The organism is Jatrophihabitans sp., from assembly GCF_036000465.1.
Classification (GTDB): domain Bacteria; phylum Actinomycetota; class Actinomycetes; order Mycobacteriales; family Jatrophihabitantaceae; genus Jatrophihabitans.
Map to the genome: position 1 here is coordinate 1 of NZ_DASYFV010000012.1, position 51603 is coordinate 51603.

Genomic DNA, 51603 nt, shown 5'->3' on the forward strand with positions numbered 1-51603 from the left:
GCGCCGGTCGGCTCGGATTCCTCGGCCGACCATCGGCTGCACTCAGCTGAGACGTCGGGGCCCAATCTCCGCAGAGCCACACGCAGGGAGCCTAGCGACGCACATCAAGATCGATATTGGCCGAACCGAACGGTCTGACTATCGGCCAGGTCGCACGGATCGGCTCCATGAGTGCGGAAACGCTCACGGACAGATTCGGGTCTACCCCATCGCCGCGTGAGGTCAGGTGCAGCAGGCACGCGGTCCGCGTGAGTGGTCAGGGTGCCGCTCGGCACAGTGCGGCGGTCAGGAACGGCTGTGTGAAAACCTTCGTCAGTGCGGCGCGGACGGCCTGAGCCGACCGAACCGGAAGCCTCAGAGCGCGGCGGCGCGGGCGCGGAGGTCGGCGTGCAGGCCGTCGAAGGCCGAGGCGGCGGGCAGCAGCGACTTGCGGGCCTTCGAGACGACGCTGTAGTTGGCGTCGACGACGTTGGCCAGCGGCGTCTCGGAGATCTGTGAGAGCAGCTGGTAGGCGTCCATCGTGTGCAGGCCGTGGAGCTCGGCCAGCCAGCCCACCATCTCCACCTGGGAGATGCGCCAGGCGTCCTCGAGGGGGCGGCTGGAGCCGACGGTCATGAGGTGGTCGTCGTCCTCGAGCCGGGGCCAGCCCGGTGCGTGACCCTTGATCAGCTCGACGACGAGGGTCGTGGTCATCGCGCCCTCGACCGCGGTGCCGCACGACTCGCCCTCGCCCTGCCGGTAGTGGCCGTCGCCGATCGAGAACAGCGCGCCCTCGACGTTGACGCCGAGATAGCAGGTGGTGCCGGCCCGCATCTGGGGCGTGTCCATGTTGCCGCCGAACCGGTCGGGGACGAGCGAGCTGCGCACCTCGTTCGACGCGGGCGCGACCCCGACGGTGCCGAGCATCGGTTCGAGCGGCAGGTCGATGCGGTGCTCGCTGTGCCGGGCCTGGAACTGGACGGTGCGGGCCGCGGTGTCGAGGTGGTAGATCCACGTCGTGTCGGGCAGTGCCTCCTGCAGCATCACCGTGCGGTCGGTGCTGGTGAGCCCGCCGAAGAACGGGATCGCGGCCGAGGCGCCCCAGTCGCGCGCGGGCACGAGGCTGACCAGGTGCAGCGCCAGCGTGTCGCCCGGCTCGGCGCCCTCGACGTAGAACGGCCCGGTCTGCGGGTTCACGTAACGCAGGTCGACCTTCTCGCTCGACCGGTCGGTGACGCTGCGCAGCGCGCCGCAGAACGCGTCGTCCGACCACAGCCGCAGCACCGTGCCCGGCGCGATCTTCCGCAGCGGAGCCACCCCGCCGAAGGTGAACGCGTACTGCTCGAAGGTCGGCGTGATCTCGATGATGTCGCTCATCCGGATGTCCTCACTGGGCGGTCAGGGCAGGGTCACGTGGTGCGGGCCGAGCTCGGCGATGCTCGCGACGCCGAGCAGCTGCATCGTGCGGCGCACCTCGCCGATCAGGATCTCGGCTGCGCGCTCGACGCCCCGCTCGCCGCCGGCCATCAGCCCGTACAGGTAGGCGCGCCCGACCAGCGCGGCGTCGGCGCCGAGCGCGATCGCGGCGACGATGTCGGCCCCGCTCATGATGCCGGTGTCGAGCCACACCTCGGCCCGGCCCTGCACCGCCTGCACGACGTCGGGCAGCAGCCGCAGCGGCACGGGCGCGCGGTCGAGCTGGCGGCCGCCGTGGTTGGAGAGGATCACCGCATCGGCCCCGGCCGCGACCACCCGCTGCGCGTCGTCGACCGTCTGGATGCCCTTGACGACGAGCGGCCCGCTCCACACCGAGCGCAGCCAGTCGAGATCGTCGACGGTCATGGTCGGGTCGAACAGGGTGTCGATCATCTCGGCGACGGTGGAGTCCCAGTTGGTCAGCGAGGCGAACGTCAACGGATCGGTGGTCAGCAGGTTGACCCACCAGGCCGGATGCAGCGCCGCGTTGCCGACCGTCCGGGCGGTCAGCTTCGGCGGGATGGCGAAGCCGTTGCGGACGTCGCGCAGCCGTGGGCCGGCGACCGGCACGTCGACGGTGAGGACGAGCGCCTCGAAGCCGGCCGCCTGGGCCCGCCGCACGAGATCCTCGGCGGCCGCGCGGTCGCGCCAGACGTAGAGCTGGAACCACTTGCGGGCCTTCGGCGCCGCGGCCGCGACGTCCTCGATCGAGGTCGTGCCCATCGTCGACAGCGCGTAGGGCAGGCCGTGCCGCTCGGCCACCCGGGCCACCGCCCGCTCGCCCTCGTGGTGCATCAGCCGGGTGAAGCCGGTGGGCGCGAACGCGAACGGCTGCTCCGAACGGGCGCCCAGGATCATCGTCGAGGTGTCGACGATCGACACGTCGCGCAGCACCGACGGGTTGAGCACGAGATCGTCGAACAGCGACCGCGCCCGGCCCAGGCTGATCTCGTCGCCGGCCGCGCCGTCGGTGTAGTCGAACACCGAGCGGGGGCTGCGGCGCCGCGCGACGGTGCGCAGGTCGGCGATGGTGAAGGCCTTGGCCAGCCGCCGCCGGGTCGGGCTCGGGTCGGGCTTCTCGAACGACACCAGCGGGGCGAAGTCCGACCACCGAGGGACGCGGCGAGGCGTTCGGGGTGCGGTCATCGTCCTGACGCTACGCCGACGGGGGTCGCGGTCAATGGCCGCGGAACGCCTCCTTGAGCCACCACGAACCGCCGTCGTCGACGATCTTCGCGTCGATCAGGAGCGGACGCGGACGACCGCCCGCGACCCACGTCGCGACGGCGTCCAGGTCTTCGACACGGCGCACCGTCACGCCCGCCAGCCCGAAGCCGCGGGCGATCGACGCGAGGTCGGTCTCGGGGAAGCGCACGGTGCCGAGATCGTGACCGTCCGGGCCGAAATGGTGTACCTCGGCGCCGTAGGCCTCGTCGTTGTAGACGACGATCAGCAGGTCGAGCCCGAGGCGGGCGACGGTGTCGAGCTCGGCGGCCCCCATGGTGGCGCCGCCGTCGCCGAGGGCGGCCACGGTGAGCCGGTCGGGCCGGGCGATCGCCGCGCCGATCGCGCTGCCGAGCCCGAGCCCGATCGACTGGAACGCCTGGGTGAAGACGAAGCCGAGCTCGTCGGGCACCGACAGGAACATGCTCGGGTAGCCCATGAAGTTGCCCGAGTCGACGCTCACGGTCCGCTCGGCCGGCAGCAGGTCGTCGAGGGCGACGGTGAGCGTCCGCGGGTCGATCCGATCGCCGCTGGACGTGTCGTCGTACGCGACATCGCGCCACCGCCCCTCGGTCGCGATGCGGTGGCGGATGCCGTCCGTGCGGTACCGCGTCCCGGTGTCCGCCAGGACCCCGCCGGCGACCGCGGTCACATCGCCGACGACGCCGTGATCGATCGACCGGTGGCGGCCCAGCGCCGCGCCCTCGACGTCGACCTGGACGACGGTGGCGCCGGGGCCGATCAGCTCGCCGTGCCGGGTCGTCCACATGTTGAGCGCGCAGCCCCAGCCGACGATCAGGTCGGCGTCGCGGATGAGTTCCGCGGCCAGGGGAGTGGCGAAACCCCCGGACACGTCGAGCGAGAACGGTTCGTCGTGGAAGAGCCCCTTCGCCGCGGCACTGGTTGCGAGCAGCGCGCCGCAGCGGCCGGCGAGCTCGATCAGCGCGTCACGGGCGGCGGGCGATCGCGCGCCTTGCCCGGCGACGAACACCGGTCGCTGCGACGCGGCGATCGCGTCGGCCAGCGCGGTGACGTCGTCGGCGGCCGCGGCGCCGGCCGGCGTGATCGCAGGCAGCGTCCACCCGTCGAGTTCCTCGGCCTGGGCCGCGAGCGGCAGGTTGAGCAGCACTGTGCGGCGGTCGTCGACAGCGGTGCGGTACGCCGCGACCGTCACCTCGACCGCGTCGGCGGCACCGGTGACCCGCCGCGGCACCGCGCCGACCGAGCGGGCGAGCGCGTCCTGGTCGACGTAGAAGTTCGAGCGCGGATCGTTGGCCTCGGCGGCGAGCACGATGAGCGGCGTGCGGCTCTTGGCCGCCTCGGCGATCGCGGTCATGGCGTTGGTGAGACCACAGCCCTGGTGCACGCTCAGTGCGGCGACGCGCCCGCTCGTCCGGGCGTAGCCGTCGGCCATCGACGCCGCGCCGTTCTCGTGCCGCGCGGCGACGAACCCGACCCCGGCGTGGGCAAGCGCGTTGGTGACGTGGAAATTGCCCGAGCCGACGACGCCGAAGACGTGCCCGACGCCGAGGTCGGCGAGGATGCGGCCGACCGCCTCGCCGACCCGCATCAGCGCTCGACGAGCGCGAGCACCCGCACCGGGCTGCCCGAGCCGTTCACGATGCGCAGCGGGCTCGCGACGATGACCGCCCCGGTCGGTGGCAGCTTGTCGAGGTTGCGCAGCTGGGTCAGGCCGTACTTGCCGGCGCCGTGCATGAACGAGTGGCACGGGAACATCGGGTCGAAGGTCGCGGCGGCGCCGGCATCGCTGCCGACCGTCTCGACGCCCATGCCGATCACCGGCGACTCCTGCGCCACCCACCGGGCGCACTCGGCCGACATCCCCGGCGTGTGCGGGCCGTTCTCGTCGGCGTTGAGGAACTCCTCCTGCGAGTGGGCCCGCGCGTCCTACCCGGTGCGCACGAGCAGCCAGCCGCGCTCGGGCAGCGCGCCGTGCTGCTTCTCCCAGGCCCGGATGTGGTCGATCTCGACGAGGAAGTCGGGGTTCGCGGTGGCTTCGGCGGCGAAGTCGAGCACCGCGGCCGGCCCGACGAGATTGGCCGGCGGCACCGAGGCAACGTCCTCGCCGCCCTGGCCGGTGACCCAGTGGACCGGCGCGTCGAAGTGCGTGCCGGTGTGCTCGCCGGTGCGGAAGTTGTTCCAGTACCAGGCCGGCCCGGCGTCGTCGTACCGGGAGATCAGCTCGAGCTCGAAGCGGGCGGTCTGGCCGAACTGCTCGGGCAGCTGCAGCAGCGGCGTGTCCGACGACAGCGGCGCGGTCAGGTCGACGACCTCGATGCTGCCGGCGGCGAGGGCGGCGACGAGCGTGGACAGGACAGCCATCGAGGTCTCCTCTGCGCAGCGGATCCCCGACGCTATGCCGTTGCTCGGATCACCGTCAAAGGTCGGCCGGTCGTGGGCAGGCTGCTGTCATGCAGACACGTGACATCGGCAACGACACCGTCGGCCGCACCTCGGTCGGCGCCATCGGCCTCGGCCTCATGACCTTCGACCAGACCGGCACCCAGCCTCGCGAGCAGCTCGCCGCCACGGTGCGCGCCGCGGTGGATGCCGGGGTCACCCTCTTCGACACCGCGGACGCCTACGGGCCCGGCGACGAGCTGGGCGCCGACGCGCAGGGGGCCAACGAGACGCTCATCGCCTCGCTGCTCGACGAGCTGGGGCTGCGTGATCGGGTGCTGCTCGCGACCAAGGGCGGGCACGTGCGCACCGGCGGCGGCGGCTGGGACACCGACAGCTCGGCGTCCCACCTGACCCAGGCCGTCGACGCCAGCCTGCGTCGCCTCGGCGTCGACGAGCTCGCCCTGTGGCAGCACCACCGGCCCGACCCGAAGGTCGACTACGACGAGGTGATCGGCACGCTGCTCGAGATCCACAAGTCGGGCAAGGTGCGCATGATCGGTCTGTCCAACGCCGACCCCGACCAGATCCGCCGCGCCCACGCCGTGCTCGGTGACGCCCTGGTCAGCGTGCAGAACCAGTTCTCACCGGCCTTTCGCAGCAGCCGTCCCGAGATCGATGTGTGCGCCGAGCTCGGTCTCGCGTTCCTGCCGTGGAGCCCCCTCGGTGGGTTGGGCGACGCGAAGGAACTCGCGACCAAGCACCCGGCCTTCGCCGAGGTGGCGGACGAGGCGGGCGTCAGCGCCCAGCAGGTCGCGCTGGCGTGGGAACTCGCGATCTCACCCGCCGTCATACCGATCCCGGGCGCGAAGCGACCGACGTCGATCACCGACTCGGCCGCCGCGGCCGACCTCGTCCTCACCGACGACCAGTTCGCCCGCCTCGAGTCCGACGGCTGAGCCGGTGCGTCCCGATCGAGTGAGCCCGAGGCGTCGGTAGCATCGCGCGGTGCCATCACGCCGACTCGCGGTCCGCCGCTCCGCCATCCACGGCCGCGGGGTCTTCGCCCTGCGGGACATCGCCGCCGGGACCCGTCTCATCGAGTACCGGGGCGAGGTCATCGCGTGGGACGTCGCGCACGACCGCTACAACACCCGGTCCGACGCGGCGAACGGCACGACCTACTTCTTCGATCTCGGCGACGGGCAGGTGATCGACGGCGGCGCCGGGGGCAACTCGGCCCGCTTCGTCAACCACGGGTGCCGGCCGAACTGCGAGGCCCTCGACGAGGACGGTCACATCTGGTTCTTCGCCCTCACCGACATCGCCGAGGGCGATGAGCTGCTGATCGACTACTCGCTCGAGTTCGACGAGGGCGATGCCGAGGACGAGCACGACGACTACCCCTGCTCCTGCGGTGCGCCCGAGTGCCGCCGCACGATGCTCGCCGCCTGACACGTCACCGGGGTTCGAAGCCGGGGCAGGAGAACACCGGCAACGTCGGGTACTTCGCGAAGCGCTCGTCGGTCGCGGCACGCCCGCACCGCAGGAAGGTACTGCCGCGCCGCGTCGTGTTGGAGCGGGCGTGGACGCAGAGGCCGCAGAGGCCCGGCGGCGCGCCGAGCCGTTCGGGCGAGGTCACCGCGCCCCGCGGGACCGACGCGCGACCTGCTCGCGCAGCTCCGCGTTCTCGGCCTCGAGTTCCAGCACCATCGCGACGCCGGCGAGGTTGAGGCCGGCCTCGAGCAGCTCGACGATGCGGCGGGCCCGATCGAGGTCGAGCGCGCTGTAGCGCCGCGTGCCGCCGCCGGTGCGGGACGGCTCGACGAGACCGCGGGTCTCGTACAGGCGCAGCGTCTGCACGCCCACACCCACGAGCTCGGCCGCGACCGAAATGGCGTACACGCCCCTCGACTCGTGCGGTGTCGCCATCGCAGGTCCTTCCTCACGGCGGCATGTGACCTGTTGCTCCTTGCGTACCGATGCTAGCGGAGCTATAACAAACCTATAGCGAGCGACATAGATATGTGACCGCTCGCCGGACCACAGGACAACCACTCAGGAGGTGGACACGATGCTGATGCGTACCGACCCGTTCCGCGAGCTGGACCGTTTCACCCAGCAGATGTTCGGCGGGAACGGCACCCTGGCCCGCCCGTCGGCGATGCCGATGGACGCGTGGCGCGACGGCGACAACTTCTTCGTGGAGTTCGACCTGCCGGGTGTCGACCCGGCCTCGATCGACCTCGACGTCGAGCGCAACGTCGTCACGGTCAAGGCCGAGCGTCCGACCCGGGCCAGTGACGCCGATCTGATCGCTGCCGAGCGGCCCCGCGGCATCTTCAGCCGCCAGCTCGTCCTCGGCGAGAACCTCGACACCGAGCACATCGACGCCGCCTACGACAACGGCGTGCTGACGCTGCACATCCCGGTGGCCGAGAAGGCGAAGCCGCGCAAGATCTCGGTCACGAGCAAGGGCGGCACCAAGCAGGCGATCGACGTCTGACGGCGGACGCCGCGGAAGCGGGGTCCCGGTCGCTCCGGCGGCCGGGACCCCGTCAGTGTCGGCGTCAGTGGACGACGGGCACCGGGGTCGTCGCGTCGCCGGCCGGGTCGATGAGGATCTTGGCGTGCGTCTCGGGGTCGCCGAGGGCGGTGAACGCGGCGTCGATCCCGGCCAGCCCGACCGAGCCGGTGACGACCGGGGCCGCCTCGACCCGCCCGTCGGCGAGCAGGTGCAGCGAGTCGCGGAACTCCCTGGGCGTGTAGCCCAGCACGAAACGCAGGTCGATCTCCTTGTTGACGGCCATCGCCGGACGCAGCCGGTCGGTCTCCATGCACACGCCGACGACGACCACGCGGGAGAACAGCGGCGCCGAGGCGATCAGCTGGTCGATCACCCCGGGCACTCCGACGCACTCGAGTATGACCGGATGCTTCGGCGTGGCCGCGCCGACGAGATCGGCCGCCTGCCACACCCGGTGCCACGGCACGAGGGGTAGCGCGCGCAGCTTCTCCATCGTGCCGACGGCGAGTTCGAACACCGACGGCGCATCGGTGAGGTGCCCGTGCTCGCCGGCCGAGGCGAAGGGTGACTCCACGGCCGGGTCGACCACGACGTCGGCGCCGACCGCCGTGGCGAGCGCGCGCCGGCCGGGGGAGAAATCGCTGGCGATGACGGTGCGCACCCCGCTCGCCTTGAGCATGCCGACCACGGCGAGGCCCACCGGCCCGCAGCCGATGACGACCGCGACCTGGCCCTTCGAGATGTCGCTGCGCCGCACCGCGTGCAGGCCGACGGCCATCGGCTCGGTCAGCGTGGCGATGTCGGTCGACAGCCCGTTCGGCACGGCAAAGGTCAGCGAGTCCTCCACCAGCACCTGCTCGGCGTAGCCGCCCGGAGCGGCGACCGAGAGCCCGGTCGTGTGGATGCCGCCGCCGTGGCGCAGCAGGGGGAAGGACACGACCCGCGTGCCGGGCTTCAGACCGGTGCGGGTCCGGGGTCCGTGGTCGAGCACCTCCCCGCAGAACTCGTGCCCGAGCACGACCGACTGGTCGGAGCGGAAGATGCCGTCGTAGCCGACCTCGGCGGTGATGTCGGACAGCTCGTCGCAGTGGTTGCGGGCGTGCAGATCCGAGCCGCAGATGCCGCAGCGCAGCACCTCGAGCAGCAACTGGCCTTTCGCCGGCGTCGGCACGGGGAGGTCGATGACCTCGAACTTCCCGCCGGTGCAGGTCACCGCGCGCATCTGGAACCTCGTTCTCTCGTGGGACAGGGCCGGTGAGGGACGAGGGCCAGTCTGGCCGATCGGGCGCAAGATCGTGCCCCAGGGGCGGGTCGTCGTGGTCGGCTCGGCCCGCGAGGATGGGCTCGCCCGGCGGCCCGGCTCTGGACCCGGGTCGTACGCTCGGCGCCGTGGCCTGAGTGCGGCCGGACGAGCGAGGCGAGGCGACGATGAGCGGGTACTTCGACACCTATCGCGGCGTGGTCCTGGACACGAACGACCCGCTCGACCAGCGGCGGCTGCTCGTGCAGGTGCCTGAGCTCGCACTCGAGCCGTCGGCGTGGGCCGTTCCCGAGCACGCGGACGGCGTCGATCCGTCGGTGGGTGATCTCGTCTCCGTCCGGTACGAGAACGGCGACGAGTCCTACCCGATCTGGTCGAGCGAACTCGCGACGCCGGGCGCCGGGTCGGGTCACGGTCGCTACCTCGGCACCTACCAGGGCCTGGTGATCGACGACGTCGACCCGGGTGGCTACGAGCGGCTGGTCGTGCAGGCTCCCGACCTCGGCCCGGACGCGATGTGGGCGGTGCCGGCCCAGCCCGGGGCGCGGACGCCGGCCGTCGGCGAGGCGGTGTGGATCCGCTTCGACGGCGGGGACGCCGAGCGTCCGCTGTGGTCGGCCTGACGGGCGCCGACCAGGCCATGACGCTGACCACACCGAACGCCACCAAATCCCCATGAATCGGACGTAAGCCCGCCGTGAAGCTGGCACTTTGCCCAGTCGTCACGCGCCCGTCATGAAGACGGCGGACCGTTGATGGCATGAACACCAAGACCAACCGGAAGCACGTCAGCACCCCGACCGTCGCCACCCCCGACACGATCGCCGAGATCCACGACTACTACGTCGACCGGGTCAACAACCTGGTCGCCGAGGACCGCGAGTGGATGATCCCCGGCCTGACCGCCGACTACGACCGCCTGGTCGAGCAGGCCGAGCGGATCGCCCGCGCGGCCTGACCGGCACCGCCCCGACCGGGGTCAGCCGCCGGCCATTGCTCCGATCACCATGAACGGCTCCCGGCCCGTGGCCACTGCCTCGGGCAGGGGAGCATCGGGCTCGTCGTGCGAGACGTCTTCCTCGCAGGCGAAGAAGCGGACGAACGCCCGGCGCCGGCCGGTGCCGGTGTCGCGGATCGTCCCGCGCAGGACGGGATAGCGCGCCTCGAGCGCGTCGAGCACGGCCCGCTGGGTCGCCTCGGCCTCGACCTGGACCTCCTTCTCGCAGTGGGCGAGCTGGCGCAGGTGGGCCGGCAGCGTGACCCGGATCATCGCCGCACCGCCGTCACGCGAGGGTCTGCACTTCGACCGACAGCACGGCCGGCAGGTCGTGCACGATCGGTGCCCACGAGTCACCCGAGTCGGGCGAGGCGTAGACCTGCCCGCCCGTCGTGCCGAAGTAGACGCCGCAGTTGTCGAGCGTGTCGATCGCCATGGCGTCGCGCAGCACGTTGACGTAGCAGTTCTCCTGCGGCAGGCCGTTCGTCAACGCCTCCCACTCGGTGCCGCCGGAGCGGCTGCGGTAGACCCGCAACTTGCCGTCGGGCGGGAAGTGGTGCGAGTCGCTCAGGATCGGGACGACGTAGATCGTCTCGGGCTCGTGGGCGTGCACGCTGATCGGGAAGCCGAAGTCGGTCGGCAGGTTGCCGCTGACCTCGGTCCAGTTGTCGCCGCCGTCGTCGCTGCGCATGACGTCCCAGTGCTTCTGCATGAACAGGGTGTCGGGCCGCGACGGGTGCATGGCCAGGTTGTGCACGCAGTGGCCCACCTCGGCGGCGGGGGAGGGGATGCCGTCGGAGAGCAACCCCTTGTTGATCGGCTCCCACGTGGCCCCGCCGTCCTCGGTGCGGAACACGCCGGCCGCGGAGATCGCGACGAACAGCCGCTGGTCGTTCGTGGGGTCCTGGACGATGGTGTGCAGGCACATGCCGCCGGCGCCGGGCTGCCACTTCGAGCCCGAGCCGTGCTCGCGCAGGCCACGCACCTCGGTCCAGGTCTGCGCACCGTCGGTGGAGCGGAACAGTGCGGCGTCCTCGACGCCGGCGTAGACGGTGTCCTTGTCGGTCAGCGACGGCTCGAGGTGCCACACGCGGGCGAACTCCCACGGGTGCGGCGTGCCGTCGTACCACTGGTGCGTGCCCGGGACACCGGCGTAGGTGAAGTCCTTGCCGACCGGCTCCCACGTCGCGCCGCCGTCGTCGGAGCGCTGGATGAGCTGGCCGAACCAGCCGGTCGACTGCGAGGCGTAGAGCCGATCGGGATCGACGCTCGACCCCGCGACGTGGTAGACCTCCCAGCCCGGGAAGTGCGGACCCGCGACGTCCCACTTCGTGCGCTCCTCGTCCGAGGTCAGCACGAACGCCCCCTTGCGGGTGCCCACGAGAACCCTGACTCCGCCCATTGCCTGCTCCGATCTGCCGCGTCGATGATCGCGGCCCGAACCTACGACCGCCCCCCGACAACGTCCACGATCGACGCACTTGCGGACGGTTGCGGCAGGATCGACCGCGGGAGCGGACTCGATGTCGGTGCGGCCGGGACGGTGACAGCACGGCAGCCGAGGTCGGTCGGCGCCGACGCCGGCCCCGGGTCGAGCGCCGTGACGCAGACGGTGTGCGGCCCGGGCGACGCCGGCACGGTGGTGGCGAAGCCGTGGTCGCCGCCGACCGGGTAGGTGCCCGCCGCGCGGGCGCGATCGGCCACGACCGTGGCGACGACGGCGTCGTCGAGCGTGATCTGCACCGAGCTCGGTGCCGGGACCGCGTCGGGGTCGTACGCCCAGCCGGTCACGTCGACGCCGCCGTCGGCCGAGAAGACCTGGTCGAGGTGACCGCGCGGCCGGCCGTCGACCGTGACCGGGTAGCACTGGCGCGGGCTCGCGTTGCCCATCCCGGTGTTCAGCCGGTAGATGCAGAAGACGTGGGGGCCGTCGGTGGCGGCGAACCGGGCGACGAAGCCGTGGCGGCCCAGGGCGTGCTGCACGGTGTCGACGTCCCGGCGATACACCGACGTGGCGCCCTGCCAGCGCGTGGTGCTGCCCTCGGCGACGCGCACCGTCATCGGGCTGTTGCGGGTGTCGGGGTCGAGGGCCCACCCGCTGACGGTCACCGTCGATCCGCGCGCCGAGACCGCCTCCACCCGGCCGATCGGGTTGTGCGTCTCGGGCAGGTCGACGTAGCCGTGCGGCAGCACGGTGCGGGCCATGCGGGTGACGATCCCGGCGAGGCTGCCGTTGAAGCCGCCGGCGTCGCAGCAGATGTGCGAGTCGGTCAGGATCGCGACGGCGTAGCGGTCGCCGCCGGCGAGGCCGGTGGTGTTGACGACCGAGCCGTTGGAATCGGACGAGCAGTGCCCCTCACCCTGCTTGACCGCGGCGCCGCGGGTCGCCGACGGCAGCCCGAAGGTCTGGTTCACGCCGTCGGTGTCGTAGGTCGTGTAGTGGTGCAGCGCGTTCGTCAACCACGGCGCGACCTTCCGGTCGGCCCGCATCCTCGCGTAGAACTGCACGAGGCCGCGGGCGCTGATGTGCGTGTTGCCCCAGCACCAGTCCCGGGACGCGAGGGGCGGGAAGCCGAGGCGGGGCAGGCCGTACCGGGCCTTCACCCAGTTGATGACGCCGGTGCCGCCGACCTTCGGCAGCAGCCGGACCAGCGCCCGGCTGTCCGAGCGGGTGATCATCGACCACGCGAGCGTGGCCGTCGCGCCGTGCATCTGCCCGAGCGCGAGCAGCTTCGTCGCCACGAACAGCTTCATCACCGAGGCGGCGCCGTAGTAGGCATCGCCGTTGCCCGCGCCCCAGTAGCGGCCGGTCCTGAGATCGAGCACCGACACCGACGCCCGCACCGAGTGCGCGCCCGCGTACGCGTAGGCCTGCCCGACCGTCCGGTCGATCGTGGTCGGGCCCGCGGCGCTCGCGACGGTCGGTGCGACCGTGACGGCCGCGAGCACGAGGCCGAGGCCGAGCGCGGCGCGCCTCAACCGGTCGCGGCGGTGGATCACCCGGTGACGATAAACGATCTAGGTCACGTTCGACGTGAGGACGATGTCGAACCTCGCCCGGGTCCACGTCGGGGAGTCGACGATGCGGCCGTCGGGCGTCGGCGCGTCGCGCGGGGCGCGCGCGAAGTCGACGACGAGCGAGTCGCGCAGGCCGAACACGCTGTCGACGGCGAGGCCGTCGCCGGCGACGAAGGCGTGCGTGGTGAGGGTGCGCGCCTCGGGGTGGCCGACCCGGAAGTGCAGGTGGGGTGCGCGCATCGGGGTGCGGCCGGTCGCGGCGAGCAGGTCGCCCACCGGACCGTCGGCCGGGATCGGGTACGGCGTCGGGGTGAGCGCCCAGAAGCGGTAGTGGCCGTCCGTGTCGGTCTCGAGCCGGGCCCGCGCCGCCGTGCGGCCGTCGGCGTACTGGACGTCGTAGAAGCCGTCGTCGTCGGCCTCCCACACCTCGACGCGCGCGCCGGCCAGCGGCCGCCCGTCGGTGCCGGTGATCCGCCCCTCGACCCAGCACGGTTCGCCCGGTGCCCCGGCGGCGATGTCGCCGCCGAGCTGCACCGCGGGCGCGTCCGCGACGAAGAAGGGGCCGAGCACGGTCGCCTCGGTCGCGCCGCCGGTGGCGTCGTCGTTGACGACGACCGTCTGCATCGAGACGCCGAGGACGTCGGAGAGCAGGATGAACTCCTGCCGCCGGTCGTCGCTGGCCTGCCCGGTGCGGGTGAGGAAGGCGATCGCATGCTGCCACTCGGCCTCGGTCAGCCGCGTCTCGCGCACCACCGCGTGCAGGTGCCGCACGAGGGTGGTGAGCACGGTGCGCAGCCGCTCGTCGGGGGTGCGGTCGAAGCTCGCCAGTACGGTGTCGAGCAGGCGCTGCTCGGGGCTGGTCCTGGCTTCGTCGGTATCCGGGTTCGGGGTCATGCCCGGATTGTGCTCGGGCGCGTCGGGCGGTGTCCCCCTATCGTGTTCCCACACGCGTTGCCCGCTGACGAAGGAGCCACGATGTCCGATCTGCAGGAGCGGTTCGAGAAGGCCCAGGTCGACGTCAAGTCGCTGTCGTCCAAGCCGTCCAACGACGACCTGCTCGCGCTCTACTCGCTGTTCAAGCAGGCCACCGACGGCGAGGCGGCGAAGGGGAAGAAGCCGGGACGCTTCGACCTGGTCGGTAAGGCGAAGTACGACGCCTGGAGCAAGCGCGCCGGCATGTCGTCCGACGACGCCAAGCAGGCCTACGTCGACACCGTGGAGCGCCTGCTCGGCACGTGACCGGTACCGGCCTGCGGCTAATCTGGGCGTCGTGCCCGAGCTGCCCGAGGTCGAGTCGGCTCGCCGCGTCATCGAACGCCACGGGTTGGGGCGCCGCATCGTCGACGTCGACGACACCGACAGCTACGAGTGCCGCCCGCACGCGCCGGGGGAGATCCGCTCCGCGCTCGTCGGTCGCCGGCTGACCGTGGCCCGGCGGCAGGGGAAGAGCATGTGGTGCGAGACGTCCGGGGTCGGGCGGTCCCGCCAGGAGGGCCCGACCGTCGGCATACACCTGGGTATGTCGGGCAAGATCGTGGTCGCCGACGGGCGGGGCGACGAGATCGACGGCGGCGACTACTGGGAGCGCGGCCGGGCGCCCGGTGACTTCCGGTTCAGCCGCTTCTCGCTGACCTTCGCCGACGGCGGGTCGCTGATCCTGGTCGATCCGCGCCGGCTCGGCCGGGTACGGCTCGACCCGCCGGTCGAGTTGCTCGGCCCCGACGCCCGCGAGGTCACGCCGGGCCGGTTCCGCCAACTCGTGATGACCGGGACGGCCCCGATCAAGGCCCGCCTGCTCGACCAGAACTCGATCGCGGGCGTCGGCAACCTGCTGGCCGACCAGGCGCTGTGGCTCGCGCGGCTGCACCCGGCCCGGCGGGTCAGCGACCTCGTGCGCTCCGACGTCGACCGGCTGCACCGCGCGCTGCACCGCGCCATCGAGGCGGCGATCGGTGGTGGTGGCGTGCACACCCTGTCGGTCATCCCGTTCCGCAAGCCCGCCGCCGCCTGCCCCCGGTGCGGGGCGCCGATGCAGCGCGGCACGGTCGGCGGCCGCACCACTTGGTGGTGCTCGAACGAGCAGCGGGCGTAGGCCCTAGGCCCCTTTCCGCGTCGCGGCGGCCGACCTAACGTTCACGATGTGGTCGAACCTGTCGTGCAGCGTCACGTGACGGACCTCGTAGCGGCGCTCGATCACCTGCCGGCGATGGTCGCGTACTGGGACAGGGAATGCCGCAACCGCATCGCCAACGCCGCGTACCTGGAGTGGTTCGGAACGCGTCCGGAGGACATGTTCGGGATGCACATCCGCGACCTGCTCGGCCCGGAGCTGTACGAACGGAACCTGCCCTACATCCGGGCCGCCCTCGCCGGCGAGGCCCAGTTGTTCAACCGCACGCTCGTCGACACCAGCGGCTGCACGCGATACACCCAGGCGTCCTACGTCCCGCGCGTCGTGGACGGAGCGGTCGAAGGATTCTTCGTGCTCGTCACGGACATCTCCGAGCGGGTGAGGGCGGAAGCGGCCCTGGCCGACAGCGTGGCGAACACGGCCTTGCTGCACGAGCGCCAGCGTATTGCCGCCGACATGCACGACCTCGTCATCCAGAATCTGTATGCGGCCAACCTGGCTCTCGCGGCCCTGCTGCCCGGTCTCGAGGCGTCCGGCGCGGAGCAGGTGGGGGTGATCATCGATCGCATCGATCACGCGGTCGTGACCTTGCGAGCGGCGATCCACGAGATGACGCGGCAGATCGGCCCGGAACAGTTCGTCGCCGACCTGCAGCAGGTGATCGACAACAGCGCCGTCGGCCTCGGATTCACCCCGACTCTCGTCGTGGAGGGGCCACCGGAACTCATCCCGGTGGCGGCCCGCCCGGAGATGCTCGCGGTGTTGCAGGAGGCATTGAGCAACGTGGTGCGGCATGCGGCGGCCACGAGCGTCCTGGTCACCGTCACCATGCTGGGATCCGACGTCCGCCTGGTCGTCGTCGACAACGGCCGGGGATTCGGAGAGGTCACCCGGTCCAGCGGCATCACCAACATGCGCGTCCGGGCCGAGCGGCTGGGTGGCAGCTTCGCCTGCTCGGCCAACGACCCCAGCGGCACGATCGTCGATTGGCAGGTGCCGTCGACCTTGGCGGCTCCGGCCGTGCCGCTGCCCCGATCACCGGCCGCATGAGGCTGCCCGGTATCAGGCCGGATCCGGGGCTTCGCTAGCGTCGGGTCATGGATCTCGCCGTCACCGTCCGGCGCGACGACGACGTCACCGTCGCCCTCGTGCTGAGAGGCTCGCTCGACCTCGCGAGCCGCAGTCATGTCGTCGATGCCGCCCGCACGGCGTTCGCGCCCGGGACGACCGCCCGCGTGGTCGACCTCGAAGGGGTCACGTTCATGGATTCCACCGGTCTCGGAGTGCTGATCGAACTCGCCGGCGACGCCGACGACGACGGCGCGACCTTCGCCGTCGAGAACCCGTCCCGCAGCGTGCAGCGGCTGCTCGAGATCAGCGGTCTCGCCGAGCGGTTCATTCGCTAGCGCCTCAGCGCGCCGTCACGACGAGGGCGGCGAGATCACCCTCGACCGGGCCGTCGCCGAGCGTCGCCGTCATGTGGTCGCCGACCGCGGCGCAGAGCGCACCCAGGTCGCCGCGCTGCTCGAGCGCGAAGCGCAACGGCGTGCCCAGGCAGAAGCCTTCGGCGAGGGTGCGGGCCGACGGCGCCTCGCCGGTGAGCACCACTCGCTCGACGGCCACGTCGTCGAAGCCGCCCGCCGCGAGGTCGGCCTCGACCTGCGCCGGGTCGTGATACCCGTGCGGCACGCGAGCCACGAACGTGGGCGGGTCGTCGGGGAGCGTGGCGTCGAGCGCGTCGGTCAGCGCGGCCGGGAACGGGGAGGCCTCGACCGCCTGCCAGGTGGTGAGGAGGAAGCGGCGGCCCGCAGCGAGCACCCGCCGGGCCTCGGCGAAGGCCCCGGACCGGTCCGGGAAGAACATGGCCCCGAACTGGCAGACGACGAGCTCGACGGACGCGTCCGGCTGCGGGAGCGCGCCCGCGTCGGCCGGTTGCCACGTCGCACCCGGCACGCGTTCGCAGCCCCACGCGACCATCGCCGGGTTCAGGTCGGTGGCCGTGATCGTGGCGTCGGGCAGCGCGCGCACGAGTTCGGCCGTGGCGACCCCGGTGCCGGCGGCGAGTTCGAGGACCCGGACGGGGGCGTCCACGGCGGCGAGTCCGGCGAGGTGCGCGGCGAACGGTGCGAAGAGGGCCGGCCCGAGACAGCGGTCGTAGGTCTCGGGCATCGAGCCGAGCCAGGCGGTGTCGGAGGTCATGCGGGCAGTCTGGTCGACACTCCGACGGGCGGCTACTGCGGGCGCGCGGGCGAACCGGCGCCGCGGCGACGAAATCGGCGCCTCGACCGGGGGCGATCGGGTTCGGGCACGCGGCGCACGGGCATCAGCACGGCGTCAGGCCCGAACTCCCACCGCAGCTCGCCGGTGGTCTCGCGCTGCTGAAGGATCGTGACCCAGGGCAGGAACGAGTCCTCGGCGGGCGGGGCCGTGCGGTAGCCGGCCACGATCTCGGGCCGATCCTCCAGGGTCACGAACGTCTCGCTCGCGAACAGGTCTGACACGTCCATTCCCCCCGGAACACAGGACCGGCTGCACCGGTCTCTGCCCCTTAAACGACGTGGGCGTCCGCCGCGATACTCCGGCGCCGCGACCGGTCACACGGACGCGGGAACCCCGTTGGCGGCCGGCGACGCCGGGCGCGCCGCAGCGGGTAGCTCCTGCGCCGCGGCCTGTTCCCGACTGAGGAAGTTGGTCAGCTCGACGATCGTCGACATCAGCGGCGCCGGGAACACGACGGTGGTGTTCTTGTCGACGCCGATCTCGACCAGGCTCTGCAGGTTGCGCAGCTGGAGCGCGAGCGGGTGCGCCATCATGACGTCCGACGCGGTCCCCAGAGCCGATGCGGCCAGCGACTCGCCCTCGGCATTGATGATCTTCGCCCGCTTCTCCCGCTCGGCCTCGGCCTGGCGGGCCATGGCCCGCTTCATGCTCTCGGGAAGCTGGATGTCCTTCAGCTCGACGAGGGTCACCTCGACACCCCAGTCGGCGGTGGTGACGTCGAGGATCTTGCGGATGTCGAGATTGATCTGGTCGGTCTCGGCCAACGTCTGGTCGAGGGTGTGCTGCCCGACGACCTTGCGCAGCGTCGTCTGCGCGATCTGGTCGATGGCCGCCCGCACGTTCTCGATCGCCACGACCGACTTCACCGCGTCCACGACCTTGTAGTAGGCGACGGCCGAGACATCAACGCTGACGTTGTCGCGCGTGATGATCCCCTGCGACTGGATGGGCATCGTGACAACCCGCAGCGACACCCGGTGCATGACGTCGACGAACGGGATGATCAGCCGGAACCCCGGCAGCTTCTCGCCGCCGAGCCGGCCGAAGCGGAACAGCACCCCTTCCTCGTACTGCTTGACGATCCGGACGGCGAGGGCGAGGCCGATCAGCAGCAGGACCGCGACGACGGCCAGCACGGTGATGACGGTGCTCATGACCAGCACGATCCGCCGGTGCGAGCGACCCCGGCCAGAGTCCGAGGACCCACGGCGCGCGGCCGAGACAGGAAGTTGGTCCCTACCCGGCCGCAAGGGCGCGGTCGCAGAGTGAGGGCGTGCACCTGGGCGCGCCCGCTGGATCGGCGACGGCTCGACCCGGGCCGGTCGGGGGTCACGATGTCCACCTTCACCGTCCTGAACCGGGGACCGCTGCGCGGTCCGCGGGCAATGGTCGCCGGGCCCGCGTGACGGCATGGCCACCGGACCGCTCGACACGATCGGGACCGAGCCGCGCTGGGCCCCGATCGCCCGCCGGCCGCGCATCGAACCGCTGATCGGCGATTACGAGGCCCGCTACGCCTCGTTCACCTGGGAGAGCGCCCGCGACGGGCTGGACGGGTTGCCCGGCGGCGGCCTGAACATCGCGCACGAGGCGGTCGACCGGCACGCCGACGGCCCGTCGGCCGACGTGGTGGCCCTGCGCTGCGTGGCCCGCGACGACCGCGTCACCGACCTGACCTACGCGCAGCTGCGCGAGCGCACCGACCGCTTCGGCGCGATGCTGCACGCACTCGGGGTCGGACCCGGCGACGGCGTGTGCTCGCTGCTCACCCGCGGGCCCGAGCTGTACGTGACCGCGCTGGGGACGATGAAGGCCGCCGCGGTGTTCTGCCCGCTGTTCCCGGCGTTCGGCCCGGAGCCCGTCCGCGAGCGACTCGAACTCGGCCGCATCCGGGTGCTCGTCACCACCGCCGAGGCCTACCGGCGCAAGGTGGCGGCGTACCGCGCCGAGCTGCCCGACCTGCGACACGTCCTGATCGTGGGGGACGGTCCCGCGCCGCAGGGCACCACGTCGCTGGACGCCGCCCTCGCGGCCGCCGCCGGCCGGCCCTTCCGCATCGCGGCGACCCGCCCGGAGGACCCGGCCCTGCTCCACTTCACCAGCGGCACGACCGGCAAGCCGAAGGGTGCCGTGCACGTGCACGAGGCCGTCGTCGCGCACCACGCCACCGCGGCGTTCGCGCTGGATCTGCGCCCCGGCGACGTCTACTGGTGCACCGCCGATCCGGGGTGGGTCACCGGCACCTCCTACGGCATCATCGGCCCGCTGACCCGCGGGGTCACGATCGTCACCGACGCCGGTGACTTCGACTCGCGCCGGTGGTACCAGCTCCTCGCCGATCAGCACGTCACCGTCTGGTACACCGCGCCGACCGCGCTGCGCATGCTGATGGCCAGCGGCGGGGAGCTCCCGCGCCGGTACGACCTCAGGAAGCTGCGGCACGTGGTCAGCGTCGGTGAGCCGCTCAACCCCGAGGCGGTGATGTGGGGGGACGAGAATCTCGGCCTGCCGATCCACGACACGTGGTGGCAGACCGAGACCGGCGCGATCATGATCAGCAACTACCCGGGCCTGCCGGTGCGACCCGGATCGATGGGGCGTCCGATGCCCGGGATCCGGGCCACGATCCTGGAACGGGGCGAGGACGCGGCGGTGCGCCGCGTCGACGGGCACGTGCGCGAGGTGGAGCCGGAGTCGGTCGGGGAGCTCGCCCTGCGGCCGGGCTGGCCGTCGATGTTCCGCGACTACCTGAACGCCCACGAGCGCTACGAGCAGTGCTTCGCCGACGGCTGGTACCTCACCGGTGACCTGGCCCGCCGCGACCGCGACGGCTACTTCTGGTTCGTCGGTCGCGGCGACGACGTCATCAAGTCGGCCGGCCACCTGATCGGGCCGTTCGAGGTCGAGAGCGCGCTGATGGAGCACGCGGCGGTCGTCGAGGCCGGGGTGATCGGCAAGCCCGACCCCGTCGCCGGCGAGATCGTCAAGGCCTTCGTCACGCTGCGACCGGGCATCGAGCCGGACGAGGACCTGCGCCGGGAGCTGATCGCGTTCGGCCGGCGCCGGCTCGGCACCCTCGCGCCGCGCGAGATCGCCTTCGACCAGCACCTGCCGCACACCCGCAGCGGCAAGGTGATGCGCCGCCTGCTCAAGGCCCGGGAACTCGGTCTGGAAGAGGGCGATCTCTCCACCCTGGAGAACCGCACGAGCGCGAAGGAAAGCCGATGAGCACAGCTGCGAAGCCACGCCGGGCCCGGACGAAACCCAGCACGGACGACCGCGTCGCGCTGCTGCGCGAGATGCTGCGGATCCGGCGCTTCGAAGAGACCTGCGTGCAGCTATACAGCACCGAGAAGATCCGCGGGTTCATGCATCTGTGCATCGGTGAGGAGGCCACCGCGGTCGGCGTCATGAGCGCGCTCACCAAGGACGACGCCGTGGTGGGCACGTACCGCGAGCACGGCCAGGCGCTCGCCCGCGGGATGAGCATGACGACCGTGCTGGCCGAGATGTTCGGCAAGCAGACCGGGTGCAGCCGCGGGCGGGGCGGGTCGATGCACCTGTTCGACGCGGCGTTGCGCTTCTACGGCGGCAACGCCATCGTCGGCGGCGGGCTGCCCGTGGCCGTCGGCCTGGCCCTCGCCGACCGGCTGCGCGGCCAGAAGCGGGTGACCGCCTGCGTGTTCGGGGACGGCGCGTTCGCCGAGGGCGAGTTCCACGAGAGCGCGAACCTCGCGGCGCTGTGGCACCTGCCGGTCGCGTTCTTCTGCGAGAACAACTTCTACGCGATGGGCACCGCCCTCGCCCGCGAGCACGCCCAGACCGATCTGGCGATGCGGGCGGCGTCCTACGGCATGGTCGCCTGGACGGCCGACGGGATGGACGTCGTCGCGGTGGCCGACGCGGCCCGGCGGGCGGCCGAGTTCATCCGGGCGGGGGAGGGGCCGTGCTTCGTCGAGCTGCGCACCTACCGGTTCCGCGCGCACTCGATGTACGACCCGGACCGCTACCGCGAGAAGGCCGAGATCGAGGGCTGGCGCCACCACGACCCGATTCCGGCGCTGACCGCGACGCTGCGCGACGACGGCGCGCTGACCGATGCCGATCTCGCCCGGTTCGAGAAGGAGATCGAGGCCGAGATCGCCGACGCCGTCGCCGCCGCCGAGGCGGCACCGTTGGAGCCGGTGGCCGAGCTGACCCGGTTCGTCACCAGCGAGCACCGGAGCGCGCCATGACCATGACCGTGAGCTCGCCGGCGCCCGCCCCGGCCGTCGAGACCGCCACGTATCGCGAGGCCCTGCGGGCGGCGATCCGCGAGGCGATGACCCGCGACGACCGGGTGTTCCTGATGGGCGAGGACGTCGGCCGTTACGGCGGCTGCTTCGCGGTGAGCATGGGCCTGCTCGAAGAGTTCGGGCCGGAGCGGATCCGGGACACCCCGCTGTCGGAGTCGGCCTTCGTCGGCGCCGGGATCGGAGCGGCGCTCGGCGGCCTGCGTCCGATCGTCGAGATCATGACGGTGAACTTCAGCCTGCTCGCGCTGGATCAGATCCTCAACAACGCCGCGACCGTGCTGCACATGTCCGGCGGCCAGCTCAACGTGCCGCTGGTGATCCGCATGACGACCGGCGCCGGCCGGCAGCTGGCCGCGCAGCACTCGCACAGCCTCGAGGGCTGGTACGCGCACATCCCCGGGCTGCGGATCCTCGCCCCGGCGACCGTAGCGGACGCCCGCGGCATGCTCTGGCCCGCGCTCGCCGACCCGGACCCGGTGCTGATCTTCGAGAACGGCGGGCTCTACAACAGCAGCGGGCCGCTGCCGGCCGACCCCGCCACGATCGACATCGAGCGCGCGGCCGTGCGCCGGCCCGGCGACGATGTCACGATCATCGCGTACGGCGGCACCCTCGCGACCGCGCTCACCGCCGCCGACCAGCTCGCCGCCCAGGGCATGAGCGCCGAGGTGATCGACCTGCGCGTGCTGCGTCCGCTCGACGACGAGACGCTGGTCGGGTCCGTCCGGCGGACCCACCGAGCCGTGATCGTCGACGAGGGGTGGCGCTCCGGCAGCCTGTCGGCCGAGATCTCCGCCCGGCTCGTCGAGCAGGCGTTCTACGACCTGGACGCGCCGGTCGCGCGGGTGTGCTCGGCCGAGGTACCCATGCCCTACGCCCGGCACCTCGAGCAGGCCGCCCTGCCGCAGGCGGCCGACGTCGTCGCGGCGGCGCTGCAGCTGGCCGGTCGGCATGGCTGACTTCCGCATGCCGTCGCTGGGGGCGGACATGGAGAGCGGCACCCTGCTCGAGTGGCTCGTCGGACCGGGTGATCCGGTGCACCGCGGCGAGGTCGTCGCGGTCATCGACACCGACAAGGCGGCCATCGAGGTCGAGTGCTTCGACGAGGGGGTCATCCAGGAGCTGAAGGTCCAGCCGGGCGAGCGGGTGCCGGTCGGCGCGGTGCTGGCCTCGATCGATGGCGCCGGGGCGGCCGTGCCGCCGTCGGGGTCGGCGGCCGTGCCGCCGTCGGTGCCGGTGGCGCCGTCGATGGTCGAGCCCGTACACGTGCTGTCGCCGCTGGTGCGGCGCGAGGCCGTGGCGCTCGGCGTCGATCTGGCCGAGGTCGGCACCGGCCACGACGGCCTGGTGCACCGGGTCGACGTCGAGCACGCCGCGGCGCAACGCGCACGACCGGCCGGACCGCCCCAGGGCGGCCGCGTCCGCGCCTCCCCGCTGGCCCGGCGCCTCGCCGCGTCGGCCGGCGTCGACCTCGCCGCGATCTCGGGGTCGGGGGCCGGCGGGGTCATCGTCGCGGCGGACATCGGGCCCGGTCCGTCCGCTCCTCCGCCGTCCGCACCTCCGTCGCCCGCACCGCCTGCCCGCGCGCCCGAGCACGGTACTTCGATGCGCCAGGCGATCGCGGCGCTGATGGCGCGATCGAAGCGCGAGATCCCGCACTACTACCTGACCCACACGATGGATGTCTCGGCGACGCTCGACCGGGTCCGGCGCCGCAACCGGGAGCTGCCCGTCGAGCAGCGACTCGTGCCGGCGGCATTCCTGCTCGCGGCCACCGCGCGCGCCCTCGAGGCGGTGCCCGAGCTGAACGGCACCTGGGTCGGCGGCGCGTTCGTCCCGTCCGCGCGGGTCGACATCGGCGTGGTCGTCTCGTTGCGCTCGGGCGGCATCATCGTGCCGGTCATCGGCGATGCGGCCGCGCTGTCGGCGGAGCAGCTCATGCCGGTCATGCGCGGTCTCGCCGCCCGCGCCCGCAACGGTCGGCTGCGGGGCACCGAGCTCGCGCCGCCGTCGATCACCGTCACGAATCTCGGCGACCAGGGCGTCGACAGTGTCCTGGGCGTCATCTACCCGCCGCAGGTGGCCGTCGTCGGTTTCGGTGCCGTGGCCGATCGGCGGGCGGTCGACGGGCTGCTCGGTGTGCGTCCGGTCGTCACGGTGACGGTCGCCGCCGATCACCGGGCCAGCGACGGGGCGATCGGGGCCCGGCTGCTGAACCGGATCGAGCGGCTGCTGCACGAACCCCAGAAACTCTGACAGCGACGCAACTCTGACAGCGACGCACGGGAGGCACGATGACACCGGAACAGGCTCAGCAGGTCGTCGAGCAGGCGATCGTCAGCGCGGTCCCCGATGCCGACGTCGGCACGCTCGGCCCTGACGACGACCTGCGCGAGACGCTCGAGCTGGACTCACTCGACTTCGTCGCCGTGGTCGAGTCGCTCAGCGTGCGCGCCGCCTTCCGCATCGACGAGGAGGACTACCGCGAGCTCCGCACGCTCGCCCGGGCCGCGCAGTTCGTGGCCGCCCACGCGCCGGCGTAGGACGGGTGATGATGACCGCGCTCCCGGTGACCCTCTCGCTCGTCCCGGTGCCCAAGCCCGACGACGTCAACGTGATCATCGGGCAGGCCCACTTCATCAAGACGGTCGAGGACCTGCACGAGGCGATCGTGGGCGTCGGCGCGCAGCTGCGCTTCGGCATCGCGTTCTGCGAGCCCTCCGGCGAGCGCCTGGTGCGCACCTCCGGCAATGACGAGTCGCTCGGCGCGCTGGCCACCGGGGCGGCACAACGCATCGCGGCGGGGCACTGCTTCGTCGTCATGCTCGCGGACGGTTTCCCGGTCAACGTGCTGGCACCGATCCGGGCCGTCGCCGAGGTGTGCACCGTGTTCTGCGCGACCGCGAACGAGGTCGACGTCGTCGTCGCCTCCTCCGCCCGGGGCCGCGGCATCGTCGGCGTGATCGACGGAGAACCACCGGTCGGGGTCGAGGACACCGCGGCCCGGGCGCGGCGGCACGACCTGCTCCGCGCCATCGGCTACAAGCTCTGAGATCCCCTCACTAGAAGCCGGTGGGCTCGGTCTCCAGCTCGGGCTCCTGCGGGCGCGCCTCGTGGTGCAGCGGGCGCAGTGCCGACGTGTGCTCGAGCCAGACCAGCGCGTCGTAGCGGGCGCCGAGCAGGGTCGGCACGTAGTTGCCGCCCTCGCGGGTCGGGTCGTAGAGCACCCCGATCGCCCGGTGGCCGAGCCATTGCGACAGCCACGGGCCGGACCGGTCCGCCCCGAAGACGAGGACGGCGGGTTGCCCGACGGTGCGGTGCAGCAGGTCCTCGTGGCTGCCGGGCCGGGCGGGCGGCACGGCGAACACCTGCTCCGCCGCGCCCCACGAGCGGGCGGCGAGCACCGTGCCCCGATGACCGGCGAAGCCGATCAGCACCACGTCGGCGGCCGGGTGGCGCCGGCGCAGCAGCTGACCGACGTTGACCATGCCGTGGCGGGCCATGTCGGTCGCGCTCGCGTCCCCGACGTGCGTGTTGTGCTCCCAGACGAGGCCCTTCGAGCCGGCGCCGTGGTGCGCCGCGATCCGGTCGATCGTGTCGGTCATGTGATGGTCGCGGATGTTCCACGACTCGCGGTCGCCGCGCACCATCGTGCGGTAGTACTGCTCGGCGTCCGCCGCGGTCTCGGCGTTCTGGGCGGCGTCGAAGGCGTCCTCGTCCCAGCGCATCAGATCCTGGGTGCGGCGTCGGACCTCGACGAGCAGCGCCACGACGTCGGACTCGCAGGACGCCGGCACGAGCCGCGTGTGCCGCGCGTAGCGGTGCGGATCCTCGTCGTAGGGCAGGAAGCAGTGCCAGGCGTTCAGCGCGGTCGGCAGGGCTTCGGGAGCATGGCTCTCCAGCCAGGTCATGATCTGCCAGAGCGAATCCCACAGCGAGTAGACGTCGAGGCCGTAGAAGCCGACCCGCTCGTCCTCGGGCCGGGCCAGGTTGTACGCGTGCAGCCAGGTCAGGAACGCGACGATGTCCTCGTTGGCCCAGAGCCAGGTGGGCCAGCGCGCGAAGCCGGCGAGCAGCTCCGCGGCCGACAGGTCCTGCTCGCCCCGGCCGCGCACCCAGCGGTTGATCCGCCAGCAGTCGGGCCAGTCACCCTCGACGCCGATCCAGGTGAAGCCGTGCTCCTCGATCAGGCGCCGGCTCAGCAGCGCCCGCCACCGGTAGTACTCGTGGGTGCCGTGCGAGGCATCGCCGATGCCGACGAACCGGCTCCGCCCCGCGCGCCGGACCAGCGGGGTGAGGTCCTCGGTGGTGACCAGCGCACCGGCCAGCGAACGGATCTCGGTCGCGGCGTCGGTCGCGCCCTTCATGGCCCGACCGTCGCGGTCGGCCGCGCCGGCGAGGCGAGCAGGTGGGCGGTGAACCACTCGCCGGCGAGACGGGCGGCCTCGGCGAGCGTGCCGGGCTCCTCGAACAGGTGCGTCGCCCCGGGCACGATCTCCAGCCGGCTCGGGCAGCGCAGCCGGGCCCGGGCCTGCCGGTTGAGGTCGAGTACCACCTCGTCGGCGCCGCCGACGATGAGCAGCGTCGGTGCTCGCACCGCCCCCAGTCGCTCCCCGGCCAGGTCGGGTCGTCCGCCGCGCGACACGATCGCGGCCACCGGGCTGTGCGGCGCCCCCGCGGCCCAGAGGGCGGCCGCGGCCCCGGTGCTGGCGCCGAAGTAGCCGATCCGGCAGCCCGCGCTGTCCGGCCGGCTGCCGATCCACTCGGTGGCGGCCGTCAGCCGCGCGGCCAGCAGGCCGATGTCGAAGACGTTGCGACGGTCGCGTTCCTCGTCGACGGTGAGCAGGTCGAGCAGCAGCGTGCCGAGCCCCACCCGGTGCAGGGCATCGGCGACGAAGCGGTTCCGTGGGCTGTGCCGGCTGCTGCCGCTGCCATGGGCGAACAGGACGATCCCGGCGGGCTGCGGCGGCAGGTGCAGACGGCCGCCGAGCGCGGCCGCGCCGAGCGGCACCCACACGTCGGCGTCGAACGCGGGGTCGGCCGGGCCATCCGCCGCAGGCGGAGTCCGGGCGATGGCGCGATCGAGCAGCGTCACCACCGTGTCGTCGCTGACCGGGGTGAAGTCGCGGTAGTGGCTGCCGACGGCCAGGAACCGGGCCGGGGTGAACGGGCACACCACCGCGTCGGCCTCGGGTAGGTCGTGCACGGTCGCGGCCGGCCCGACGGGTACGGCCACGACCACGCGGGCGGCGCCGAGATGACGGGCGACCCGGCACGCGGCACGGGCTGTCGAGCCGGTGGCGATGCCGTCGTCGACGATGAGCGCGATGCGTCCGGTGAGATCGACGCGCGGGCGACCACGGCGCAGCCGGGCGACCCGCACCGCCAGCTCGACGCGCTCGCGGCGTTCGACGGCGGCGAGTTCGTCCTCGGTGACTCCGGCGCGGCCGAGGACGTGGTGATCCAGGACCCGCACCCCGTCCTCGCCGATCGCGCCCATGGCGAGTTCCGGCTGGTACGGCACGCCGAGCTTGCGGACGACGATCACGTCGAGCGGCGCGTCGAGCGCCCGGGCCACCTCGTAGGCCACCGGCACGCCCCCGCGCGGCAGCCCGAGGACGACGACGTCCTCGCCGCGCAGCTCAGCCAGCTCCCGGGCCAGGCGACGACCGGCGTCGACGCGATCGGCGAACACGGTCTGTGCCGGCGCCGGAACTCCCGGCCACCTGGTCATAGCCACCTCCGCCGTCGCCACCGCGTCACGACGACGCCGGTCGGCCCGCCTAGAACGGTCCGACGGCCGGGCCCGCCCGGTCAGAGGCGTTGGTCACGCCCACCCCGGGCCGTGTGCTGCCCCCGGAGGCGGATCGGCGGGTGCCTAGCCGCGGGGCGAGTAGATCAGCTTCTTGTTCACGAACTCGTCGATGCCGAGCGTGCCGAGCTCGCGGCCGACGCCGGAACGCTTGGTGCCGCCGAAGGGGAGGTCGGCCATGCTGCCCTGCATGCTGTTGATCCAGACCATGCCGGTGTCGAGGCGGTCCGCGACGTCGGCGGTCGCCTCGGCGTCGGCGCCGAACACGACGCCGCCGAGCCCGTAGGCCGAGTCGTTGGCCAGCTCGACGGCCGCGTCGGCGTCGGCCACCCGGTAGACCACCGCGGCCGGGCCGAACAGCTCCTCGCGGTAGGCCCGCATGTCCGGGGTGACGTCGGTGAGCACGGTCGGCTCGACGAACGCACCCGGGCGGTCGACCCGCTTGCCGCCGGTGCGCACGGTGGCGCCCTTGGCAACGGCGTCGTCGATCTGCTCGATGAGCGACACCGCGGCCTGCTCGGACGAGAGCGGTCCGTACTGCGCCTCGGCATCGGTCGGGTCGCCCGGCTGCATGGCGCCGAGCGCAGCGCTGAACTTGTCGACGAACTCGTCGTAGACGCTGTCGACGACGATGAGCCGCTTCGCCGCGTTGCAGGCCTGTCCGGTGTTCTGCATGCGCCCGGCGACGGCGGCCTGCACCGTGCGGTCGAGGTTCTCGCCGTCGAGCACGATGAACGGGTCCGAGCCGCCGAGCTCGAGAATGACCTTCTTCAGGTTGCGCCCGGCCACCTCGGCCACGGCCGTGCCGGCCCGCTCGCTGCCGGTGACCGAGACGCCGGCGATGCGCGGGTCGGCGATCATGTCGGCCGCCTGCTCGTTGCTGGCGAACACGTTGATGTAGGCGTCGGCCGGCAGGCCGGCGTCGCGGAAGATCGCCTCGATCGCCAGTGCCGACTCGGGGCACTGCGGCGCGTGCTTGAGCACGATCGTGTTGCCCGCGATCAGGTTCGGCGCGGCCAGGCGGGCGACCTGGTAGTACGGGAAGTTCCACGGCATGATGCCGAGCAGCGCGCCGATCGGCTCCTTGCGCACCGACGCCCGCCCACCGGCCCGCGGGCTGAGCGGGGTCTCGGTGAGCATCCCCGGGCCCTCCTTGGCGTAGTAGCCGAAGATGTCGATCACGATCGAGATCTCGCCCTTCGCCTCCCTGGTCCGCTTGCCCATCTCGCGGGTGATGATCGCGGCGAGGTCGTCGCGGCGCTCGGTGTAGAGCTCGGCCACGCGGGAGAGCACGGCCGCCCGCTCGTCCAGCGAGGTGCGGCGCCACGCGCGGAAGCCGGCGTCGGCCCGGGCCAGGACGTCCTGGATCTCGGCGTCGGTCGCCGTCGGGTACTCGGCCTCGGTCTCGTTGGTGGCCGGGTTGATCACGCGGTACTCGGTCGTCGCCATCTCGGAACTCCTCGCTCGTCGTCTCCTCCCAGCAAAGCACCCCCGGCTCGCCACGACGACGGCGGTGGTGAGGATCGAGCGCGGCTCAGGCCGTGGGGACGTCGGGGACGTGGAGCTGGAACCAGGTGAACTTGCCGTCCGTTCCGGTGGCCTCCTCGCTGCCCCAGTCGGTGGCGAGCTGGTTCACGATGCGCAGGCCGCGGCCGTGGGGATCGGTCGGGCCGGGGGACTGCAGCCGCGGGAGCCCGGCGCCGTCGTCGGCCACCTCGAGCCGGATGACCTCACCGGTCACAGTCAGGGTGATGGTGAAGTCGGTGCCGGCGTGGACGACGCTGTTCGTGGCCAGCTCGGACACCATCAGGACGACCCGGTCGACCGTCTCGGGCGGGAACGCGGCGAGCGACTCGGTGACGAACACCCGCGCCGAACGGACCGACGCCGGCACCGCCCGCAGTTGCATCCGCTTCCTCATCGGCTGCAACTCGTCATCGGCGGAAGGGCAGCACGGATGCCAGCCCGCTGAGTTCGATGACCCGGCGCACGGCGAGCGACGGGCGCACGAGTTCGATGTGCTCGACACCCGATGCGGCCTCGAGCAGGACGGCCAGCCCGGAGCTGTCGATGAAGTCGACCCCGCCGAGGTCGAGGATCAGCCGGCCCGGTGACTTCCGCAGGAGCTCGGCGAGCGCGCGACGCAGCGTCGCCGCCGTCGCGATGTCGATCTCGCCGACGACGATCAACTGCACCGCGCCGGTGCCGTCGCGCCGCTCGTCGACGTGGAAGGTCTGGTCCGCATCCGCTGCGGGCGCGCCGTGTTCGGTCATTTCCGAGCCCCCGTCCATCGCAGTGCGAGCAGCGCGGTGTCGTCGCTGCTGCCGTCGGCGCCGAGGCGTCCGACGATGTCGTCGAGGAACGCGTCGAGGTCCGTGTCCGGCGCGGACGCCGACGCCCGGAGCCGTTCGAGCCCCTCGTCGAGATTCTCCCCGCGGCGCTCCACGAGCCCGTCGGTGTAGACGAGCAGGACGCACCGCTCGTCCATGGTGAAGCTGATCGGCTCGTAGACGGCGCCGCAGGTGACGCCGATCGGTGGCCCCGTCCCGGTCGTCACGAACCGGTTCGATCCGTCGTCGGGACCCGCGACGACGAGGGGCGGGAGGTGCCCGGCGTTGGCGATCGTGACGCGCCGCTCGGCGACGTCGGCGTAGCCGCACAGGACGGTCGCGAAGTGCCGGTCGCGGGTCAGCGACAGGATGCGGCCGAGCCGGGTGAGCACGGTGGCCGCGTCGTGCCCTTCGCTGACGAAGGCCCGGATGGCGTAGTGCAGGGATGCCATGACCGAGCCCGCCTCGAGGCCCCGGCCCGACACGTCGCCGACGGCGAAGAAGAAGCGGGTGTCGTCGACCGCGATGACGTCGTACCAGTCGCCCCCGATCTCGATGCCGTTGACGCCGGGCAGGTAGCGGATGCCGATCTCCACGCCGGGTATCGCCGGCATGCGCTGGGGGAGCAGTGCCCGCTGCAGCGTCTCGGCGATGGTCCGCTGCTCGCTGAGCAGGGTGTCGATGCGGGTGGCGAGGGCCTCGGCGGCGCGGCGGCGTTTCACGAGTCGGTCGGTGGCGAGTCCGGCGGCCAGCGCGATCAGGAGGCCGAGCAGGGCGATGATCCACGAGCGGTCGCCGGCGAGGGTGCCGCCGAGCGAGCCGACCGGGGCCGCGACGAGCGTCAGGGACGCGGTGCCGAAGGCGATGACCGTGTGGGCGGTGCGCCCGCGCAGCGGCAGCGTCTTCTCGCTCGTGGCCAGCAGGTTGTGCGGGTCTTGGCTGGGGCCGAGGAAGAGCGCGTACCTCAGGTCGGCGAACGGCGATCCCTTGGCGGTCTTGGTGCCGTACGGCGGCGGCAGCCGGTCCTCGGCGTAGACCACGTAGCGCACCGCCGAGCCGATGGACGCGTACGCGTAACCCAGGCGTGGATCGGAGCCGGACAGCATGCCGAGGACGCCCACCTTCGCGGAGGTGGTCGCGCTGATGAGGAACCGGGAGAAGTGTGATGTTCCGGCGATGGCCAATGGGCTCGAACCGACGGTGGAGACCAGGACGGTCCGGCCGCCCTGCACCCGCCACAACGTCACCGAGACGAAGCGGTTCTGGGTGTGCAGGAACGCCGTGGCGTAGCGGCGGTAGCTGGGGGACGCCCCGTTGCCGCTCGAGGCGATCTCGGCCGCCGAGGCCAGGGGTGTCTCGAGACCCTGCACGAAGGCCTGCAACAGGGTGCCGGTCTGGCGCGTCTGCAACTGCAGCAGCCGGTCCTCGTTGTGCCCGTTGACGACCGCCGCCGTGACGGCCAGGGCGGCCGTCACGGCCAGCACGGTGGCGGTGACCGCGATGCCGAGCAGGCTGGGTCGGCGGCGGGCACGGACAGGTGCCGCCGCGTCCGCGCGCGACGCCCGCTCGCCGGACATGCCCACCACCCCAGCCACGCCGACGGCCTCCTCAGTCGACCTTGCCGTCCACCGATACCGCTCAGTGCCCGGAGAATGCCCGACCGCCCACGCGATGTCCAGCACGCTACGCGCAGCATTCGTTCCTAGAACGTTCCAGCGAGTTATCTAGAACGTTCTACAGTTGCTGACATGGAGAGTGACTTCGGGCCGCGGCCGGTCTCGCCGGCGCGCCGCAACGCCGCGCTGGCCGCGCTGGCGACCGGCGGATTCGCCATGGGGCTCAACGAGTTCGTGCCGATGGGGCTGCTGCCGGAGATGGCGAAGGCGCTGCGGCCGGACACCTGGGCGCGGTCGAGCGCGCAGGCGCTGTCGTCGACCGGCTGGGTCATCTCGCTCTACGCGCTCGGCGTGGTGGTCGGCGCGCCGACGGTTGCCGTGGCCACGGCGCGCATGACCCGCGCCCGGCTGCTGCTCCTCCTGCTGGGGCTGATGGCCGTCGCGACGGTCGGGTCGGCGCTGGCTCCGTCGTTCGGGCTCGAGCTCGGTGCCCGGTTCCTCGCCGGCCTGCCGCACGGCGCGTACTTCGGCGTCGCCGGCTCGGTCGCGGCCGGCCTGCTCGGGCCGGGCAACAAGGCCAGGGGATACGCGATCGTCCTGGGCGGGCTCACGCTGGCCAACGTGGTGGGCAGCCCGCTCGCCACCGGGCTCGGGCAGCTGACGGGGTGGCGGCTGGTCTTCGTCGCGACCGCCGCCGTGTTCGGCCTGACCCTGGCCGCGGTCGCGGTCCTGGTGCCGGAACTCCCGCCCGCCCCGGCGTCGCCGCGGGCGGAGCTGGCGGCGTTGAAGGCGCCACAGGTCTGGCTGGCGGCGGCCACCATCGCCGTCGGGTTCGGCGGGTTCTTCGCCGTGTACAGCTACATCGCACCCGTGACCACGCACGTCGCGGGGCTGCCCCCGGCCGCCGTGCCGTGGGTGCTCGCCACGGCCGGTCTCGGGATGACGCTCGGCGTCGCGCTCGGCGGCCGGGCGGCCGATCGCAACGTGCGGCGCACTCTCCGGCGGGGGCAGGTCGCCACCGTGGCCGCGATCGGGCTGTTCCTGCTCGTCGCCCATTGGGGCGTGGGGCTCTTCATCGCGATCTTCCTGCTGGGCGCGACCTTCCTGTTCATCGCCCCGGCGATGCAGGCGCGGCTGATCGAGTCGGCGCCGCGCTCACAGCTGATGGGCGCTGCGGTCAACCAGTCCGCCGGCAACGTCGCCAACAGCGTCGGGGCCGCAGTCGGCGGGATCGCCATCGGCGCCGGGCTGGGCTACCTCGGGCCGGGTCTCGTCGCCGTCCTGATCGCCGTCGTCGGCGTGGTCCTGATCGACGTCGGCTACCGCTTCGACGCCCGGGCGGCCGCGAGGGCCGCCGTCGGGCGCGAGATGGTCGCGGCATGACGAGCGGCCGCCGCCCGACCCTGGCCGACGTCGCCGCCGACGCCGGTGTGTCGACGGCCCTGGTGTCGATCGTCATGCGTGACGTGCCGGGCGCGAGTGCGGAGACCCGGGCCCGCGTGCTCGAGGTCGCGCAGCGGCTCGGGTACCAGCCCGATCAGCGCGCGCGGTTGCTGCGCAGCGGGCACAGCCGGCTGATCGGCGTCATGTTCGACGTCGGGAACCTGTTCTTCGGCAAGCTGGTGACCGGCCTGTACGCCGCGGCCGAGCAGATCGACTACCAACTCACCCTGAGCGGCACCACCCCGGCGCGGGACGAGCGGACGGCGGTGCGCACCCTGCTGCAGGACCGGTGCGAGGCGCTCGTGCTGATGACGGCGACGCTGACCCCGGCCGACTTCGCCGAGATCTCCGCGCAGGTGCCGGTCGTGGTGCTCGGCCGGGCCGTGCGCCATCGCGCGGTCGACGTCATCCGCAACGACGACGCGGCCGGCCTGCACAAGGCGGTCGACCACCTCGTCGAGCTGGGCCACCGCCGCATCGCCCACCTCGACGGTGGGGCCCGGAACTCGGTCTCCTCCGAACGGCGCCGGGCCTACGCCACGGCGATGGGCCGGCACGGGTTGACCGACCGCATCCAGGTGCTCGCCGGTGGTGCCACCGAGGCCGACGGCGTGCGGGCCGTGCGGCGGTTGCTGGCCGCACCCGGCCCACGTCCGACCGCGATCACGCTGTACAACGACCAGTCGGCGATCGGCGCGATCAGCGCCTTGCGCCTGGCCGGACTGTCCGTGCCGGAGGACATCAGCGTCGTCGGCTTCGACGACGAACCGGCCGCCAGCCTCGACCACATCGACCTGACCACGGTCGGTCAGGACACCGCCACCCTCACCCGGTTGGCGGCCACCCGCGCGCAGGACCGCATCCAGGGTGTTCCCGTCCGCCAGCGCGAGGTCATCATCCCGCCCGGTCTGGTCGTGCGCGGTACGACGGCGCGCCCGGCCGGCTGACGGCCCTCGCCGACGGTTCCGCGGTCAGCTCGACGACCCGGATCAACGCCAGCGCGTCGTTCTCCTCCGGGTGGCCGATGGTGGCGGAACGGGCCTCGGCCACGAAGTCCGTCCCGTCACCGCGGTGGAAGCGGATCCGTTGCTCGGCCCCGAACCGGTCGGGCGAACCGTCCGGGGTGCCCTCGTTCGCCGGGGAGAAGCCGTCGAGCACCCGGCCGACGAGCGCGGCCGGCTCCTCCCCGAACAGGGCGGCCATCGCCGTGTTGGTCCGGACGATGGTCCACCGACCGTCCGGGGCGACGGCCACCAGCTGCATGCCGATGGGCGCGTGGTCGAAAGCCAGCCGGAACAGTTCCTCGGTCCGGCTCCGGCGTGCGTGTTGCTGCGACGCGGGCGGCACCGTGGCACCGGGAGGCTCGAGCTCGCGAACGACGGTCGCCGGGCCGAGCTCGTGGCTGCGCCGACCGGCGCCCCCCGTGGCGGTCGCCGCCTCCACCGCCTGCAGCTCACCGGCGGAGTACTTGAGGGAGCTGGTGAGCTGGATGAGGTCCTGCCGCGAGGAGACCGAGAGCTTGCGTAACAGCGACGCGACGTGCGATTCGACGGTGCGCCGCGAGATGTGCAGGAGTTCGGAGATCTCGCGATTGGTCAGGCGCATTCCCAAAGCGAGCAGCACGGTCTGCTCTCGCGGAGTGATTCCGGAGAGGATTGTCGTTTCCTGGCGACGACCGGGCACCTCGTCCACCCCCCGAACGTTTCCGCGCGGAGGCTACGCGCGATCAGGGACCAATGACCCCACTCGTGCGCGCATCCGACCCCACCTGGCCCGCGTCAACGTTGTCCGCGGGTGGTCCTGGCTGACGGCGGCGCCGCGGCCCCATGCAGAACGGGGGCTATGGGTCGAAAGACCCGGATGCGTCAGTACCGGGGGCCCCGAATATTCGGTGGTCTGCACGGATGCACCGAAACGGGATGTCGCCTTGACTGGAGGTGGTCGCGGCGGCGCGGGGGGTCGTCGCGGCCCTGGCCTCTGCTCGCCCCCAGTGAGGGGGAGCCATGACCTCCAGTTCGTCCGTCGCCCACCGGCTGACGGCGCGGCGGCCGGTGGGCAGCGGCGCCCCCATCGCCCCACGCACCGAGGTGCGGGTGAGCGGTCGGGTGGTCGCCTGGTCGAGCGCGAAGGTGGTCCTCGACCCGGCGGGCGACACGCTCGACGTCCGCATCGAATGCACGGGCGGCGACCAGCCGCCGTGGGCGCGGCGGCTGCTCGTGCACGACCTGCTGAACCGGGCGCAGCACGCCGGCATCTCCCGTGTGACGCTCGCCTGCCCGCTGGGTGACGTCGAGATCATCGATGCCCTCAACGACCACTGTCAGCCGGTCGTCGCCCGCTCGGCCGGCACGACCTGCATCGTCGAAGCCGATCTGAAGGCACCGCTTCGCCGGGATCACGCCAACTAGGGAGGACGTATGCACCCGTTCGTCGCCGCCGTCGACGGCTCACTCCACTCGAAGGAGATCCTGCGCTGGGCCGATCGCGAGGCCAGCCTGGCGCACGCTCCGTTGATCGCCCTGTCCGCCTACGAGGGGGACCGGCACTCGGGCACCCCGGCCGACGACGCGGCCCAGCGTCTCGACGCCTGCGTCGAGTCGGCCCTGCCGAGCGAGCGGGCGGCCCACACGCGTCGGGTCGTGCTGCCGGACCGTCCGTTCGACGCGATGATCAAGGCGTCGGTCGAGTCCGACCTGCTGGTCATGGGCGTCCACCGGCACCGGATTCCCTGGACGCCGCACGACCTCGCGGCGAGGGTCGTCGCCCTGGCGACGTGCCCGGTGGCGATGGTGCCCGAACGGAGCGACGGGAGCGTCCAGCGCATCGCGGTCGGGGTCGACGGTTCGCCCGCCTCGCTGGCGGCGTTGCGCTGGGCGGCCCGGCGGGCCCGTCGCAGCAGCGCTGCCCTCATCGCCGTCATGGCATGGCACTGGGTTCCGGAGTACTCCGTCTTCCCGTACGGGGCGAGCGAGGACGATGCCGAACGGGACGCCGCGGAGCTGCTCGACCGCGCCGTCGGCCGGCTGCCGGCCCTGCGCTGCACGCGCATGATCGATCAGGGTCACCCGACCGACGTCCTGCTCGACGTCGCCGACGAGGTGGACCTCCTCGTGGTCGGCAGCACCGGCACCGGGTCCTTCCGCAACCAGCTGCTCGGGTCGGTCAGCCAGCGGGTCGCGCAGCGGGCGAGTTGCCCCGTGGTCGTCGTCCACGAGGCGGATGGGGACGGTTGGCATGACTAGCACGCACGCCCACCCCGACCTGCTGGGCAACCGGTACCTCGGCTTGCGCGAGCCGACCGACGTGCTGTTGGTCGAACGGCTGCTCACGACCCTCGGCGCCGGCCCCGACCTGGAGACCGTCACGCAGGTCATCAACCGGAGCCGCGCCGACCTCGCCGGTGCCCCGCCCGGCGCCCTGCCCGAGCTGCTCGAGCGGCTCGTCCGGCAGCGCCTTCGCTGAGCCCACGAACCCCACCATCGAGAGAGGGAGTTGATCGACATGACGTCCACGAAGGACACGAGCCGCCACACCAAGGACCGGCTGATGAGCATCGTGCGGCGGGAGCCGCAGACGCCGGCGTGGCAGCCGGAAGCGGCCTGGCCCGACGACCGGGTCGAACGGATCTTCCGGCACCTCATGCGAGACGTGCTCGGCACCTCGATGCTCGAGCGCTTCGGCCGCGACGGCGAGACCAACCTGCTCCACCTGGAGGAGTTCGTCGAGGACGGCACCCTCGTCATCCGGGCCGAACTTCCCGGCGTCGACCCGGAGAAGGACGTCGAGCTGACCCTGCGCGACGGCGTCCTGGACCTGCAGGCGCACCGGGAGGAACGATCTCGCGAGGAGCTCCCCGGGGGTTATCGATCCGAGTTCCACTACGGCAGCTTCCGGCGCAGCGTGCGCCTGCCCGAGGGGACGACCGAGGACGACATCAAGGCGTCCTACAAGGACGGCATCCTCGAGGTGCGCATTCCCATGAAGGGCGACGCGACCCCGCCGACGCCGATCGCCATCGATCGCGGTTGACGGTCCAGAGCGCGCCCCGACCTGGACGTGTGCTCTCTGCGCCGACGATGCGGTCCGCTCGCGCCGCCCACGTCACTGGCCGGACGGGCGCCGGTGACGTATGCGGATCTTCGACTGGTTGTGCGGCCGGGTCTCCCAGTCGTCCATGAACTGCCCATCGAGTCCGTATCGGGCGGCCAGGTCCAGCAGCGTCTGGGTGCGGTAGTAGAAGTCCTCGTTCAGGACGTGATGCTCCGGGCCCTCGGTCCGGTCGAAGGTGAAGTCGAAATGCCCGGTCGGCTTCAGGACGCGACCGATGTGGGCGAAGCACTCCTCGATGACCGGCAACGGACAGTGCGAATACACGCTGTGCGCGTGCACGATGTCGAACGCGCCGTCGTCGAAGGCAGCGAATCTGTTGTCCGTCACGACTTCGAGTCGGGGCAACTTGTCGGCCAGTCCGTATTCCTGGACCGTCGCCCGGGCCGATCGCAGAATGTCCGGCGAGATGTCTATCCCGGTGTAATTGCCGGTATCGAGGTAGTCGACGAAGAGGCGGCCGGCGCGCAGGTTCCCGCAGCCGATCTCCAACATCGTGTGTTCAGGACGCAGGCCGTGCTCGCGGAGGTAGTCGAACTGCATCTTGCCCATCGCGAGCCAACTCGTGTGGGTGCCGCTGCCGACCGCCGCTTCGGGGTTTCGGGCCGCGTCCGATTTCATGACCGAGCGGTAGTAGGCAAGGTGATCGCCGCGGCTGGCGATGCGCAGCCAGGAGTCCCGGCCCAGCCGCCGGAGGTACGGCAGCACCTTGTCCGGATGCCTTCGCGCGAAGGCAATGCGATGCGAAAGGCTCGCACGATTCTTCTTCACGAACTCTGGGTCGCGCCCCATGCGGTCACCGTAGGGCCAGCGGGCCTCACGCGACAGGGATCCGCGGCGCCCTACCTTGCGTTGGCCCGGCAACGACCCCAGTGAATGGTGCCCCCGGCAGGATTCGAACCTGCGCCACCGCCTCCGGAGGGCGGTGCTCTATCCCCTGAGCTACGGGGGCCAAACCCGATCAGCCTAGCAGCGGGAGAACAGCGCTTCGCACCGCGCCCACGCCGGCGCCGACGTCACCTGGGCACCGGTGGAGAAGCGCCCTTCTTCCTGCTGCGGCGACGATGGCGGACGATCAGCGCGACGGCGATCAGCACGAGGAGGGCGAGACCGAGGTAGTTCGCGTAGTGCTCGATGCGGGCGTACTGACTGCCGGCGAGATAGCCGAGCACGGTGAAGCCGACGGCCCACAGCAGGCCGCCGAGCGCGTTCCAGGCCAGGAAGCGCGGGTAGGGAAGCCGGCTCATGCCGGCGAGGCCCGGGATCAGCGCGCGCAGTGCGGCGGTGAAGCGTCCGATGAAGACGCTCTTGCCACCGAACCGGCGGATACTGTCCTCCGCGGCGGTGATGTGTTCCGGCTTCAGCACCCGGTTGGGGATCTTCGACAGCAGTGCTGCGCCGTAGCGCAGCCCGACCCAGTAGCCGATCGAATCGCCGATGACCGCCCCGGCGACCCCGGCGAGCCCCACGGCGAGCAGCGGGAGCTTGTGCTGGTTGGCGAGGACGCCGCCCAGGATGACGCCGATCTCGCCGGGGATGATCACGCCGACGAAGGCCGAGGCCTCCAACGCCGGCAGCAGGAACACCAGCGTGAGAGCGAGCGCCGCCGGCAGGCGCAGGATGCCGTCGAGGATGTGTCCCATGTCGGGTCGGATACCCGGGCCTCGGACCGACGTCACCGGCGGCGAGTGGGCCGGTTCTCAGGAGCGCCGGCGGCGAACGCGAGCGGTCACGGCCCGTCCAGCGGATGGCCGAACGTGCTGGGGTGCGACTTGAACGACGGATTCGAGCAGGTGGCGCCGGGCTCCGGGGTGGTGTCCGGGTTGCCCCGCAGCAGCTGGATGAACTGGGCGATGCGCGGGTCGGTCGGGTCGTCCACGAACAGCTGGTAGCCCCACGCCTGGAGGGAGACGGCGGAGCGAAGGTCGGGGTACGGGCTGAGTGCGGTGTGGTCGAGCCCGGAGATCAGCGAGGTCAGGGTGGCAACCTTCGCGGGATCGAGCCCCTCGCGGTAGGTGACCCAGACGGCGCCGTGCTCGAGCATGTGCACCGCGTTCTCGTTCGCGATCGGCTGCGGGTAGACGTGCCGGTGCAGTCGGCCCAGTAGGCGTTGTGCCGTCCACCCACGGGTGGGGTCGTGTCGTAGCGGACGACGCCGGTGGCGTGGGTGCGATCGGGCTCCGGGTGGTACGTGACGCCCCGGATGGCAGCCGCGGCCGGCAGCTCGCCCGGGCCCGCCGAAGCGGACGTGGTGGACGACGGCGGCGCAGCCGTACCCGAACCGGACGTCGTCGACGTGCAGGCAGACAGGATCAGCGCCGCGACGAGCGCGGCGGGGAGGGCGGGTCTCACGGGGCCGGCAGCGGCTGGCCGCCGAGCGCGCGCAGCATCTGCTCCATCGCGATGATCTCCGAGCTCTGCGCGTTGATCATCGCCTGGGCCAGGTCGCGCACGTACTGCGTCTTCGCGTGGGCGAGGGCGTACTTCGCCATCGGCAGCCCACCTTGGTGGTGGTGGATCATCAGCTGCAGGAACAGGACGTCCAGCGCCTTGCCGTGCAGCGATTCGAGCTTGTTCATCTGGTCCGGCGTCGCCATGCCCGGCATGAGGGCGTTGGCGCCCATCGACATGTGACTGTCGCCCATCCACGCCATCGGGTTCGTCGAGTTGCGCGGCAGGTTCCAGGCGTCGAGCCAGCCCTGCATCTCGCCGACCTGGAACTGCTGCGACGTCTCGATGTCGTAGGCCAGGATCTTGAGCTTCGAATCCGCCGTGTTGTCACGCTCGTACCCGGCCATGGTGACGGCCTGGGTGTGGTGCGTCGACATGTCGCGGGCGAAACCGGCGTCCACCGACGACGTCGACATCGACGGCAGCCCGGACGACCCGCCGCCGCGCACCAGCCACCCGGCCGTGCCGGCGAGCACGAGGACGGCCAGGGCGATGATCGCGATCAACGAGACGCGAAGCCCGCGGCCGGGGGCCACGGGTTCGACGGTGTCGTGCTCGAGCGTGGTGGACATCGTGGGGCCTCTCAGCCGTTGGACGGGTGTCCGAAGGTGCTCGGGTTCTGCTTGAAGCCGGGGTTGGAGCAGCTGGCGCCGTACTCGGGTGTCGTCTTCTTGTTCAGCTTCAGCGTGGCGATGAACTGCGCGATGCGCGGGTCACCGGCGCTGTCGACGAACAGCTGGTAGCCCCACGACTGCAGCGAGATCGGGGTCTTCAGGTTCGGGTACGGCGACAGCGCGAGCATGTTCACGCCGGAGACGTAGGTCTTGAGCTTGGTGAGCTCGGCGGCCGACAGCGTCGTCGGGTTGTAGGTGATCCACACGGCGCCGTGCTCGAGCATGTGCACCGCGTTCTCGTTGGCGATCGCCTTGGGGTAGACCGTGCCGGTGCAGTCGGCCCAGAAGCCGTTGTGGTTACCGCCGACCGGGGGGCTCGAGTCGTACGTGATCGACCCGGTCACGTGGTTGTGCTGGCCCTCGACGCGGTAGGTGAGCCCGGAGATCTGCTTCGCGGCGGCGAGCTCGGGCTGGCGGTACGGGTCGGCCGCGTTCACCGTCTGGCCACCGGCCGTGCTCGAGGTGCTGCCCGAACCCGACTTGTGCGTGACCACCACGGCCACCACGACGACGGCGGCGAACACGACGACGGCGACGGTGGTCCAGATGAGACCCCAGGGGGTCTGCTTCTGGTTGACGATCGACTTGCCGGGCTTGCGGTTCGGGGGGCGTGTACCGGCCCCGGCCTTCGCCGGGCTGACCTTCGGCGTACCCGGACGAGCCGCCCCGCCGCCCGACGACGTCCGACCGGACGACGTCTTACCCGACGGGGGAGCCTTGCGCTGGGCCATGGGTCTGCCTTCGTGGGATCGGGGGCATGGATGCGGGACGAGCGTCCGGGCACCGAGTCTAGGTCGTCAGCAGGTGGGACGCCGCTGGGTGCGCGACGACGGGACCATTCACAGGACGTTCGTCGCTGCGGAGCCGCGGATCGAGGGGACCTCCGACCCGGACGTCGGCCCCGGAAAGCAGGCCGATCCCGGCCACTACGATTGCAAGGTGACTCCAGCCGATCTCGCCACGGTAATCCGCGACTGCGTCGCCACCGCCGTGGCTGCGGGCGACTTCGCCGGCGACGCCCCGGCCGACGTCGTCGTCGAGCGGCCGAAGAACCCTGAGCACGGCGATTACGCCACGAATGTCGCGCTCCGGCTGGCCAAGCCGGCCGGGCGCCCGGCCCGCGAGGTCGCCGAGCTCGTAGCCGCCCGGCTGCGCGCGCTCGACGGCATCGACCGGGTCGACGTCGCCGGGCCCGGCTTCCTGAACATCACCCTCGCGACCGGCACCCTCGGCGGGGTTGCCGGCGAGATCGTCGAGGCCGGCGCGAGTTTCGGCATCGCCGGCGTCCTCGTCGGACAGAAACTGAACCTGGAATTCGTCTCGGCCAACCCGACCGGCCCCGTGCACATCGGGGCCGTGCGGTGGGCCGCCGTCGGCGACGCGCTGGCCCGCATCCTGCAGGCGGCCGGGGCCGACGTCACCCGCGAGTACTACTTCAACGACGCCGGCAGCCAGATCGAGCGGTTCGCCCGCACCCTGCGCGAGGTCGCGCACGGCCGGCCGGTGCCCGAGGACGGCTACGCGGGCACCTACATCGACGAGATCTCGGCCGCGATCGTCACCGCGAACCCGGGCCTGCTCGAGCGCCTCGAGGACGACCAGACCGAGGTCTTCCGCCGCGAGGGCGTCGAGCTCATGTTCGCCGAGATCAAGGGCTCGTTGGCGAGCTTCGGCGTGCACTTCGACGTCTACTTCAATGAGCGCGACCTGCACGACCAGCACAAGCTCGAAGCCGCCATCAAGCGCCTGCGCGACCAGGGCAACGTCTTCGAGTCCGAGGGTGCGACGTGGTTGCGCACGACCGACTACGGCGACGACCGCGACCGCGTGCTCGCACGCAGCAACGGCGAGCTCACCTACTTCGCGGCCGACTGCGCGTACTACCTCGACAAGCGCGACCGCGGCTTCGACCGCGCCGTGATCATGCTCGGCGCCGATCACCACGGCTACATCGGCCGGCTCCGGGCCATGGCCACCTGCTTCGGCGACGACCCCGACCAGACCCTCGAGATCCTGATCGGGCAGCTGGTCAATCTCGTCCGCGACGGAGAGCCGCTGCGGATGAGCAAGCGGGCCGGCACCGTCATCGTGCTGGCCGACCTCGTCGACGCAATCGGCGCCGACGCCGCCCGGTACGCGCTGGTGCGCTACTCGTCCGACCAGAGCATCGACATCGACCTCGACGCCTGGGCCCGCAAGACGAACGACAACCCGGTCTACTACGTCCAGTACGCGCACGCCCGCACCCGTAACGTCGCCCGCAACGCCGAGAGCTTCGGCATCACCGTCGCCGACGCTCTGCAGCCCGAACTGCTCGACCACGCCGCCGATGCCGCGCTCCTCACCGCGCTGGGCGAGTTCCCGCGCGTCGTCGCCACCGCCGCCGAGCTGCGCGCCCCGCACCGCATCGCGCACTACCTGGAGAACCTCGCGAGCACCTATCACCGCTGGTACGACACCGACGAGTGCCGGGTCACGCCCAAGGGCGACGCCGAGGTGAACGACGGCAACCGGGCCCGCGTCTGGCTCAACGAGGCCACCCACGTCGTGCTCGCCAACGGCCTGCGGCTGCTCGGCGTCAGCGCACCGGACAGAATGTGAGCGACGCTTGCGGAGCGAACCATGGGCCTGGGTCCTCTGGCGGCCGGACCGAGCGAAGCGAGGGTAGGTCGTGAGCGACGCTTGCGGAGCGAACCACAGGCATGGGTCCTCTGGCGGCCGGACCGAGCGAAGCGAGGGTAGGTCGTGAGTCGCAACGCGCACCCGGCCGGGCCGCGTCATGGGGACGTGCTGCCCGAGGCGGCCAACACCACGCAGCCGGCCGACGTCAACGCGCTCGACCCGGCCATCTGGCCGGCGTCGGCGCGGCGGGTGAACGGTGGGCTGCAGATCGGCGGTGCGCCGGTGACCTCGCTCGTCGACGAGTTCGGCTCGCCGGCGCTGTTCCTCGACGAGGGCGACCTGCGGGCGCGGGCCCGCGCCTACACCGCGGCCTTCGACGGCATCGACGTCTACTACGCGGGCAAGGCGTTCCTGTGCACGACGGTGGCGCGCTGGATCGCCGACGAGGGCCTGGGTCTCGACGTCTGCACCGGCGGTGAGCTCGCGGTGGCGCTCGCAGCCGAGTTCCCACCCGCGCGCATCGCGCTGCACGGCAACAACAAGTCGGTGGGGGAGCTGACCCGTGCCGTCGAGGCCGGCGTCGGCCACATCATCGTCGACTCCTTCGACGAGATCCACCGCCTCACCGCCGTAGCCACGACGGCCGGGGTGCGGCAGCGGGTGCTGGTCCGGGTCACCGTCGGGGTCGAGGCGCACACGCACGAGTTCATCGCCACCGCCCACGAGGACCAGAAGTTCGGCTTCTCGCTGCGGGACGGCTCGGCCGCGCGAGCGGTGGCGGCGGTGCTCGCCTCGGACTCCCTCGAGTTCGCCGGACTCCACTCCCACATCGGCTCGCAGATCTTCGAGACGGCCGGCTTCGAGGTCGCGGCCCACCGCGTCGTGAGCCTGGCCGCGACGATCCGCGACATCCACGGCGTGCAGGTCGAGGAGATCAACCTCGGCGGCGGGCTCGGCATCGCCTACGTGGCGGGCGACGACCCCGAATCGCCCAAGCAGACCCTCGAACGCCTGAACGGCATCGTCGAGATCGAGTGCGCCTCGGTGGGGCTGCGGCCCCCGCGCCTCTCGGTCGAGCCGGGCCGGGCGATCGTCGGGCCGAGCACGATCACGGTCTACGAGGTCGGCACGGTCAAGGACGTCACGCTCGACGGCGGCGTCGTCCGCCGCTACGTCTCGGTCGACGGCGGCATGAGCGACAACATCCGTACCGCGCTCTACGACGCGCAGTACACCTGCGTACTCGCCAACCGCGAGTCGCTCGCGCCGCCGGCGCGCACCCGCGTCGTCGGCAAGCACTGCGAGAGCGGCGATGTGGTCGTGCGCGACACCTGGCTGCCCAACGACGTCCGCCCCGGCGATCTCATCGCGGTGGCGGCCACCGGCGCGTACTGCCGCAGCATGGCCAGCAACTACAACCACGTGCCCCGGCCGCCGGTCGTGGCGGTGCACGAGGGCGTCGCGCAGGTGATCGTGCGACGCGAGACCGAGGACGATCTGCTGCTGCTCGACATGGGGGTCTCACGATGACAACTGGGCCGCTGCGCGTGGCGCTGCTCGGCTGCGGCGTCGTCGGATCGCAGGTCGTGCGACTGCTCACCGAGCAGGCCGGCGAACTCGCGCAACGCATCGGTGTGCCGCTGGAACTCGCCGGCGTGGCCGTGCGTCGCCCGGCCCGGCACGCCGACGTCCCGCCCGAGCTGCTCACCACCGATGCCGAGGCACTGGTCACCCGCGACGACGTCGACATCGTCGTCGAGGTGATCGGCGGCATCGAGCCGGTGCGCTCGCTGCTGCTGGCGGCGTTGCACAGCGGCAAGAGCGTCGTCAGCGCGAACAAGGCGCTGCTCGCCGACGACGGCGCCACGCTGCACGACGCCGCGGCCAGGGCGGGGGTCGATCTCTACTACGAGGCGGCGGTCGCGGGCGCCATCCCGCTGCTGCGCCCGCTGCGCGAATCGCTCGCGGGCGACCGCATCACCCGGGTGATCGGCATCGTCAACGGCACCACGAACTTCATCCTCTCGCGCATGGACGCCACCGGCGCCGGCTTCGACGAGGCGCTCGCCGAAGCGACCGCGCTCGGCTACGCCGAGGCGGATCCGAGCGCCGACGTCGACGGGTTCGACGCGGCGGCGAAGGCCGCGATCCTCGCCGGCCTCGCGTTCCACACCCGCGTGGCGCTCTCCGACGTCCACCGCGAGGGCATCGGTGAGGTGACCGCGGCCGACATGGCGAGCGCGAAGGCGATGGGCTGCACCATCAAGCTGCTCGCGATCTGTGAACGGCGCGTGGTCGACGGCGCGCGCGAGAGCGTCTCGGTGCGCGTCCACCCGGCGATGCTGCCGCGCAGCCACCCGCTCGCGGGTGTCGGTGACGCGTTCAACGCCGTGTTCGTCGAGGCCGAGGCCGCAGGGTCGCTGATGTTCTACGGACGGGGTGCCGGCGGCGCACCTACGGCGAGCGCCGTGCTCGGCGACCTCGTGGCGGTCGCCCGAAACCGGGTGAGCAGCAGCCGCGGTGCCGGCGAGAGCGCCTACGCCGAACTGCCCCTCGAACCGATGGGCGAGACCCGCACCCGCTACCACATCGCGCTCGACGTGGCCGACGAACCGGGCGTGCTCGCCGCGGTCGCCGGCGCGTTCGCCGAACTCGGCGTGAGCATCCAGACCGTGCGGCAGGAAGGGCGCGGCGATGCCGCCACGCTGGTCGTGGTCACGCACGCCGCACGGGACGCCGATCTCGCGGCCACCGTCCGGCGGTTGGCGGGAATGCCCTTCGTCCGCCGGGCGGCGAGCGTCATGCGCGTCGAGGGGATGGCAAGCGAATGAAACCGTGGCCCGGGCTGATCGAGGTCTACCGCGACCGACTGCCGGTCAATGCCCGCACACCCAACATCACGCTGTGCGAGGGCGGCACGCCGTTGATCCCGGCGCGTGAGTTGTCCCGGCGCACCGGCTGCGAGGTGTACCTGAAGGTCGAGGGGGCGAACCCCACCGGATCGTTCAAGGACCGCGGCATGACCGTCGCGATCTCCAAGGCCGCAGAAGAAGGCGCGCAGGCGGTCATCTGCGCCTCGACCGGCAACACCTCGGCGAGCGCCGCCGCGTACGCAGTGCGGGCGGGCATGACCTGCGCCGTCCTCGTCCCGCAGGGCAAGATCGCGCTCGGCAAGATGGCGCAGGCGCTGGTGCACGGCGCCAAGCTGCTGCAGGTCGACGGCAACTTCGACGACTGCCTCGAACTGGCCCGCAAACTCGCGATCGACTACCCGGTGGCGCTGGTCAACTCAGTCAACCCGTTCCGCATCGAGGGGCAGAAGACCGCCGCGTTCGAGATCTGCGACGTGCTCGAGCGGGCGCCTGACGTGCACTGCATCCCGGTCGGCAACGCGGGCAACATCACCGCGTACTGGAAGGGCTACCAGGAATACGCCCGGGACGGCGTCGTCGCCACGACGCCGCGGATGTTCGGCTTCCAGGCGGCGGGGGCGGCACCGATCGTGAAGGGTGCGCCGGTGCTGCACCCGATCACCATCGCCACCGCGATCCGCATCGGCAACCCGGCGTCGTGGACCTTTGCCGAGCAGGCCCGCGACGACTCGCACGGTCTCATCGACGCAGTGACGGACAAGCAGATCCTCGAGGCCTACCGGCTGGTGGCGCGCAGCGAAGCGGTCTTCGTCGAACCCGCCTCGGCGGCGAGCGTCGCGGGACTGTTGATGACCGCCGCGGACGGCCGGTTGCCGGCCGGCTCGGTCGTGGTCTGCACGGTCACCGGCAACGGCCTGAAGGATCCGGAGTGGGCGATCACCGGCGCCCCGAAACCGATCACCGTGCCGATCGACGCGCACGCCGCCGCGGTCCGGCTTGGCCTCGACTGACATGCGCGCTGCGTTCCGCGCGGGTCCCGTCCACGTCCGGGTGCCGGCCACCAGCGCGAACCTCGGGCCGGGCTTCGACTGCCTCGGCCTGGCTCTCGGCCTGCACGACGACGTCGTCGCCCGGGCCACCGACGGCGGGCTGGACATCGATGTCGCCGGCGAGGGCGAAGCGCTCGCGCGCGATGAGGGCCACCTCGTCGTCCGGGCGATGCGGGCGACCTTCGACAAGCTCGGCGGCCAGCCGTACGGCCTGCAGCTGTCGTGTGCGAACCGGATCCCGCACGGCCGTGGACTGGGGTCGTCGGCAGCCGCCATCGTCGCAGGGGTGGTGCTCGCCCGCGGCCTGGTCGTCGGCGGCGAGCACCGGCTTCCCGACGCCGACGCCTTCGCGCTGGCCGCGCGGCTGGAAGGGCACCCCGACAACGTCGCCGCCTGCTTCTACGGCGGGCTGACGATCGCGTGGACGCAGGATCGGCGGGCGCGTGCGGTCCGCGCAGAGGTGAGCGACGCGCTGCGCCCGGTGGTGCTGGTGCCGCCGTTCGAGTCGTCCACGGCGACCGCGCGCGGCGCCCTGCCCCGCACCGTGCCGCATGCCGACGCCACGCACGCCGCCGCCCGGAGCGCGCTGCTGGTCGCCGCGTTGACCGGTGCGCTGGACGGAGCAGGGGCCGACACCCTGCTCGCCGCGACCGAGGACCGCCTGCACCAGCCCTACCGCGCCGCGAACGCGCCGGCCACGACCGAGCTGATCGCGGGCCTGCGTGACCGTGGGCTCGCGGCCGTGGTCTCCGGCGCCGGACCGACCGTTCTTGTACTGGCTCGAGATGAGGTCGAGGTCGAGATCGTGACAGCCGCGACGCCTGCCGGCTGGCGCTGCGACCCGCTCGCCGTCGACGTGTCCGGGGCCCGGATCGTCCCGGTCCGGACGGCCACCGGGCCGTCCGGACCGTGATCGACCCGGAACAGCGCGCGCCGAGACTGGTGTTGCTGGGGGTGATCGGAGCGTCTAGGCTCTGGTCATCGGTCCAGGCGCCGGCCCAACAGCGGTCCGCGCCGCCCACGTCCATCGCAGCGCGAGTTGCTCGCATCCCGCGATGCGCAGGGGCCAAGGCCGAGTTTCCACCTCTCGTCGGTACCGGCCTGTAGCAGCCCGGACCCGGCGGGATGGGCGGGCCCATCAACGCGGACTCGCCCCCAGCACCGGCCCGCTCGCCAGCGGCGAGACGGAGCCACTTCGGAAGGATCCGACACCACTGTGACCGACATCTCGGAGCAGCTTCCCGGCACGAACACCGGCGACGCCGGCAACGGCACGGCTGCACCCGCCACCCGCGCTCGGCGCGGCTCGCTGAACACCATGCTGTTGTCCGAGCTGCAGCAACTCGCCGGCGGCATGGGTATTGCCACCACGAAGCTCAAGAAGAGCGATCTCATCGCGGCGATCCGGCAGGCCCAGTCCGGGCCGTCCACCGCGTCATCCACCGCCCAGTCCACCGCGCCTGCCGACGGCAAGCCTGCGCAGGCAGCCAAGGGCGCGGCGAAGGCCGAAGCCAGGACCGAGGCCAGGACCGCGTCCACCGACGAGTCCGCGCGCACCCAGGCTGACGGGAACACCGCGCAGCGGCCCGAGCGGCCGGAACGCCGCAAGCGCCCCGACAACCAGGCCGACGGCCAGCAGGACCGTCAGCAGGACCGTCAGCAGGACCGTCAGCAGGACCGTCAGCAGGACCGTCAGCAGGACCGTCAGCAGGACCGTCAGCAGGACCGTCAGCAGGACCGTCAGCAGGACCGCAACCAGCAGGACCGCAACCAGCAGGACCGCGGCGACAACGGGGGCCAGAACGGCGGCGATCGCGACGAAGACTACGAGAGCGGCCGCCGGCGCGGCCGCCGCTACCGCGACCGCCGTGGCCGCAACCGCGAGCGGGGCCCCAACCCGCAGGGCGTCGGCACGACCGAGGTCGAGCCGACCGTGTCCGACGACGACGTCCTGATCCCGGTCGCCGGCATCCTCGACGAGGTCGCGGACAAGAACACCTGGTTCGTGCGCACCGGCGGCTACTACGCCGGTCCCGACGACGTGTACGTCGCGAATTCCTACGTCCGCCGCTACAACCTGCGTCGCGGCGATGCCGTCACCGGCGCGATCAAGGCGCCCAAGGACGGTGACCGGCGGGAGAAGTACAACCCGCTCGTGCGCCTGGACACCGTGAACGGCCGCAACCCGGACGAGCTGAAGAACCGCGTCGAGTTCACCAGGCTCACTCCGCTGTACCCGCAGGAGCGGCTGCGGCTGGAGACCGAGCCGCACATCCTGACCACCCGCGTGATCGACCTCGTCATGCCGATCGGCAAGGGTCAGCGTGCGTTGATCGTGTCGCCGCCCAAGGCCGGCAAGACGATGATCATGCAGGCGATCGCGAACGCCATCGCGATCAACAACCCGGAATGCCACCTGATGGTGGTGCTCGTCGACGAGCGGCCCGAAGAGGTCACCGACATGCAGCGGTCGGTGAAGGGCGAGGTCATCGCCTCCACCTTCGACCGCCGCCCGCAGGACCACACCATGGTCGCGGAGCTCTCGATCGAGCGGGCCAAGCGGCTGGTCGAGATGGGTCACGACGTCGTCGTGCTGCTCGATTCGATCACCCGGCTCGGCCGCGCCTACAACCTTGCGGCGCCGGCCAGCGGCCGGATCCTCTCCGGTGGCGTCGACTCGACCGCGCTCTACCAGCCCAAGCGCTTCCTCGGCGCCGCACGCAACATCGAGAACGGCGGATCGCTCACGATCATCGCGAGCGCGCTGGTCGAGACCGGTTCGGCCGGCGACACGGTGTTCTTCGAGGAGTACAAGGGCACCGGCAACGCCGAGCTCAAGCTCGATCGCAAGATCGCCGACAAGCGGGTGTTCCCGGCCGTGGACGTCGACCAGTCCTCGACCCGTAAGGAAGAGATCCTGCTCTCGCCGGACGAGTTCGCGGTCACGGTCAAGCTGCGCAGGGTGCTGCACGCGCTCGAGAGCCAGCAGGCGATCGACCTGCTGCTCGACCGGTTGAAGAAGACCCGGACGAACTTCGAGTTCCTGATGCAGATCGCGAAGACCACACCCGGCCAGGAGTGACCGCGGTAACGGGGCTGACCGACGTCCTTGCCGACGACGGCTGGCCCTACGCGTCATCGCGCCCGGTCGCAGCGGGCGACCCGGGCCGCTTCCATGCCCTGTTCGGCCGCGACTCGCTGATCACCTCGTTGCAGCTGCTGCCGGTCCGTCCGGACGTCGCCCGGGCGACACTGCGCGCGCTCGCGGACAAGCAGGGCCGCGTCGACGATCCGGGCACGCTCGAGGCGCCCGGCAAGATCGGCCACGAGTTCCGCGACGCCCCGCCCGAGTCGTTCGCCGGGTGGCCACCCGGCCCGTTCGGCTACTACGGAACGGCCGACGCGACATCCTGGTTCGTCGTGCTGCTCGCGGCGCTGGACGACCCGGCGCTGACGGCGCAGTTGCGGCCGAACCTGCAGGCGGCGGCGGGCTGGCTGCAGCGCGAACTCGACCGCGGTGGCGGGCTCGTCCGGCACGCCGGGGGAGAGCTCGGCGGCCTCACCCACCAGGGCTGGCGCGACACCATCGACCCGATCGCCGACGGCAACGGCGGTGGCACCCTGCGCCCGGACGGCACGGCTCCGGTGCCGCCGCTCGCCGACGCCGACACCCAGGCCGTCACCGTGGCCGCGTTGCGCGCCCTCGCACGACTCACCGGCGAGGACGAGTGGCGCGAGCGCCACAACGCGATGCGCGCGCTGGTCACCGCGAGCTTCCTGCCCGACATCGTCCTGGTGGACGCAGCCGGGCCGGTGCCGGGTGCCGGCTCGCAGCTGGGCTGGTTGCTCTGGGCGGACGCGCTCGAGCCCGACGCCCGCGCTGCCGCGGCGGATCGCCTTGCGCAGCAGGACATTCTCACCGGTTTCGGGTTGCGCACGCTCTCCAGCGACTCGCCGGTCTTCACGCCCGAGGGTTACCACCGCGGCACAATCTGGCCGTTCGACAGTTGGCTCGGGTGGGGCGGGCTGCGTGTCGCGGGACGTGCCGAGGACGCCGAGAAGGTGCGTACCGGTGTGCTCGCGGCCATCGACGAGCTCGGCGGCTTTCCCGAGCTCTACGGGGTCGCCCTGGACGGCACACTGTTCCGCGTGCCGGCCGCGAACCACGTGCAGGCCTGGACGGTCGGTGCCCGGTCGGCGCTCGCGGCCGGATGGGACGGCCGTACGGTCTGACCGCGTCAGCCGAGCACCCAGGCCGCCGTGTCGGGGGCCAACATCCGCCCGTCCTCAGCGCTCGCGACGACTGCCTCGCCGGGCAGCGCGACCGGGGCGGCAGACACGTTGAGCAGGCAGGTCAGCCCGCCACGGGCGAAGGCCAGCACGCCCGGTCCGTGGTCCAGCCAGGCGAATCCGGGCTCGCCGGCGCCGAGGTGGTCGCGCCGCGCCGCGATCACGCGCCGGTAGAACGCGAGCATCGACCGTTGTTCGGCGGCCTGGTGCTCTGCGCTGCAGGCAGACCACGCGGGGGCTGCGGAAGCCAGGGGGTCACGCCGGGTGGCGAGAACCCGAACGGAGCGGTGGCGCCCGCCCACGGCAGCGGCAAACGGCACCCGTCGCGCCCCCGGATGGTGTGCCGCGAGCTCTCCCAGACGGGGTCGGCGATGACCTCGTCCGGCAGGTCCTCCACCTCCCAGAGGCCGAGTTCCTCGCCCTGGTAGACGTACATCGAGCCGGGCAGGGCGGCCATCACGAGCAGCATCGCCCGCGCCCGCCGCTCGCCCAGGGCCCGGTCGCTCGTGGGGAACGGGTACGGCGGGGGCAACGGCACGCCGGTGAACTCGCGACCGTAGCGGGTGAGGTGACGGGTCTCGTCGTGGTTGCTCAATGTCCAGGTCGCCGGGCCCGCGGCAGCGAAGGCGCGAAGGGTGTTGTCGATCGTCGCGCGCAGGTCGTCGACGTCGAGGCGGCACTTCAGGAAGTCGAGATTGAACGTCGTGTGCAGCTCGTCCGCACGCATGTAGGCCGCGAGCCGGTCCGCACCGTTCACGACGACCACGCCGACGAACAACCGGTCGCC

Annotated in this window: 55 protein-coding genes, 1 tRNA gene and 1 pseudogene; 28 read left to right on the forward strand and 29 right to left on the reverse strand. The window is 72.0% G+C overall.

The genetic code is table 11. The annotated features are described in order from the left end of the window. Positions 1 to 354: 354 nt before the first annotated feature. The 4 genes and pseudogenes from VGN18_RS04120 to VGN18_RS21065 all read right to left on the reverse strand — a co-directional run bounded on the left by VGN18_RS04120 (position 355) and on the right by VGN18_RS21065 (position 5022). On the reverse strand, positions 355 to 1356 hold the full coding sequence (locus tag VGN18_RS04120; protein ID WP_327538372.1) for an acetamidase/formamidase family protein: 1002 nt from the start codon (positions 1354 to 1356) through the stop codon (positions 355 to 357). Positions 1357 to 1377: 21 nt separating this feature from the next. Then, on the reverse strand, positions 1378 to 2601 hold the full coding sequence (locus tag VGN18_RS04125) for an alpha-hydroxy acid oxidase (protein ID WP_327538373.1): 1224 nt from the start codon (positions 2599 to 2601) through the stop codon (positions 1378 to 1380). A 31-nt stretch (positions 2602 to 2632) separates the two neighbouring features. Then, positions 2633 to 4249, reverse strand: coding sequence for a thiamine pyrophosphate-binding protein (locus VGN18_RS04130; RefSeq protein ID WP_327538374.1), 1617 nt, complete (start codon positions 4247 to 4249; stop codon positions 2633 to 2635). Further along, positions 4249 to 5022 (reverse strand): annotated as a pseudogene (locus VGN18_RS21065) (cyclase family protein). Before VGN18_RS21065 ends, VGN18_RS04130 begins: the two are co-directional and overlap by 1 nt. 89 nt (positions 5023 to 5111) lie before the next feature. Between VGN18_RS21065 and VGN18_RS04145 the strand changes: the two are divergent. Together VGN18_RS04145 and VGN18_RS04150 are read left to right on the forward strand one after the other, a co-directional pair. Further along, the gene (locus VGN18_RS04145; RefSeq protein ID WP_327538377.1) at positions 5112 to 5999 is read left to right on the forward strand and encodes an aldo/keto reductase; all 888 of its coding nucleotides are present in this window, start codon (positions 5112 to 5114) and stop codon (positions 5997 to 5999) included. Between the two features lie 49 nt (positions 6000 to 6048). After that, entirely contained in the window at positions 6049 to 6495 is a 447-nt protein-coding gene (locus VGN18_RS04150) for an SET domain-containing protein (RefSeq protein ID WP_327538378.1), read from the forward strand. Positions 6496 to 6499: 4 nt separating this feature from the next. Here VGN18_RS04150 and VGN18_RS04155 read toward each other — a convergent pair whose 3' ends face one another. After that, positions 6500 to 6682, reverse strand: coding sequence for a hypothetical protein (locus tag VGN18_RS04155; RefSeq protein WP_327538379.1), 183 nt, complete (start codon positions 6680 to 6682; stop codon positions 6500 to 6502). After that, a complete protein-coding gene (locus VGN18_RS04160; protein ID WP_327538380.1) occupies positions 6679 to 6972 on the reverse strand; it encodes a MerR family transcriptional regulator in 294 nt (97 codons plus the stop codon). The genes VGN18_RS04155 and VGN18_RS04160 overlap by 4 nt, the downstream gene beginning before the upstream one ends. Before the next feature lie 142 nt (positions 6973 to 7114). Between VGN18_RS04160 and VGN18_RS04165 the strand changes: the two genes are divergently transcribed. After that, on the forward strand, positions 7115 to 7546 hold the full coding sequence (locus VGN18_RS04165; RefSeq protein WP_327538381.1) for an HSP20 family small heat-shock protein: 432 nt from the start codon (positions 7115 to 7117) through the stop codon (positions 7544 to 7546). A 64-nt stretch (positions 7547 to 7610) separates the two neighbouring features. Here the strand turns inward: VGN18_RS04165 and VGN18_RS04170 are convergent, their stop codons facing one another. Beyond that, positions 7611 to 8789, reverse strand: coding sequence for a zinc-binding dehydrogenase (locus VGN18_RS04170; RefSeq protein WP_327538382.1), 1179 nt, complete (start codon positions 8787 to 8789; stop codon positions 7611 to 7613). A gap of 206 nt (positions 8790 to 8995) precedes the next feature. On the opposite strand from VGN18_RS04170, the gene VGN18_RS04175 reads away from it, so the two are divergent. Beyond that, the gene (locus VGN18_RS04175) at positions 8996 to 9451 is read left to right on the forward strand and encodes a phage baseplate assembly protein V (protein ID WP_327538383.1); all 456 of its coding nucleotides are present in this window, start codon (positions 8996 to 8998) and stop codon (positions 9449 to 9451) included. A 137-nt stretch (positions 9452 to 9588) separates the two neighbouring features. Further along, a complete protein-coding gene (locus VGN18_RS04180; protein WP_327538384.1) occupies positions 9589 to 9786 on the forward strand; it encodes a hypothetical protein in 198 nt (65 codons plus the stop codon). Between the two features lie 21 nt (positions 9787 to 9807). Here VGN18_RS04180 and VGN18_RS04185 read toward each other — a convergent pair whose 3' ends face one another. Genes VGN18_RS04185 through VGN18_RS04200 form a run of 4 tightly spaced genes read right to left on the reverse strand, consistent with a single transcriptional unit; the run spans position 9808 to position 13737 of the window. After that, the gene (locus tag VGN18_RS04185) at positions 9808 to 10098 is read right to left on the reverse strand and encodes a MoaD/ThiS family protein (RefSeq protein ID WP_327538385.1); all 291 of its coding nucleotides are present in this window, start codon (positions 10096 to 10098) and stop codon (positions 9808 to 9810) included. A gap of 13 nt (positions 10099 to 10111) precedes the next feature. Next, positions 10112 to 11227: a hypothetical protein gene (locus VGN18_RS04190; protein ID WP_327538386.1), complete on the reverse strand. Its 1116-nt coding sequence runs from the start codon at positions 11225 to 11227 to the stop codon at positions 10112 to 10114. Between the two features lie 41 nt (positions 11228 to 11268). Beyond that, positions 11269 to 12825, reverse strand: a complete 1557-nt coding sequence (locus VGN18_RS04195; protein ID WP_327538387.1) for a hypothetical protein — start codon at positions 12823 to 12825, stop codon at positions 11269 to 11271. An 18-nt stretch (positions 12826 to 12843) separates the two neighbouring features. After that, on the reverse strand, positions 12844 to 13737 hold the full coding sequence (locus VGN18_RS04200; RefSeq protein ID WP_327538388.1) for a dioxygenase: 894 nt from the start codon (positions 13735 to 13737) through the stop codon (positions 12844 to 12846). A gap of 81 nt (positions 13738 to 13818) precedes the next feature. On the opposite strand from VGN18_RS04200, the gene VGN18_RS04205 reads away from it, so the two are divergent. The 4 genes from VGN18_RS04205 to VGN18_RS04220 all read left to right on the forward strand — a co-directional run bounded on the left by VGN18_RS04205 (position 13819) and on the right by VGN18_RS04220 (position 16380). Continuing rightward, positions 13819 to 14082 carry an acyl-CoA-binding protein gene (locus tag VGN18_RS04205; RefSeq protein WP_327538389.1) on the forward strand — a complete coding sequence of 88 codons (264 nt, stop codon included), beginning with the start codon at positions 13819 to 13821 and terminating at the stop codon, positions 14080 to 14082. A 31-nt stretch (positions 14083 to 14113) separates the two neighbouring features. Further along, entirely contained in the window at positions 14114 to 14935 is an 822-nt protein-coding gene (locus VGN18_RS04210; protein WP_327538390.1) for an Fpg/Nei family DNA glycosylase, read from the forward strand. Between the two features lie 75 nt (positions 14936 to 15010). Continuing rightward, positions 15011 to 16024: a PAS domain-containing protein gene (locus VGN18_RS04215; RefSeq protein WP_327538391.1), complete on the forward strand. Its 1014-nt coding sequence runs from the start codon at positions 15011 to 15013 to the stop codon at positions 16022 to 16024. A gap of 47 nt (positions 16025 to 16071) precedes the next feature. Continuing rightward, positions 16072 to 16380 carry an STAS domain-containing protein gene (locus tag VGN18_RS04220; protein ID WP_327538392.1) on the forward strand — a complete coding sequence of 103 codons (309 nt, stop codon included), beginning with the start codon at positions 16072 to 16074 and terminating at the stop codon, positions 16378 to 16380. Positions 16381 to 16384: 4 nt separating this feature from the next. Here VGN18_RS04220 and VGN18_RS04225 read toward each other — a convergent pair whose 3' ends face one another. The 3 genes from VGN18_RS04225 to VGN18_RS04235 form a co-directional block, all read right to left on the reverse strand. Beyond that, complete coding sequence (locus VGN18_RS04225) at positions 16385 to 17173, reverse strand: class I SAM-dependent methyltransferase (protein WP_327538393.1); 789 nt, start codon at positions 17171 to 17173, stop codon at positions 16385 to 16387. 32 nt (positions 17174 to 17205) lie between these two features. Then, a complete protein-coding gene (locus VGN18_RS04230) occupies positions 17206 to 17475 on the reverse strand; it encodes a hypothetical protein (RefSeq protein ID WP_327538394.1) in 270 nt (89 codons plus the stop codon). Positions 17476 to 17568: 93 nt separating this feature from the next. Next, on the reverse strand, positions 17569 to 18408 hold the full coding sequence (locus VGN18_RS04235; protein ID WP_327538395.1) for a slipin family protein: 840 nt from the start codon (positions 18406 to 18408) through the stop codon (positions 17569 to 17571). 256 nt (positions 18409 to 18664) lie between these two features. Between VGN18_RS04235 and acsA the strand changes: the two genes are divergently transcribed. Genes acsA through VGN18_RS04265 form a run of 6 tightly spaced genes read left to right on the forward strand, consistent with a single transcriptional unit; the run spans position 18665 to position 24601 of the window. Next, the gene (gene acsA, locus VGN18_RS04240; RefSeq protein WP_327538396.1) at positions 18665 to 20482 is read left to right on the forward strand and encodes an acetate--CoA ligase; all 1818 of its coding nucleotides are present in this window, start codon (positions 18665 to 18667) and stop codon (positions 20480 to 20482) included. After that, on the forward strand, positions 20479 to 21489 hold the full coding sequence (gene pdhA, locus VGN18_RS04245; RefSeq protein WP_327538397.1) for a pyruvate dehydrogenase (acetyl-transferring) E1 component subunit alpha: 1011 nt from the start codon (positions 20479 to 20481) through the stop codon (positions 21487 to 21489). The genes acsA and pdhA overlap by 4 nt, the downstream gene beginning before the upstream one ends. Beyond that, the gene (locus VGN18_RS04250) at positions 21486 to 22508 is read left to right on the forward strand and encodes an alpha-ketoacid dehydrogenase subunit beta (protein WP_327538398.1); all 1023 of its coding nucleotides are present in this window, start codon (positions 21486 to 21488) and stop codon (positions 22506 to 22508) included. Before pdhA ends, VGN18_RS04250 begins: the two co-directional genes overlap by 4 nt. Then, the gene (locus tag VGN18_RS04255; protein ID WP_327538399.1) at positions 22501 to 23805 is read left to right on the forward strand and encodes a dihydrolipoamide acetyltransferase family protein; all 1305 of its coding nucleotides are present in this window, start codon (positions 22501 to 22503) and stop codon (positions 23803 to 23805) included. Before VGN18_RS04250 ends, VGN18_RS04255 begins: the two co-directional genes overlap by 8 nt. Before the next feature lie 38 nt (positions 23806 to 23843). Then, positions 23844 to 24092, forward strand: coding sequence for an acyl carrier protein (locus VGN18_RS04260; RefSeq protein ID WP_327538400.1), 249 nt, complete (start codon positions 23844 to 23846; stop codon positions 24090 to 24092). 11 nt (positions 24093 to 24103) lie between these two features. After that, positions 24104 to 24601, forward strand: coding sequence for an adenosine-specific kinase (locus VGN18_RS04265; protein WP_349259831.1), 498 nt, complete (start codon positions 24104 to 24106; stop codon positions 24599 to 24601). Positions 24602 to 24611: 10 nt separating this feature from the next. On the opposite strand, the gene VGN18_RS04270 is transcribed toward VGN18_RS04265, so the two are convergent. The 6 genes from VGN18_RS04270 to VGN18_RS04295 all read right to left on the reverse strand — a co-directional run bounded on the left by VGN18_RS04270 (position 24612) and on the right by VGN18_RS04295 (position 31286). After that, on the reverse strand, positions 24612 to 25916 hold the full coding sequence (locus VGN18_RS04270) for an erythromycin esterase family protein (RefSeq protein WP_327538402.1): 1305 nt from the start codon (positions 25914 to 25916) through the stop codon (positions 24612 to 24614). Next, positions 25913 to 27283, reverse strand: a complete 1371-nt coding sequence (locus VGN18_RS04275) for a phosphoribosyltransferase family protein (RefSeq protein ID WP_327538403.1) — start codon at positions 27281 to 27283, stop codon at positions 25913 to 25915. The genes VGN18_RS04270 and VGN18_RS04275 overlap by 4 nt, the downstream gene beginning before the upstream one ends. Before the next feature lie 144 nt (positions 27284 to 27427). Continuing rightward, on the reverse strand, positions 27428 to 28810 hold the full coding sequence (locus tag VGN18_RS04280) for an NAD-dependent succinate-semialdehyde dehydrogenase (RefSeq protein ID WP_327538404.1): 1383 nt from the start codon (positions 28808 to 28810) through the stop codon (positions 27428 to 27430). Between the two features lie 85 nt (positions 28811 to 28895). After that, a complete protein-coding gene (locus tag VGN18_RS04285) occupies positions 28896 to 29270 on the reverse strand; it encodes an ATP-binding protein (protein ID WP_327538405.1) in 375 nt (124 codons plus the stop codon). Between the two features lie 25 nt (positions 29271 to 29295). Continuing rightward, the gene (locus VGN18_RS04290) at positions 29296 to 29634 is read right to left on the reverse strand and encodes an STAS domain-containing protein (RefSeq protein ID WP_327538406.1); all 339 of its coding nucleotides are present in this window, start codon (positions 29632 to 29634) and stop codon (positions 29296 to 29298) included. Then, positions 29631 to 31286 carry a PP2C family protein-serine/threonine phosphatase gene (locus VGN18_RS04295; RefSeq protein ID WP_327538407.1) on the reverse strand — a complete coding sequence of 552 codons (1656 nt, stop codon included), beginning with the start codon at positions 31284 to 31286 and terminating at the stop codon, positions 29631 to 29633. Before VGN18_RS04295 ends, VGN18_RS04290 begins: the two co-directional genes overlap by 4 nt. Before the next feature lie 153 nt (positions 31287 to 31439). Between VGN18_RS04295 and VGN18_RS04300 the strand changes: the two genes are divergently transcribed. Then, complete coding sequence (locus VGN18_RS04300) at positions 31440 to 32690, forward strand: MFS transporter (RefSeq protein WP_327538408.1); 1251 nt, start codon at positions 31440 to 31442, stop codon at positions 32688 to 32690. Further along, positions 32687 to 33697, forward strand: a complete 1011-nt coding sequence (locus VGN18_RS04305; RefSeq protein ID WP_327538409.1) for a LacI family DNA-binding transcriptional regulator — start codon at positions 32687 to 32689, stop codon at positions 33695 to 33697. Before VGN18_RS04300 ends, VGN18_RS04305 begins: the two co-directional genes overlap by 4 nt. Here the strand turns inward: VGN18_RS04305 and VGN18_RS04310 are convergent. After that, the gene (locus VGN18_RS04310; RefSeq protein ID WP_327538410.1) at positions 33645 to 34442 is read right to left on the reverse strand and encodes a LuxR C-terminal-related transcriptional regulator; all 798 of its coding nucleotides are present in this window, start codon (positions 34440 to 34442) and stop codon (positions 33645 to 33647) included. The two genes, VGN18_RS04305 and VGN18_RS04310, sit on opposite strands and share 53 nt — an antisense overlap. Before the next feature lie 311 nt (positions 34443 to 34753). On the opposite strand from VGN18_RS04310, the gene VGN18_RS04315 reads away from it, so the two are divergent. From VGN18_RS04315 to VGN18_RS04330, 4 genes are read left to right on the forward strand one after another with little or no spacing between them, the layout of a single operon-like run. Then, on the forward strand, positions 34754 to 35158 hold the full coding sequence (locus VGN18_RS04315) for a hypothetical protein (protein ID WP_327538411.1): 405 nt from the start codon (positions 34754 to 34756) through the stop codon (positions 35156 to 35158). 9 nt (positions 35159 to 35167) lie between these two features. Then, positions 35168 to 35992, forward strand: a complete 825-nt coding sequence (locus VGN18_RS04320; protein WP_327538412.1) for a universal stress protein — start codon at positions 35168 to 35170, stop codon at positions 35990 to 35992. Further along, complete coding sequence (locus tag VGN18_RS04325) at positions 35985 to 36212, forward strand: hypothetical protein (RefSeq protein ID WP_327538413.1); 228 nt, start codon at positions 35985 to 35987, stop codon at positions 36210 to 36212. Before VGN18_RS04320 ends, VGN18_RS04325 begins: the two co-directional genes overlap by 8 nt. Positions 36213 to 36251: 39 nt before the next feature. Further along, positions 36252 to 36779, forward strand: coding sequence for an Hsp20/alpha crystallin family protein (locus tag VGN18_RS04330; RefSeq protein WP_327538414.1), 528 nt, complete (start codon positions 36252 to 36254; stop codon positions 36777 to 36779). 72 nt (positions 36780 to 36851) lie between these two features. Here VGN18_RS04330 and VGN18_RS04335 read toward each other — a convergent pair whose 3' ends face one another. The 6 genes from VGN18_RS04335 to VGN18_RS04360 form a co-directional block, all read right to left on the reverse strand. Beyond that, complete coding sequence (locus VGN18_RS04335) at positions 36852 to 37649, reverse strand: class I SAM-dependent methyltransferase (protein ID WP_327538415.1); 798 nt, start codon at positions 37647 to 37649, stop codon at positions 36852 to 36854. 85 nt (positions 37650 to 37734) lie between these two features. Beyond that, positions 37735 to 37809 (reverse strand) — tRNA-Arg (locus VGN18_RS04340). Positions 37810 to 37873: 64 nt separating this feature from the next. Next, entirely contained in the window at positions 37874 to 38500 is a 627-nt protein-coding gene (locus VGN18_RS04345; RefSeq protein ID WP_327538416.1) for a DedA family protein, read from the reverse strand. Between the two features lie 86 nt (positions 38501 to 38586). Then, a complete protein-coding gene (locus tag VGN18_RS21170; protein WP_327538428.1) occupies positions 38587 to 39159 on the reverse strand; it encodes a DUF3105 domain-containing protein in 573 nt (190 codons plus the stop codon). 46 nt (positions 39160 to 39205) lie between these two features. Next, positions 39206 to 39880 (reverse strand): DUF305 domain-containing protein, encoded by a 675-nt coding sequence (locus tag VGN18_RS04355; protein WP_327538417.1) that lies wholly within the window; start codon positions 39878 to 39880, stop codon positions 39206 to 39208. Positions 39881 to 39891: 11 nt separating this feature from the next. Further along, positions 39892 to 40713, reverse strand: coding sequence for a DUF3105 domain-containing protein (locus VGN18_RS04360; protein WP_327538418.1), 822 nt, complete (start codon positions 40711 to 40713; stop codon positions 39892 to 39894). A gap of 208 nt (positions 40714 to 40921) precedes the next feature. Between VGN18_RS04360 and argS the strand changes: the two genes are divergently transcribed. The 7 genes from argS (at position 40922) to VGN18_RS04395 (ending at position 50759) form a co-directional block, all read left to right on the forward strand. Further along, positions 40922 to 42583 (forward strand): arginine--tRNA ligase, encoded by a 1662-nt coding sequence (gene argS / locus VGN18_RS04365; protein WP_327538419.1) that lies wholly within the window; start codon positions 40922 to 40924, stop codon positions 42581 to 42583. A 144-nt stretch (positions 42584 to 42727) separates the two neighbouring features. After that, on the forward strand, positions 42728 to 44134 hold the full coding sequence (gene lysA, locus VGN18_RS04370) for a diaminopimelate decarboxylase (protein ID WP_327538420.1): 1407 nt from the start codon (positions 42728 to 42730) through the stop codon (positions 44132 to 44134). After that, entirely contained in the window at positions 44131 to 45435 is a 1305-nt protein-coding gene (locus VGN18_RS04375; RefSeq protein WP_327538421.1) for a homoserine dehydrogenase, read from the forward strand. The genes lysA and VGN18_RS04375 overlap by 4 nt, the downstream gene beginning before the upstream one ends. Further along, the gene (gene thrC, locus VGN18_RS04380; protein ID WP_327538422.1) at positions 45432 to 46487 is read left to right on the forward strand and encodes a threonine synthase; all 1056 of its coding nucleotides are present in this window, start codon (positions 45432 to 45434) and stop codon (positions 46485 to 46487) included. The genes VGN18_RS04375 and thrC overlap by 4 nt, the downstream gene beginning before the upstream one ends. A 1-nt stretch (position 46488) precedes the next feature. Next, positions 46489 to 47439 carry a homoserine kinase gene (thrB, locus tag VGN18_RS04385; RefSeq protein ID WP_327538423.1) on the forward strand — a complete coding sequence of 317 codons (951 nt, stop codon included), beginning with the start codon at positions 46489 to 46491 and terminating at the stop codon, positions 47437 to 47439. Between the two features lie 303 nt (positions 47440 to 47742). Next, positions 47743 to 49608, forward strand: coding sequence for a transcription termination factor Rho (rho, locus tag VGN18_RS04390; protein WP_327538424.1), 1866 nt, complete (start codon positions 47743 to 47745; stop codon positions 49606 to 49608). After that, positions 49605 to 50759 carry an amylo-alpha-1,6-glucosidase gene (locus VGN18_RS04395; RefSeq protein WP_327538425.1) on the forward strand — a complete coding sequence of 385 codons (1155 nt, stop codon included), beginning with the start codon at positions 49605 to 49607 and terminating at the stop codon, positions 50757 to 50759. Before rho ends, VGN18_RS04395 begins: the two co-directional genes overlap by 4 nt. 5 nt (positions 50760 to 50764) lie before the next feature. On the opposite strand, the gene VGN18_RS04400 is transcribed toward VGN18_RS04395, so the two are convergent. Both VGN18_RS04400 and VGN18_RS04405 read right to left on the reverse strand, forming a co-directional pair. Next, positions 50765 to 51001 (reverse strand): hypothetical protein, encoded by a 237-nt coding sequence (locus VGN18_RS04400; RefSeq protein ID WP_327538426.1) that lies wholly within the window; start codon positions 50999 to 51001, stop codon positions 50765 to 50767. Beyond that, positions 50977 to 51603, reverse strand: a 627-nt coding sequence (locus tag VGN18_RS04405) for an alpha-amylase family glycosyl hydrolase (protein ID WP_327538427.1), incomplete at its 5' end; no start/stop codon positions are given. The genes VGN18_RS04405 and VGN18_RS04400, both read right to left, overlap by 25 nt.

Coding starts and splice junctions, on each gene's coding strand:
- acsA (WP_327538396.1), top strand. CDS start 18,665: ATGGCCACCGGACCGCTCGACACGATCGGGACCGAGCCGCGCTGGGCC.
- VGN18_RS04260 (WP_327538400.1), top strand. CDS start 23,844: ATGACACCGGAACAGGCTCAGCAGGTCGTCGAGCAGGCGATCGTCAGC.
- VGN18_RS04120 (WP_327538372.1), bottom strand. CDS start 1,356: ATGAGCGACATCATCGAGATCACGCCGACCTTCGAGCAGTACGCGTTC.
- VGN18_RS04170 (WP_327538382.1), bottom strand. CDS start 8,789: ATGCGCGCGGTGACCTGCACCGGCGGGAAGTTCGAGGTCATCGACCTC.
- VGN18_RS04290 (WP_327538406.1), bottom strand. CDS start 29,634: ATGACCGAACACGGCGCGCCCGCAGCGGATGCGGACCAGACCTTCCAC.
- VGN18_RS04255 (WP_327538399.1), top strand. CDS start 22,501: ATGGCTGACTTCCGCATGCCGTCGCTGGGGGCGGACATGGAGAGCGGC.
- VGN18_RS04190 (WP_327538386.1), bottom strand. CDS start 11,227: ATGGGCGGAGTCAGGGTTCTCGTGGGCACCCGCAAGGGGGCGTTCGTG.
- VGN18_RS04250 (WP_327538398.1), top strand. CDS start 21,486: ATGACCATGACCGTGAGCTCGCCGGCGCCCGCCCCGGCCGTCGAGACC.
- VGN18_RS04320 (WP_327538412.1), top strand. CDS start 35,168: ATGCACCCGTTCGTCGCCGCCGTCGACGGCTCACTCCACTCGAAGGAG.
- thrC (WP_327538422.1), top strand. CDS start 45,432: ATGAAACCGTGGCCCGGGCTGATCGAGGTCTACCGCGACCGACTGCCG.
- VGN18_RS04130 (WP_327538374.1), bottom strand. CDS start 4,249: ATGCGGGTCGGCGAGGCGGTCGGCCGCATCCTCGCCGACCTCGGCGTC.
- VGN18_RS04305 (WP_327538409.1), top strand. CDS start 32,687: ATGACGAGCGGCCGCCGCCCGACCCTGGCCGACGTCGCCGCCGACGCC.
- VGN18_RS04185 (WP_327538385.1), bottom strand. CDS start 10,098: ATGATCCGGGTCACGCTGCCGGCCCACCTGCGCCAGCTCGCCCACTGC.
- VGN18_RS04200 (WP_327538388.1), bottom strand. CDS start 13,737: ATGACCCCGAACCCGGATACCGACGAAGCCAGGACCAGCCCCGAGCAG.
- VGN18_RS04280 (WP_327538404.1), bottom strand. CDS start 28,810: ATGGCGACGACCGAGTACCGCGTGATCAACCCGGCCACCAACGAGACC.
- pdhA (WP_327538397.1), top strand. CDS start 20,479: ATGAGCACAGCTGCGAAGCCACGCCGGGCCCGGACGAAACCCAGCACG.
- VGN18_RS04220 (WP_327538392.1), top strand. CDS start 16,072: ATGGATCTCGCCGTCACCGTCCGGCGCGACGACGACGTCACCGTCGCC.
- VGN18_RS04205 (WP_327538389.1), top strand. CDS start 13,819: ATGTCCGATCTGCAGGAGCGGTTCGAGAAGGCCCAGGTCGACGTCAAG.
- VGN18_RS04125 (WP_327538373.1), bottom strand. CDS start 2,601: ATGACCGCACCCCGAACGCCTCGCCGCGTCCCTCGGTGGTCGGACTTC.
- VGN18_RS04400 (WP_327538426.1), bottom strand. CDS start 51,001: ATGCTCGCGTTCTACCGGCGCGTGATCGCGGCGCGGCGCGACCACCTC.
- VGN18_RS04145 (WP_327538377.1), top strand. CDS start 5,112: ATGCAGACACGTGACATCGGCAACGACACCGTCGGCCGCACCTCGGTC.
- VGN18_RS04335 (WP_327538415.1), bottom strand. CDS start 37,649: ATGGGGCGCGACCCAGAGTTCGTGAAGAAGAATCGTGCGAGCCTTTCG.
- VGN18_RS04160 (WP_327538380.1), bottom strand. CDS start 6,972: ATGGCGACACCGCACGAGTCGAGGGGCGTGTACGCCATTTCGGTCGCG.
- VGN18_RS04300 (WP_327538408.1), top strand. CDS start 31,440: ATGGAGAGTGACTTCGGGCCGCGGCCGGTCTCGCCGGCGCGCCGCAAC.
- VGN18_RS04345 (WP_327538416.1), bottom strand. CDS start 38,500: ATGGGACACATCCTCGACGGCATCCTGCGCCTGCCGGCGGCGCTCGCT.
- VGN18_RS04285 (WP_327538405.1), bottom strand. CDS start 29,270: ATGCAACTGCGGGCGGTGCCGGCGTCGGTCCGTTCGGCGCGGGTGTTC.
- thrB (WP_327538423.1), top strand. CDS start 46,489: ATGCGCGCTGCGTTCCGCGCGGGTCCCGTCCACGTCCGGGTGCCGGCC.
- VGN18_RS04165 (WP_327538381.1), top strand. CDS start 7,115: ATGCTGATGCGTACCGACCCGTTCCGCGAGCTGGACCGTTTCACCCAG.
- VGN18_RS04180 (WP_327538384.1), top strand. CDS start 9,589: ATGAACACCAAGACCAACCGGAAGCACGTCAGCACCCCGACCGTCGCC.
- VGN18_RS04375 (WP_327538421.1), top strand. CDS start 44,131: ATGACAACTGGGCCGCTGCGCGTGGCGCTGCTCGGCTGCGGCGTCGTC.
- VGN18_RS04275 (WP_327538403.1), bottom strand. CDS start 27,283: ATGACCAGGTGGCCGGGAGTTCCGGCGCCGGCACAGACCGTGTTCGCC.
- VGN18_RS04315 (WP_327538411.1), top strand. CDS start 34,754: ATGACCTCCAGTTCGTCCGTCGCCCACCGGCTGACGGCGCGGCGGCCG.
- VGN18_RS04175 (WP_327538383.1), top strand. CDS start 8,996: ATGAGCGGGTACTTCGACACCTATCGCGGCGTGGTCCTGGACACGAAC.
- VGN18_RS04225 (WP_327538393.1), bottom strand. CDS start 17,173: ATGACCTCCGACACCGCCTGGCTCGGCTCGATGCCCGAGACCTACGAC.
- VGN18_RS04355 (WP_327538417.1), bottom strand. CDS start 39,880: ATGTCCACCACGCTCGAGCACGACACCGTCGAACCCGTGGCCCCCGGC.
- VGN18_RS04360 (WP_327538418.1), bottom strand. CDS start 40,713: ATGGCCCAGCGCAAGGCTCCCCCGTCGGGTAAGACGTCGTCCGGTCGG.
- VGN18_RS04265 (WP_349259831.1), top strand. CDS start 24,104: ATGACCGCGCTCCCGGTGACCCTCTCGCTCGTCCCGGTGCCCAAGCCC.
- VGN18_RS04270 (WP_327538402.1), bottom strand. CDS start 25,916: ATGAAGGGCGCGACCGACGCCGCGACCGAGATCCGTTCGCTGGCCGGT.
- VGN18_RS04325 (WP_327538413.1), top strand. CDS start 35,985: ATGACTAGCACGCACGCCCACCCCGACCTGCTGGGCAACCGGTACCTC.
- VGN18_RS04330 (WP_327538414.1), top strand. CDS start 36,252: ATGACGTCCACGAAGGACACGAGCCGCCACACCAAGGACCGGCTGATG.
- VGN18_RS04235 (WP_327538395.1), bottom strand. CDS start 18,408: ATGAGCACCGTCATCACCGTGCTGGCCGTCGTCGCGGTCCTGCTGCTG.